Source organism: Nonomuraea sp. NPDC051941 (assembly GCF_044593615.1).
Genome location: NZ_JBIUCF010000066.1, coordinates 1 through 57,671 on the forward strand (window position 1 = coordinate 1; position 57,671 = coordinate 57,671).

Annotated in this window: 50 protein-coding genes and 1 tRNA gene; 24 read left to right on the top strand and 27 right to left on the bottom strand. The window is 66.0% G+C overall.

Annotated features, from left to right (window positions below):
• The first annotated feature begins 117 nt into the window (after positions 1 to 117).
• The 8 genes from ACIHFD_RS59835 (at position 118) to ACIHFD_RS59870 (ending at position 7,640) form a co-directional block, all read left to right on the top strand.
• On the top strand, positions 118 to 390 hold the full coding sequence (locus ACIHFD_RS59835) for a hypothetical protein (RefSeq protein WP_397374559.1): 273 nt from the start codon (positions 118 to 120) through the stop codon (positions 388 to 390).
• Between the two features lie 451 nt (positions 391 to 841).
• Complete coding sequence (locus ACIHFD_RS59840; protein ID WP_397374560.1) at positions 842 to 1,663, top strand: hypothetical protein; 822 nt, start codon at positions 842 to 844, stop codon at positions 1,661 to 1,663.
• 572 nt (positions 1,664 to 2,235) lie between these two features.
• A complete protein-coding gene (locus tag ACIHFD_RS59845) occupies positions 2,236 to 2,577 on the top strand; it encodes a hypothetical protein (RefSeq protein ID WP_397374561.1) in 342 nt (113 codons plus the stop codon).
• Positions 2,564 to 2,989 carry a hypothetical protein gene (locus ACIHFD_RS59850; protein WP_397374562.1) on the top strand — a complete coding sequence of 142 codons (426 nt, stop codon included), beginning with the start codon at positions 2,564 to 2,566 and terminating at the stop codon, positions 2,987 to 2,989. The genes ACIHFD_RS59845 and ACIHFD_RS59850 overlap by 14 nt, the downstream gene beginning before the upstream one ends.
• A gap of 452 nt (positions 2,990 to 3,441) precedes the next feature.
• Positions 3,442 to 4,494 (top strand): DUF4192 domain-containing protein, encoded by a 1,053-nt coding sequence (locus ACIHFD_RS59855; RefSeq protein WP_397374563.1) that lies wholly within the window; start codon positions 3,442 to 3,444, stop codon positions 4,492 to 4,494.
• Complete coding sequence (locus ACIHFD_RS59860; RefSeq protein WP_397374564.1) at positions 4,491 to 5,954, top strand: YifB family Mg chelatase-like AAA ATPase; 1,464 nt, start codon at positions 4,491 to 4,493, stop codon at positions 5,952 to 5,954. The genes ACIHFD_RS59855 and ACIHFD_RS59860 overlap by 4 nt, the downstream gene beginning before the upstream one ends.
• Before the next feature lie 73 nt (positions 5,955 to 6,027).
• Positions 6,028 to 7,065, top strand: a complete 1,038-nt coding sequence (locus tag ACIHFD_RS59865; protein WP_397374565.1) for a DUF932 domain-containing protein — start codon at positions 6,028 to 6,030, stop codon at positions 7,063 to 7,065.
• 92 nt (positions 7,066 to 7,157) lie between these two features.
• Positions 7,158 to 7,640: a hypothetical protein gene (locus ACIHFD_RS59870; RefSeq protein WP_397374566.1), complete on the top strand. Its 483-nt coding sequence runs from the start codon at positions 7,158 to 7,160 to the stop codon at positions 7,638 to 7,640.
• 481 nt (positions 7,641 to 8,121) lie between these two features.
• On the opposite strand, the gene ACIHFD_RS59875 is transcribed toward ACIHFD_RS59870, so the two are convergent.
• Positions 8,122 to 8,814 carry a helix-turn-helix domain-containing protein gene (locus ACIHFD_RS59875; RefSeq protein WP_397374567.1) on the bottom strand — a complete coding sequence of 231 codons (693 nt, stop codon included), beginning with the start codon at positions 8,812 to 8,814 and terminating at the stop codon, positions 8,122 to 8,124.
• 123 nt (positions 8,815 to 8,937) lie between these two features.
• Between ACIHFD_RS59875 and ACIHFD_RS59880 the strand changes: the two genes are divergently transcribed.
• The 5 genes from ACIHFD_RS59880 (at position 8,938) to ACIHFD_RS59900 (ending at position 13,415) form a co-directional block, all read left to right on the top strand.
• Positions 8,938 to 9,645, top strand: coding sequence for a B3/4 domain-containing protein (locus tag ACIHFD_RS59880; RefSeq protein WP_397374568.1), 708 nt, complete (start codon positions 8,938 to 8,940; stop codon positions 9,643 to 9,645).
• Positions 9,646 to 9,665: 20 nt separating this feature from the next.
• The gene (locus ACIHFD_RS59885; RefSeq protein WP_397374569.1) at positions 9,666 to 10,061 is read left to right on the top strand and encodes a thioredoxin family protein; all 396 of its coding nucleotides are present in this window, start codon (positions 9,666 to 9,668) and stop codon (positions 10,059 to 10,061) included.
• Positions 10,018 to 11,091, top strand: coding sequence for a fatty acid desaturase family protein (locus ACIHFD_RS59890; protein WP_397374570.1), 1,074 nt, complete (start codon positions 10,018 to 10,020; stop codon positions 11,089 to 11,091). The genes ACIHFD_RS59885 and ACIHFD_RS59890 overlap by 44 nt, the downstream gene beginning before the upstream one ends.
• A gap of 19 nt (positions 11,092 to 11,110) precedes the next feature.
• The gene (locus ACIHFD_RS59895) at positions 11,111 to 11,368 is read left to right on the top strand and encodes a hypothetical protein (RefSeq protein WP_397374571.1); all 258 of its coding nucleotides are present in this window, start codon (positions 11,111 to 11,113) and stop codon (positions 11,366 to 11,368) included.
• A gap of 67 nt (positions 11,369 to 11,435) precedes the next feature.
• Positions 11,436 to 13,415: a CHAT domain-containing protein gene (locus tag ACIHFD_RS59900; protein ID WP_397374572.1), complete on the top strand. Its 1,980-nt coding sequence runs from the start codon at positions 11,436 to 11,438 to the stop codon at positions 13,413 to 13,415.
• Here the strand turns inward: ACIHFD_RS59900 and ACIHFD_RS59905 are convergent.
• From ACIHFD_RS59905 to ACIHFD_RS59940, 8 genes are all read right to left on the bottom strand, one after another.
• Complete coding sequence (locus tag ACIHFD_RS59905) at positions 13,402 to 13,878, bottom strand: ACT domain-containing protein (protein ID WP_397374573.1); 477 nt, start codon at positions 13,876 to 13,878, stop codon at positions 13,402 to 13,404. The two genes, ACIHFD_RS59900 and ACIHFD_RS59905, sit on opposite strands and share 14 nt — an antisense overlap.
• A gap of 708 nt (positions 13,879 to 14,586) precedes the next feature.
• Positions 14,587 to 15,882 (bottom strand): C40 family peptidase, encoded by a 1,296-nt coding sequence (locus ACIHFD_RS59910; protein WP_397374574.1) that lies wholly within the window; start codon positions 15,880 to 15,882, stop codon positions 14,587 to 14,589.
• On the bottom strand, positions 15,879 to 16,745 hold the full coding sequence (locus ACIHFD_RS59915) for a replication-relaxation family protein (protein WP_397374575.1): 867 nt from the start codon (positions 16,743 to 16,745) through the stop codon (positions 15,879 to 15,881). The genes ACIHFD_RS59910 and ACIHFD_RS59915 overlap by 4 nt, the downstream gene beginning before the upstream one ends.
• A gap of 40 nt (positions 16,746 to 16,785) precedes the next feature.
• Entirely contained in the window at positions 16,786 to 19,146 is a 2,361-nt protein-coding gene (locus ACIHFD_RS59920) for a type IV secretory system conjugative DNA transfer family protein (RefSeq protein ID WP_397374576.1), read from the bottom strand.
• Entirely contained in the window at positions 19,143 to 20,819 is a 1,677-nt protein-coding gene (locus tag ACIHFD_RS59925) for a VirB4 family type IV secretion system protein (RefSeq protein ID WP_397374600.1), read from the bottom strand. Before ACIHFD_RS59925 ends, ACIHFD_RS59920 begins: the two co-directional genes overlap by 4 nt.
• Positions 20,820 to 20,881: 62 nt before the next feature.
• Positions 20,882 to 21,823, bottom strand: a complete 942-nt coding sequence (locus ACIHFD_RS59930; protein WP_397374577.1) for a PrgI family protein — start codon at positions 21,821 to 21,823, stop codon at positions 20,882 to 20,884.
• Complete coding sequence (locus ACIHFD_RS59935; RefSeq protein ID WP_397374578.1) at positions 21,820 to 23,277, bottom strand: conjugal transfer protein TrbL family protein; 1,458 nt, start codon at positions 23,275 to 23,277, stop codon at positions 21,820 to 21,822. The genes ACIHFD_RS59930 and ACIHFD_RS59935 overlap by 4 nt, the downstream gene beginning before the upstream one ends.
• Before the next feature lie 152 nt (positions 23,278 to 23,429).
• Positions 23,430 to 24,650, bottom strand: coding sequence for a hypothetical protein (locus ACIHFD_RS59940; protein WP_397374579.1), 1,221 nt, complete (start codon positions 24,648 to 24,650; stop codon positions 23,430 to 23,432).
• Positions 24,651 to 25,018: 368 nt separating this feature from the next.
• Between ACIHFD_RS59940 and ACIHFD_RS59945 the strand changes: the two genes are divergently transcribed.
• Complete coding sequence (locus ACIHFD_RS59945) at positions 25,019 to 25,681, top strand: XF1762 family protein (RefSeq protein WP_397374580.1); 663 nt, start codon at positions 25,019 to 25,021, stop codon at positions 25,679 to 25,681.
• Positions 25,682 to 25,886: 205 nt separating this feature from the next.
• Positions 25,887 to 26,102 carry a helix-turn-helix domain-containing protein gene (locus tag ACIHFD_RS59950; RefSeq protein WP_397374581.1) on the top strand — a complete coding sequence of 72 codons (216 nt, stop codon included), beginning with the start codon at positions 25,887 to 25,889 and terminating at the stop codon, positions 26,100 to 26,102.
• Between the two features lie 121 nt (positions 26,103 to 26,223).
• On the opposite strand, the gene ACIHFD_RS59955 is transcribed toward ACIHFD_RS59950, so the two are convergent.
• From ACIHFD_RS59955 to dnaA, 10 genes are all read right to left on the bottom strand, one after another.
• Complete coding sequence (locus ACIHFD_RS59955) at positions 26,224 to 27,234, bottom strand: abortive infection family protein (protein WP_397374582.1); 1,011 nt, start codon at positions 27,232 to 27,234, stop codon at positions 26,224 to 26,226.
• A gap of 208 nt (positions 27,235 to 27,442) precedes the next feature.
• Positions 27,443 to 27,516 (bottom strand) — tRNA-Ile (locus ACIHFD_RS59960).
• 127 nt (positions 27,517 to 27,643) lie between these two features.
• Complete coding sequence (locus ACIHFD_RS59965) at positions 27,644 to 28,399, bottom strand: DUF3566 domain-containing protein (RefSeq protein ID WP_350724242.1); 756 nt, start codon at positions 28,397 to 28,399, stop codon at positions 27,644 to 27,646.
• A 3-nt stretch (positions 28,400 to 28,402) separates the two neighbouring features.
• Positions 28,403 to 30,901 (bottom strand): DNA gyrase subunit A, encoded by a 2,499-nt coding sequence (gene gyrA / locus ACIHFD_RS59970; RefSeq protein ID WP_397374583.1) that lies wholly within the window; start codon positions 30,899 to 30,901, stop codon positions 28,403 to 28,405.
• 21 nt (positions 30,902 to 30,922) lie between these two features.
• Positions 30,923 to 32,866 carry a DNA topoisomerase (ATP-hydrolyzing) subunit B gene (gene gyrB / locus ACIHFD_RS59975; RefSeq protein ID WP_397374584.1) on the bottom strand — a complete coding sequence of 648 codons (1,944 nt, stop codon included), beginning with the start codon at positions 32,864 to 32,866 and terminating at the stop codon, positions 30,923 to 30,925.
• Between the two features lie 353 nt (positions 32,867 to 33,219).
• The gene (locus tag ACIHFD_RS59980) at positions 33,220 to 33,720 is read right to left on the bottom strand and encodes a DciA family protein (protein WP_350724236.1); all 501 of its coding nucleotides are present in this window, start codon (positions 33,718 to 33,720) and stop codon (positions 33,220 to 33,222) included.
• Entirely contained in the window at positions 33,710 to 34,954 is a 1,245-nt protein-coding gene (recF, locus tag ACIHFD_RS59985; protein WP_397374585.1) for a DNA replication/repair protein RecF, read from the bottom strand. The genes ACIHFD_RS59980 and recF overlap by 11 nt, the downstream gene beginning before the upstream one ends.
• Positions 34,955 to 34,989: 35 nt before the next feature.
• Positions 34,990 to 35,937: a phosphogluconate dehydrogenase (NAD(+)-dependent, decarboxylating) gene (gene gnd / locus ACIHFD_RS59990; RefSeq protein WP_363978782.1), complete on the bottom strand. Its 948-nt coding sequence runs from the start codon at positions 35,935 to 35,937 to the stop codon at positions 34,990 to 34,992.
• A gap of 46 nt (positions 35,938 to 35,983) precedes the next feature.
• The gene (dnaN, locus tag ACIHFD_RS59995; RefSeq protein WP_355192871.1) at positions 35,984 to 37,123 is read right to left on the bottom strand and encodes a DNA polymerase III subunit beta; all 1,140 of its coding nucleotides are present in this window, start codon (positions 37,121 to 37,123) and stop codon (positions 35,984 to 35,986) included.
• A 523-nt stretch (positions 37,124 to 37,646) separates the two neighbouring features.
• On the bottom strand, positions 37,647 to 39,224 hold the full coding sequence (dnaA, locus tag ACIHFD_RS60000; protein WP_397374586.1) for a chromosomal replication initiator protein DnaA: 1,578 nt from the start codon (positions 39,222 to 39,224) through the stop codon (positions 37,647 to 37,649).
• 447 nt (positions 39,225 to 39,671) lie between these two features.
• Between dnaA and rpmH the strand changes: the two genes are divergently transcribed.
• The 8 genes from rpmH (at position 39,672) to ACIHFD_RS60040 (ending at position 46,585) form a co-directional block, all read left to right on the top strand.
• A complete protein-coding gene (rpmH, locus tag ACIHFD_RS60005; RefSeq protein WP_043614899.1) occupies positions 39,672 to 39,809 on the top strand; it encodes a 50S ribosomal protein L34 in 138 nt (45 codons plus the stop codon).
• Positions 39,810 to 39,889: 80 nt separating this feature from the next.
• Positions 39,890 to 40,231, top strand: a complete 342-nt coding sequence (rnpA, locus tag ACIHFD_RS60010) for a ribonuclease P protein component (RefSeq protein ID WP_397374601.1) — start codon at positions 39,890 to 39,892, stop codon at positions 40,229 to 40,231.
• Entirely contained in the window at positions 40,228 to 40,509 is a 282-nt protein-coding gene (gene yidD, locus ACIHFD_RS60015; RefSeq protein ID WP_319718238.1) for a membrane protein insertion efficiency factor YidD, read from the top strand. The genes rnpA and yidD overlap by 4 nt, the downstream gene beginning before the upstream one ends.
• A gap of 4 nt (positions 40,510 to 40,513) precedes the next feature.
• Positions 40,514 to 41,437 carry a membrane protein insertase YidC gene (gene yidC, locus ACIHFD_RS60020; protein WP_363978790.1) on the top strand — a complete coding sequence of 308 codons (924 nt, stop codon included), beginning with the start codon at positions 40,514 to 40,516 and terminating at the stop codon, positions 41,435 to 41,437.
• A gap of 20 nt (positions 41,438 to 41,457) precedes the next feature.
• Positions 41,458 to 41,946: a R3H domain-containing nucleic acid-binding protein gene (locus ACIHFD_RS60025; protein ID WP_350724222.1), complete on the top strand. Its 489-nt coding sequence runs from the start codon at positions 41,458 to 41,460 to the stop codon at positions 41,944 to 41,946.
• 293 nt (positions 41,947 to 42,239) lie between these two features.
• Positions 42,240 to 42,911 carry a 16S rRNA (guanine(527)-N(7))-methyltransferase RsmG gene (gene rsmG / locus ACIHFD_RS60030; RefSeq protein ID WP_357746441.1) on the top strand — a complete coding sequence of 224 codons (672 nt, stop codon included), beginning with the start codon at positions 42,240 to 42,242 and terminating at the stop codon, positions 42,909 to 42,911.
• Between the two features lie 137 nt (positions 42,912 to 43,048).
• On the top strand, positions 43,049 to 43,975 hold the full coding sequence (locus ACIHFD_RS60035) for a ParA family protein (protein ID WP_397374587.1): 927 nt from the start codon (positions 43,049 to 43,051) through the stop codon (positions 43,973 to 43,975).
• A gap of 1,647 nt (positions 43,976 to 45,622) precedes the next feature.
• Entirely contained in the window at positions 45,623 to 46,585 is a 963-nt protein-coding gene (locus ACIHFD_RS60040; protein ID WP_397374588.1) for a ParB/RepB/Spo0J family partition protein, read from the top strand.
• Positions 46,586 to 47,245: 660 nt separating this feature from the next.
• On the opposite strand, the gene ACIHFD_RS60045 is transcribed toward ACIHFD_RS60040, so the two are convergent.
• The 3 genes from ACIHFD_RS60045 to ACIHFD_RS60055 form a co-directional block, all read right to left on the bottom strand.
• A complete protein-coding gene (locus ACIHFD_RS60045) occupies positions 47,246 to 48,292 on the bottom strand; it encodes a threonine aldolase family protein (protein ID WP_397374589.1) in 1,047 nt (348 codons plus the stop codon).
• Positions 48,293 to 49,207: 915 nt separating this feature from the next.
• A complete protein-coding gene (locus ACIHFD_RS60050) occupies positions 49,208 to 50,164 on the bottom strand; it encodes a D-alanine--D-alanine ligase (RefSeq protein WP_350724212.1) in 957 nt (318 codons plus the stop codon).
• 630 nt (positions 50,165 to 50,794) lie between these two features.
• Positions 50,795 to 52,120, bottom strand: a complete 1,326-nt coding sequence (locus ACIHFD_RS60055) for a PLP-dependent aminotransferase family protein (protein WP_397374590.1) — start codon at positions 52,118 to 52,120, stop codon at positions 50,795 to 50,797.
• A gap of 176 nt (positions 52,121 to 52,296) precedes the next feature.
• On the opposite strand from ACIHFD_RS60055, the gene ACIHFD_RS60060 reads away from it, so the two are divergent.
• Complete coding sequence (locus ACIHFD_RS60060) at positions 52,297 to 52,914, top strand: GNAT family N-acetyltransferase (RefSeq protein WP_350724210.1); 618 nt, start codon at positions 52,297 to 52,299, stop codon at positions 52,912 to 52,914.
• 149 nt (positions 52,915 to 53,063) lie between these two features.
• Here the strand turns inward: ACIHFD_RS60060 and trxA are convergent, their stop codons facing one another.
• The 5 genes from trxA to ACIHFD_RS60085 all read right to left on the bottom strand — a co-directional run bounded on the left by trxA (position 53,064) and on the right by ACIHFD_RS60085 (position 57,507).
• A complete protein-coding gene (gene trxA, locus ACIHFD_RS60065) occupies positions 53,064 to 53,378 on the bottom strand; it encodes a thioredoxin (protein WP_397374591.1) in 315 nt (104 codons plus the stop codon).
• A gap of 14 nt (positions 53,379 to 53,392) precedes the next feature.
• Positions 53,393 to 54,325, bottom strand: a complete 933-nt coding sequence (gene trxB / locus ACIHFD_RS60070; RefSeq protein ID WP_355192883.1) for a thioredoxin-disulfide reductase — start codon at positions 54,323 to 54,325, stop codon at positions 53,393 to 53,395.
• Positions 54,326 to 54,458: 133 nt separating this feature from the next.
• Positions 54,459 to 55,355 carry an anti-sigma factor family protein gene (locus ACIHFD_RS60075; RefSeq protein ID WP_397374592.1) on the bottom strand — a complete coding sequence of 299 codons (897 nt, stop codon included), beginning with the start codon at positions 55,353 to 55,355 and terminating at the stop codon, positions 54,459 to 54,461.
• On the bottom strand, positions 55,345 to 55,980 hold the full coding sequence (gene sigM, locus ACIHFD_RS60080) for an RNA polymerase sigma factor SigM (RefSeq protein WP_357746462.1): 636 nt from the start codon (positions 55,978 to 55,980) through the stop codon (positions 55,345 to 55,347). Before sigM ends, ACIHFD_RS60075 begins: the two co-directional genes overlap by 11 nt.
• 15 nt (positions 55,981 to 55,995) lie before the next feature.
• Positions 55,996 to 57,507, bottom strand: coding sequence for a protein kinase family protein (locus ACIHFD_RS60085; RefSeq protein ID WP_397374593.1), 1,512 nt, complete (start codon positions 57,505 to 57,507; stop codon positions 55,996 to 55,998).
• Positions 57,508 to 57,671 lie beyond the last annotated feature (164 nt).

Sequence of the window (57,671 nt, forward strand, 5' to 3'; positions counted from 1 at the left end):
GAAGTGCGGCGGTCAGGGGCAGGGTCGAACTGCCGACCTTCGCTTTTCAGATGTAGCGATCCGCCTGCTGGCGGGCGGCGACCAGGAGGTAGGGGATGCTCGTGGCGCCTTCCGCGTGTGGGACTGGAGCGGTTGTGGACGGCGGCCTGGTGCCTGCACGCCGGAGATGACCCGGCCGCCGAAAACTGGGTCGCGGCGCACGCGCTGGCCGTGCTGGCCGGCCACGCCGATCACGTCGCCGCCACGCTGGATGCCCAGGCCGCCGCGGCGTGCGAGCCAATAAAGGCTTTTGCAATTACGCCTATTTCGAACAGTTGCCAGCCGCGCGGCCTTCGCTGCGAAGTAAGCGATCACGGGTTTGCCGCATGGGACCGCTGGCCACTCCAATGACGACTCCCGCACACGTCACACCGCCTCACTATAGGCCATTCCGGTGCGCTCGCTAGGCATCCCATTAGGTGTTCGGATAACCATGCAAATACCCCTACGAACTAACTGGGGGGGTGCAATCAGAGGGAACTCGAGGCCCGATGGGGGCCTAACGCCCGTAGCACACCCCGACTCATGGAGGCGTAGCGCCACCACAGAAGCGCCAACCAATGGGCCAAATAGTTCGAAAGCCCATATAATTAACAAATATTCATATTTCAAAACAAGTCAATATCTTAGCGGCAATTTTAAATCCCACGGCCCTCCACTTTATTTCATATTCGCGATCTCATGGCTGTCAAATATAATCAGACAGACTAATTGATTTGATCTCCATTTTGGGATTAAATAGAAGTGGTCAAAAGGTGAGGTGCCCACGACAGGCCGGGCGCGAAACGATCGGAGAGCGGTCATGCAGAGCAGCGCAATCGGGAAGTGCGTTCCAAAGAACATTCCCGGCGGGAGCCTAGCGCCAGAGGACATGGCGCGCGTCATGCCGGAAGACTGGACGGAAATCCGCAAGCTGGCACGGGGCTACTGTCGTACGGTCGACGCCACGCGGTCCCGCAAGCGTATGGACGGAAGCGCCACAATCGTCAAGGGCGGCCACGCTCCCTACGGCACGGACGACGTCTCCGACGACGTCAATCAGGACGCCGTTCTGCTGTTCGCGCAACGGCTCCGCGACGTACTCGCCAAGTGCCGGAGGGCGCCCGAGAGCGGCACAACCACCGAGACTCAGTCGTGGATTTACGTACGCCGCGACGGTACGGAAATGACCATCACCCGGACCACGCTCCAACGTTGGGCTGTCCGGGACGCTGCCGCCCGCAACGGCTATCGCGTGGACGTACCTCCGACGGAGGTAGACGCGACCCCGGGCTCTCAGCTCATGCGCGGGCTACCGCACGCCGAGAATGTGACGCGTGCCGCGGTCGCGTTCTCCACGGCCCAGCACAGCGCAGCGATCTTCCGGCAGGCATTCGGGGACGGGCAAGAGTTCCCTGTACTGCGGAAGATCATCGCCCAGGCAGAGCAGGCGGAGGACCTCGGCCGAGCGGGCATCCTGGCCGCTGTCGCCCAGGAGCGGGAGGGTGGGGCTTACGGCTCTCGCCGTGCCGTTATCCGCGTCCGAGACGCCGCACGCGCGGAGCTCAGGGAGCTCTCAGAGCGGCTTGACGATGCGCGAGACGCCATGGTCTACACGGGGAGCCGGCCAGCCATGGAGGACTGACGCAGCAGCGTAGAAGGGCTCCGGAGTTTCTACTCCGGAGCCTTTTCATTTGCCAAATTAACGTCCCGAGAGCGGACGTTTGAGGCGCTCTCCGCACCGTATTTAAGTGAAGGTCGAGCTCAACCCTTACAGAAAGGAGTCTCCCGCCTACTTCGACGAGCAAAAACGTTGCTGGAGTACGGACGGTTGAGCCGATGCTGTCACCGTATTTAAGTGAGCCTCTGAGAGACATCGATCGCAACGCCTGCTCGTGGATTGATCGGTTAAAGCCGCCGGCTGGGGATCAGAAACCCACATGCTTCGCGTTGACGATTTCTAGCGCGCTGATAGTTCTCACCTGGACACAAGTTGGGATATCCGACAGACGGACAGGCATTTCGCGCGTAATCGCCGATAAGCGCATCCAGAAGACGGGCGTCCGTGCCTTCCAATCCGAGGGTCGGTTATTCGCTCACGCCTGACCGATGGCCCCCGTTTCGTTGCGCTTTTGTCTTCTCTCAGTTGATCTACGTTCCGGACGGTAAGGCAGGCCCGTCCGGACCGTTCCGTATGCGCCGTGAGGAGGTCCGTACATGGAACTTATCCCTGCTGAGGAATTGTTCGTGGTGGTGCTGTGCCCGCGGCTCGCGCCGATGGCGCACGGGTCGGGGTGTTCGTTCCGGCACCTGTTTTTGCCGCCGAGACCTGGCCAGGAGGGGGATTGGAGTGGCACCGTTACCGACCTCGATCAGATTCGCGTGCGTTTCCCCGGCGTGCTGTTTCACACGTGCCTGCGAGACGCGCTGCAGTACGGCATCCGTCAGGCCAACGCCATCGCGGCAGGCCTGGACCCGCCGCCCTCACCTTCGCCACCTGTTCCTCCAAGCGAGGGCGAGCGTCGATCGCGAGGAGGCCACCCCTATGGCCGTGCTTGACGGCATCACTCTGCCCGCACGCTGGCAGATCACTTCTCGTCTGCTGGCCGGATGGTCGATCGACGCCAGCCACCTGCTCGAACTGTGGCCGCACAGCCGCACCAGCGATGGGCGGATCCGGTGGCTGTATCGGCTGTCTCACCACAACACGACGATCTTCACCGCCACCGACACCAGCTCCCCCGTCGGCGTCGTGCTGTCCACTCGCGCACTGATCAACTCCGCCACCACCGTACTCAGCTTTCTGACGCTGTGCCCAGGAGACACTGACGCCGACTACTTCGACGCCTACACGCCTGAGCAGCTCGCCTGGCGTGACTGCTACGCAGAGGAACTGTCGCTGTACGCGATGGAGGATCTGTGCGGTTACTGCGGTGCCGATCACCCCTCCCCCAGTTGCGGGATCAGGTGAGCCCCATGTCGCCTGCCTCCAGTCGGTCCCGCTTCCCTGGCCTGCGCCTAGCCCAGCACGCCGCTTTCACCACCCGCGGCGGACTGTCCGCGGTGTGCACGCCCCCACTTGAGACCGGTCGGCTTCCGACCGAATGGGTGGAGCGCTACCGAGCCGACGAAACGCGCATCGTGTACGTGGTCCTGTCGTATGCCACCCCGATCGCCTGGGTCTGCGATCACAGCGAGGTCGTCATTCCCGCGTGCTGCTACTCCTTGATCACCACACGCCACCAGCAACTCTGCCGCACCTGGCTATAGCGCCCCGCTAGCGCCGCCCTGTCGGTTCGCATTCCATAAGCCATCGATCCACCACGCCGCCGTGTCAGCGCGCCGTAAAGCCCCATTACCCGGGCTGTACGGCGCGCTTTGCCGTGCCCACCCGCTGTCTCCGATCCCTGGAGGTGTCCTGTCGTGACCGTAACCGTGCGCCTGTCGCACCCCGTCGACTACCTCGCCATCGTCCCCTACCTCCTCGGCTACCACCCGACGCTCAGCCTGGTCATCCTCTCCTTCCACGACCAGGCCCTGGTCAACGCCGTGCGCCACGACCTCCCCTACGGCCCGCACGAGACCCACGACGTCATCGCGACCAGCCTGAACATCCTGTCCCGCCACCAAGCCGACGAGATCGCCGTGATCGGCTACGGCCCGCCCGACCAGACCGCCTCTCTGCTGAACAGCCTGCAAGAGGCGCTCTCCCCCACCGGCGTCCAGATCAGGCAACTGCTGAGCTGCACGCAGGAGCGCTACTGGTCCCATCTGGATATGGGACCCGAGGACAGCACCCCGTACGACCTCACCACCAGCACTGCCGCTGCCGGCGCCGTCATGGCAGGCCTGTCCGCGTTGCCGGATCGCGCCGCCTTCGGCGCCACCTTGGCCCCGATGGACGGACCGGACCGCGAGGCCGTCCAGCAGGCCACCCGCACCGCCCGGGAGCGCGCCGCCGCTCTGCTGCCCACCGCCACACCCCGATACTGGTACGACGAAGGCCTGCGGCAGGTGCACGAGGCGTTCGCGCGCAGCGTCGCCGATCAGCCGATCACCCCTGAGCAGGTGGCCTGGCTGGGCGTGCTGCTCACCTCCAAGGTGATCCGCGACGCCGCGATGACGTTGCTGGGCAGCTACGCCGAACCGGCCCACATCAAGCTGTGGGGCGAGATCACCCGCCGGGCCGAGCCGGGTTACGTCGCCGCTCCGGCCACGCTGCTCGCCTTCGCCGCCTACAGCAGCGGCGCGGGCACCTTGGCCCGTGTCGCCCTCGACCGCGCCCTGTCCGATGACCCCCGCTACAGCATGGCCACCCTTCTGGAGTGCGGGCTCAACCATGCTGCGCCCCCGTCACTGATCCACAAAATGAACATCGCCGACATGGGCGAGGAGATCGAGGCCCAGATCGAGCGCTACCCGCAATCGGTGCTGCCGCTCCTGCCGGAGCCAATTGAGGACGGCGAGCGACGATGACCTTCGCCGCCGTCTCCTCCGCCGTCGTGATCGGCTTGTCCGGGCATCCCGTTCGCGTCGAAGTCAGCCTGTCCCCCGGCCCCCGCGGCTTGCATCTGACCGGCCTGCCGGACACCACGACGGCGGGGGTCCGAGACCGGGTCCGCGCCGCCATCCTCAACAGTGGCTACGACTGGCCGCAGGAGGAGGTCACGGTTGCCGTGCTCCCCTCCGACATGCCCGTGTACGGCTCCACTCTGGATGTCGCGATCGCGGTGGCCATCCTGGCCGCCCACGGCGCGATCTCCCTCGAACGGCTGACGCACACCGCGTTCCTCGGGGAGCTCGGCCTGGACGGCTCCATCCGGCAGGTCCGTGGCCTGCCCTGTGCCGTCCGGTCACTGATCACCTCCGGTATCCGGAGAGTCGCCATCCCGCTCGGCAACGTCGGCCAGGACATCCGTTGTGCTGTCATCGGGGCCACGTCGTTGACCGAGTTGGTCGAGCAGCTCAACAGTGACGCACCCTCTACCGTGCCGACCGCGTTGGATCCGGCGCAGGGGGCGCCGCTCGACCTGACTGACCTGCCGGGCAACCACGCCGCGCGTCATGCTCTGGAGGTGTGCGCGGCCGGCGGACATCACCTCCTCCTGATCGGGGACGGACCCGCCACAATGCTGGCCGAACGCCTGCCCGGCATCCTGCCCGCACTCGATGACGCCAGCCTCGCCGAGGTCACCAAGATCTACGCTCTGACCGAAAGCCGATGGCGGGGCCGACGTCCGCCGTTGTGCGAGCCCCATTACACCAACACCGCCGCCGCGATCTTCGGCCGCCATACTGCCGGGCAGTTCCGTCCTGGCGCCGTGTCGCTTGCGCATGCTGGGGTGCTGTTCCTGGACCAGGCGCCGGAATACCCGCGCAGTGTGCTGGACGGTCTCCGCATACCGCTCGAGACCGGCGAGATCGTCCTGGCTAGTTGGCAGGGCACGTTTATCTTGCCTGCTCGTTTCCAACTGCTGCTGGCGACTTCGCCCTGTCCCTGTAGCGGCGGCAACGCATGTCAATGTCGTCCGGTGGAGCGACGCCGTTACCTCCAACGCCTCTCCAGCCTGCGCGATGGGATCGAGGTCGCCGCGCCTATCGATCCCATTGACCGCAACGCCGGGCCCGGCGAGCCGAGCAGCGCAGTCGCCGATCGGGTGGCCGCCGCTCGCGACCGCACCGCCCACCGGTTGGCAGGCACGCCCTGGCGGACCAACGCCCAGATTCCGGCCTCAGAGCTGCGTACCCGTTACCGCCTCGACCCCGACGCCCTCGACCCGCCCGAAAGCCGGCTACGCGCGGGCGCACTAACCCCCAGCGCCCTGACGCGGATGCTGCGCCTGGCCTGGACCCTGGCCGACCTGCGCGCCGCCCACCACCCCACCCGCGACGACACCCAGCGCGCCCTCCGCCTCTGGCAGGGCAAACCCGCCTAACCACGCCCAGCGCGCCCCGGGCCGCGTGCCCGGGGCGCCTTCGGCATGCCCGAAACACGATCGGAGGATCTTCATGTCCCGCGAGAGCCTGACCTGGCTGAACCAGAACACACTGATCGGCTTCACCACCAAACGCGGTAGCGCCTGGCACTACCGCGCCAGCCACCAGGGCGACGAGCCCAACCACTACCCCGGCCCCATCCCGGTCGCCGACGTCAAACGCCGCTTGTTTCACTGGCAGCCCGTTGAAGGCACCGTAGAGACCAGCTACCTGACCGGCGATGGCGTCACGCGGCTGACTGACCCCAACCGCAAAACGATCATCCGCCCCGACACCGGCCACATCCTCGGCATCTTCAAACAGGGCTTCCAGATCCACGAATACAACCGCTGGCTCGTCGATCACATCGAAACGATCCTGGACGCCGATCTGGCCATCGGCTCGGCCGGCCTGCTGCGCGGTGGGGCCCTGGCTTGGGTTCAGATCGAACTGCCCGACACCTGCACCACCCCCGAGGGCGTCGCCTTCCGCCCGTTCCTGTCCGCGGCCACCTCCCTGGACGGCTCGCTGTCCTCCACTTACCAGACCGGCGCTCAACTGATCGTCTGTGACAACACCCTGTCCGCGGCTCTGGCCTCGAACAACGCCAGACGCGTGAAGATCCGGCACTCCCGGAAGAGCCTGGACCGCATCGTCGACGTCCGCGACGCCCTCGGGATCATCCACCAGGCCGCCGACAACTTCGCCGCGGAAGTACAGCAGCTATGCCGGGTCGAAGTGTCCAACGCCCACTGGCGCGCCTTCCTGGACCAGCACGTCCCGCTCCCAGAAGAGCGTGGGAGAGGCCGCACCCTGGCCGAATCCAAGCGCCTCGCCCTGTCCCGTCTGTGGGCGCAGGACGAACGCGTCGCGCCCTGGCGCGGCACCGCGTTCGGCATCCTGCAGGCCGTCAACACCTACACCCACCACGGCCAAATCGTCCGCGGAGCTGTACGCGCCGAACGCAACATGCACCGCATGGTCACCGGCGACGTCGACGATCTCGACCTGGCCACCGTGCAAACCCTGGAGAAGGTGCTCAACCGCTCCATCCTGAGCGCCGTGGCCTGACCCCACCAAAGTGCATGGCGCCACAGTCGGCGCCATGCACCGCATCGCGTCATGACAGGATCTGTGGGGGACTGCGGTGTTCGGAGGACGCGATGAACGACGAGACGGCCGAGTTGCTCTTCGACGTGGTCGGCCGGCTGGAGAAGAGCATCATCGCTCGCGACTGCCCCGCCATCGTCGCGCTCCAAGGCGAACGCCAACTCGTGCTCAGCGACTACGACTACCTCCGCGACCAGCAATCGGCAACGGACTTCGAAAATCGAGCCGCCACCAAAGCCCAAGAGATCGCCGCGACGCGATGGATCTTCGCTGTCCCTCAAGTATGGGTGATCACCCCGGACACGGTCTTCAGCCGAGCCGTCTCAAACCATCCTCTGCGCGAAGGAGAGCAGGAGGCGATCACCTGGATGAGCTTCGACCAGAGCGATGGCGTGGACTATGGACGTGTCCCGTACACGCGTCGCCCGAACGGAGAGCCGGTGTTCGACGAACCGGAGATGTTCACCGTGAGCGTGCGTCCGGCCGAGCACATGCCGGGCTACACGCTCCTTCAGGGATTCTTCCCTGAGAACTAGATATGTGACCTGACAGGCATCATCGAGGCCAGATCCTAGACACATCCAGAACACGCCGCGATTGGTACCTCACCTGCGAACGCCAAGCGTCGCTGAGCCCGCTTCACGCTGTCAGGGTGCGAACGAGGATAGATCGACCACATGTCGGCCGCTGTGGCCCTGCACTTCCGGGCCTCTTGTCCACAATCGCTGAGTTGAATCTGAAACCACCTCGGCCACGGGCTTGGTCGCGCTGATCGTCCCCACCTAGGTCGTCGCCGTGGCCGTGTAGCCGCAAACGCTGGATCATCCGCCGGAAGGCCGCCCTGAGCGTCTTCGCCATCACCTTCGCGGGCCGCCTGGCCCCGACCACCCGATAACGATCAAGACCGAGATACACCACTGACTAGCCACACCCCTGGGTGGCGCCCAAAGCAGTGGCTCACCGGATCGGGAGAACCTGGACATCATCAATGCAGCTTGGGGATGAGGCTGAAACTGCTCAATCGAGGACGACAATCACTCCGAGAAAGCGAGCTCGCAGCTGTGAAACATTTTCATACGAGTATGTGCCCGCCGCCCTGAACTCTATGCTCTCGCCCTCACAGATGACGTACTTAGCGCCTGCGGCGGCAACAACAATATCTCCAAGGACCACATAAACCAGTTGAATGCACTTCTGCACAGCGTTCGTGGCGTACGAGTCGCCCGGCTCCAGCGTCCAATCCCAGAGTTCAACGCGGGTGGAATAGTTGATCAGAGTCAGCAGCCGACCAACGCTCGTGCTTTCTCCTAACCGGAGGGCGGGCAAGTCGGCAAGACGAGTAATACGGACACCGTGCGGCTCTCGCCGATGCTCTACCAGCCGAACCACGTCCACGAGTAACGCGTCCGCCAGTCGGCACAAGGTGCCGACACTAGGGTTCGTGTCACCATGCTCAATCTGAATGATCATCCCACGGCTTACTCCCGAGCGGGCGGCCAACTCATCGAGGGTCCAACCGTGCTTCTGCCGCTCATTGCGGACATTTCGGGCGATTGATCTCCGTAGTTGCGCCCCACTTCCTGGGCTGGAATCTCTCTCGGCCGCCAACTTACTGCCCTCCCGGTACAACATAGTGACGGACACTCCACAGACTGTGCACGCACTGCTACCATACTCGCGCGATTCGAATCGGGGAACACAGGCAGCCATCCAATATCATTCCGACACGCTAAAACAGATCATCTACGCATCGCTGATTATGGTCATCCCAAAGGGCAGTTTAAGGCTCCGGACCGAGTCTCTCACTGAACCGATCACCCCTGGAGGAAAAACATGCGGCTTATCATTTCAGAGGATATTCGTAAAAGCTTTCCCGACCTCCGGATCGCGCTTCTCGTGGCGCGGGACATCGATAACACCGGCCTCGATCCGGAACTGCAGGAACAAAAGCGATCCGCAGCATCGCGAATGTATGAAAACTTCACCTACGACACTCTCAACGCACGCACAGAAATTGAAGCCTGGCGAGAGGCGTATCGCGCTTTCGGAGTGAAGCCCCGGGATAGCCGGCCCACTGCGGAAGCATTCTTGCGGCGTTTGGTAAAGGGCGACGACTTTCCCACGATCTCGAAGGCGGTAGACTCCTACTTGCTCGTCGAAACCCAATACTTCCTGCCGGTCGGCGGATACGATCTATCAGAGATCACGGGCGACATAGTTCTGCGATTCTCTTCAGGAGGAGAGCCGTTCGTCCCGATTGGAGCAGCGGCGGAAGAAATGACTAAGCCAGGCGAGGTCATATATGCGGATGACGCACGAGTCCTCACGCGTAAATGGAACTTCCGCGACTGCGACACATGCAAGATAACAGACGCGTCTACGACGATCGGCCTGTTCACCGAGGCGCCTTTCGCTTCAGTCCAGACCAAGGCGCTCACGGACTCCATCCAACAGATGGCCGATTACATCCAAAAATACTGCGGCGGAACGGTGAAAACCGCGTTTCTCGACACTTCCATGATGGAGATCGATATCCCCTGAGCTAGGAGGGGAATTCTCTAATGCACTACATCATATCGACGGATGACCTTACCTCGCTAGTCACGCATAACCTGAGCGTGATTGTGTGCTGCTACTCCGACTGGTGTCCGGCTTCGAGTCAGTCCAAGCCGGTCTTCGAACGGGTGGCGGCAAAGCTTATCGACTCTGCCGCCTTCGCAAAGGTGCGGACCGATGTGAGCCCGGAAGTTTCAGAGATACTGCAAGTGACTGCCATTCCATCGTTCTATGCATTCACCTCGGGCACGCTCGTGGGTGTTCTGCGTGGCTCGGTTCGTGAGGGCGACCTTATCGAATGGATCTGCAGTTCCATCCCCACCAACTCTTTGCACGCTCTGGCCCCACTCCAATCTGGTGCCGATAGAAGAATATCTCCAGGATCGGGATTATCCGCGTAGCGAGGATGCTATGACTGCAACGAGTCGCAGCATGATGGACGGCCCTCCGGCCGAGATCAAGTCCGCCGTGAAGAAAGCGTCAACCAAAGACAATTGGAGAAACTGGTTATTCGTGGCGGAAGACTGGGGCGTGGTCGGAGCTGCGATCACCCTCCACCAGATCTGGCCGACGCCAATGGTGTACGGACTCACCTTGGTTGCGATCGGCAGTCGGATGCGAGCCCTGGCGAACCTTCTACACGAGGCAGCACACCATAAGTTGTTCAAAAATCGATACGTCAACAACCTGGCCGGCGCGCTGGTGTGTGCAGCGCCGATCTTCGTGAACTACCCGAAGTACGTGGCTACGCACCGACTACACCACAAATACTTATGGCGAGACGAGCGCGATCCGGACCTCAGCCTTTACCGATCAACACATACTGAGTTCTCATCGGCCTCCCGAGAGCTCTTTTTGCGTTTCTACGTCAAGCATGCACTACTGACCGCAATACCGGTTATGCCTTTCCTGCGGTTATATCGGGAGCGCCTCTCCACGGCTCACCAGCGTCTTGTCGGCGGCCTCGTCCTAGGTGGCGCCGGAGGTGTAGCAATCGCGCTGCCTCCTGCCTTGGTGGAGTCGTTATTACTGTATTGGATCGTTCCATGGATGACGACTTATCAGATCCTCAGCTACTGGGCCGAGCTGGGTGAACATGGCGGACTGAGGGCTCTCGGGTGGCGTTGGGGCAGCCGCAACTGGACGGGTAGCCCGATCTCGCGCTGGCTGATCGGCCCGCACTCGGACGATCTCTACCATCTACTCCACCACTGGTTCCCCTCCGTGCCGCATTATCGCTTACGCGGTTTGGACCGGGAATGTCGGTTGCTGTGGCCAGAGTACGGCGCTCAGTCCTATTGTAGAGGATTCTTCTGGTCCAGGCGCGCCGGACGTTTATCCGTACTGTACGACATCTGGCGCGGTGAACCCCCCGAAAATCTTCGGTCCCACAACGGCGCATCGGCATCCAAGTATGCCGCCCTCGGGTAGGAAAGGAAAGGATCAGTCAATGCTGGCAATCATCGGCATCAGTGGGATGGTCATAGGCCTGCTGCTCGTGATTACGGGTAGCTATATGGCGTGGCGAGCGGAAAAGAAGGCTGACGACCAACTGCGAGGTTCAGCCGAGTTCGTCGACTCACTGGCGCGCCTCATGGATTCGCTGGCGAAACACCCACTCGGAATACGCTTGCTGGTGCTCGGAATCGTCCTATTCTTCGTAGGCGGCATAGTTTCTGCCGGCGACGCTCTTTCCGCCATGCTGTAGTCGGAAGCCTCTAACTTCCTGTCCGAGAGGCAAGGTCGGTACACCCGTGGTCTTTCATCCTCTCTGGATGCCTCCACCCTGGTGGGCGGCATTCCCACACGACAGCAGTCGAGATGCATTCATCGGTGCGATCAATAAGTGCCTGCAGCCTGATGGTGGTTTCGGGAACTGGCCCCGCTCGGAGAGCTATCTGGAGTGCTGTTTCCAGGCTTTCGTGGCGCTCAACTCCCTTGATGCCACGTCACACGTGGACAACAGTAGGGTTCTCAGTTTTCTGCTAGAACGCGAAGTCGCAGCCGGCGGCTTCAGCGACGAGGCAGATGGTAATCCCACCCTGTTCAACACCTTCTATGCCATCGTCTGTCTCAACATGCTGGGCCGACTGCGTGATGTCAATCGCGAAGCTCATGTAAATTTCGTTCGAAGCCATATGGTCTCCGGTCGTAGATCACTCGCGTTTTCGTGCATGCCTGGATGGGATCCGGAACTCATAGCGACCCTTTGGGGAGTCATCATCCTGTCGATACTGGGCGCGCTGGCACAAGAGGACCGTGAAAGCCTTGGGCATTTCATAGGCCAGTGCTGGGTCGAGTCGGAGGGCGCTTATGGAGCTTCGCCCGGCCATCCGCCCTACATCGAGTACACCTATTGCGCGGTCGCGCTGCAGATATTGCTAGAAAGGCCGATATCGGAGGAACGCTCGACGCGCATCGTCAGCTTTGTCGAGCGTCTCTTCGACGGCGGATCGCACCTGTTCGGCGAGATTCCTAGCGCGCCGGGGACCCTGGGGGACTCCATGTGGGCCGCCTCCTGTCTTTCCATGCTGTCGGCGGTCGACGCATTAGACCTGCGGACCTTTCGGCGTACCGTACGCTCCGTGGTGCCGGACCAACTATGGAGTCTCCACTGTCAGCTTTCCATCCTCAATTACCTTGATCAGGCGGAGCCAAGCATCCGGTTGAAGGTTATCAATGTGGATCACGTGCCCGATTCCGACGGTTACGCCCTCGTAGCCACCGCGCTTCACAACAGATCTGTGATCGCTGGCCCGCTACGGCGCCTAAATACATTTAAAAGCACCCATGATCATGTCGAGGGAATGCTCAACGAATTAGAGCATATCCTCGTGACGGAGAGACATCGTTCCGTAGCAGACATTAAATTTGATGCGAAGCTTGACGCTGTTTCCGCGGAAGTGTCCGCTGCCTTTCTTCCGGGACCTGTATTGCAGGTGGAGGAGGGAGATTATGCTTTCGTCGAACTAACGTCAGAACCCGAGCTACTCAGCATTCCAATAGAATTGAGTCGGCTTGATAATGATATCCTCGGCATAAGGCTCTCCTGCGGCCGAATGATCCGATCGGACATCGCATCGATCGGTGTCAACCTCATGCCCCCTGACGCACTGCACGTACTTTTGCTCGCAGGTTCGCACAGAGGCCGCAAGGAGGTACTGCCCGGCTCGGCTCGAGAAATTGCCGGAATCGCGAAGAAACTTCGCATATTCGATTCGGTCGAGGTGTGTGTTCTTGCCGGACGGGAGCTGAATCGTGATACGCTGCGCACTCAGCTGACTGGCACGCAGTGGGATATCGTTCATTTCTCTGGACATACATTTGCGTCCTCGTCGGATGGCTGGATCTCTGGAATTCTGTTGGCCGACGGTGAGCTGGAGGCTCGCATCATGGCAGAGTGGACACGAGCGCATAGGCCAAGGCTCGTCTTCATCAACGGATGCGCGGCTGGCCGCATGAAGGGTCGAGATGTCGGTATGTTTCGCTGGGCCAACCGGGGGATAGGGACCGCCTGGATGGAGTTGGGGGTCGCGTACATCGGCTCGTACTGGTCAATCCGTGATGGTGATAGCAGTAGATTCGGCGAGCGCTTCTACGGTTACGTGATGGAGGGCATCCCAGTTGGAGAAGCCCTGCGCTTGACTCGCGTTCATATGCGGAACGGCGGCATCCCGCAGGCGGCTTGGGCCGGATATTCTCTCTTGGGCAGCCCACGTCTCAGGCTGAGCAGATACCGATTCAGTCCTCGCTGATGGAGATTGGCACCGCCGGAAAGCCGTTGACACCATTGGTGTTCACGGATAGATAGTCTTCGATAAACTGTCGCGGATCGAGTGAAATTTTTCGCAGAATCTTGATGGCCATTGATCCGCTGTCGCTCGGGACGAATAGGTGATCGTGATAGTAGCCGGCTACGATATTGCAGCTTATCCCGTTGGCCGCGAGATGGTGGCTGATCGTCGCCGTAAGGCCAATGGTCTCCAGGCTAGAGTGCACCCGAAGTGTGATCCAGGCGGCCGGGTACACGTAGGGAATCTCGTGTTCTTCGGCCTGTGCCTTGTGCAAGATTATGCTAGTGCCTTCGTCTTCTCTGACCATCGATATCGGCTTTAGATGTCCTGGGATATCGCCTTTTATTATTGCGAAGACATATGTCCCTTCGTGAAGCGACGGATCCATGGACTTGATAAGGGCGTAGAGATCCTGGGATGACATCTAGGCATCATAGACGCTCCGTGAGTCTGCTCGGTGGTGTTCAGAGGAGTTGGTGTGTCTGGAGGGTTTCCGGACCCTACTTGAGACGGATGTCAACTGGTAGCAGCGGGTTTGCTCCATGTTTCAGGCGATTTGCTGGCGCTACTGACGCTTAATTCGTGATGTCGGATGCTCAGTGCCGATCTGGTGTAGCCCGGTGGCAGCCTAGCGGCCGTTGTGAACCCATCCGGTTTTGATGGACAGTTTGGTGTGCTCCGCCTTCGGTGTAGCACTGGTCCTTCAAACCGTCCTGGCTTGGATCAGGAGTTGTTGCTTGACGTATGCTCCACCAGTTCCCGGCCCTCGGCACCATATGATCGTCCCTTCTGGGGCTCGGTGAGAGAGTGGGTTAGATCTCAATCACGGCCTATACGTGGCCAAGTTGAGATACCTCTCGGCGTATGTCCATGTCAGACCGTGATCGCGGCGGACTGTAAAATTACTCCCGCTGACCTGTCACTGTCATAAGTACGTGAGTTGCGCGAGCTGGTGGCATAGCAGCCTGGCGCAGAGGATGACGCGGACACGCAGGACGAGACATAGCCGCCTTGCCGAAGGCGGATCAACTCCTATGACGGAAGGGCCCGCACTTGGCGCGGGCCCTTCCGCTGACCTACTCATACCGATTGGTCAAAAGGTGAGAGCGGTCGTTTCTAGGGTACGCCGAGATCACCTCGGGCGTACGGCTCCGGCGAACTCAGCTTCTCGGCTCGCCGTCCATTGCCCCACCTGAACCTTGCTGCCGGTGGTTGGAGCGTGCACGTAGCGCTTGCCGTCGATGTTCATGACCACGTGATGGATTGTGGACGGGTCCCTCGGGTTGGTGGCGAAGAAGACCAGGTCTCCCGGCTTGAGTTCAGAGCGCGGTACCCGGACGCCCGAGCGCCATTGCACGGAGGTGTGTCCGCCGATCCTCACGCCGGCCTTGGCCCAGGCGTACTCGGCCAGCCCCGAGCAGTCGAAGCCTTTGGTTTCGGCACCGTGGTCGATGCCGAAGCTGGGCCCCGTCGGGCCGCCGCCGCCCCACGAGTACGGGACGCCGATCATCTTGAGTGCCGCGGCGAGGGCTACCGCGCCGCGATCAGATGTGCGTATCGCGGCGAGCGTCGTGGGGTCCAGGACTTGATTGATCTTTCGGGACAGTTCCTTGCAGCGTCGGTCGGCAACGGTGCGAACGATCTTCTCAGCCAGTTGGGCAGTACTGGCGCCCGGCTTGACGTACTTGCGTGCACTACGGAGAGCGCCGGCTTGGAGGGCCATCTCTACGTCCGCCACGACGGTGGCTCGGGTGACCCCGAGTGACGTCGCCAGCTCGATGCTGTCGCGTACAGCCTTCGTGTCCGCGGGAGACAACTCCAGCGTGTCTCGAGCCTTCCGGCTGGCGGGGGACTCTGTCAGCCCGGTGACAAGGCGTTCTGCTCGGGCTTCGTGCTTGGCGTAGGCATTCGGGAAAGCTGATCGTTGGATCGCCTGGGCCACGGCGGTGAGGGGCTTGGCCGGCCAGTTCTTGACTCTGGTCAGGCGGTCGAAGAAGGTCCGTGTGGCATGACGAGGGGTGGAGACCTGAGCTCGGGTGCCCCAGCCGTGCTCCGGGTGCTGCTGGAAGATCCCGAAGGCACGGCCGTGATCGCCCACGGTGCTGTTGTCGAGGGAGGACTCCTGGAGGGCGGTGGCGATGCCTATGACGGCGGCGCGGCGCGGTAGCCCGAGGTCGTTGGCGGTCTTGACGATGATGCGGGCGTTGGCTGCCTGGTGCGGTGTCAGGTCGAGCCGCTTGGAGGTGGCGCTGGTCTTGAGGGTTGGGGATTTGCCGGTGTAGGCGCAGACAGCTGAGGCGAGTTGTGCGGGGTCGGCTTGGGTGGCTGCGTACTGGCCTCCGCCGGCCATTCCGGCAATGATGGCGGCGCCGGAGACCAGCCCGCCTCCTGCGGCGATGGCTTTGGCAAGCCCGGCTTCGAGGATCATTCGGCTGCCTCCTCGGACGGCTCGAGAGACGCCTGGGCTCCGAGCCCGGGCCAGCGTTCGGCGAGCTCCGCCAGCCTGCAGCGCGGACCGTCCACGTCGGTGGGCAACCAGCGAGCGCCCGCGGGCCCGTCGTCCACCGAGCCGTCGACCGTGGCGGCATGGCCCGTGGCAACGGGGACGAACATGTTGCCGGGGTGGTGCTTGAGCTTCTTGCGGAGATTGGCTTCCCGGCGCTCGCCTTGGACCCAGAAGAGGACGGGAGTGACGATCCGGCTGGACTCGGTGAGCTTGGCGTAGCCGTCCAGCTTGTGGGCAACGCGGTCCAGTGGTTCGGTGCCGGTGTCGTATTCGAGGAAGAACTCGATGTTGTGGAGTCCTTCGATCCAGCGGCCGTAGGCGTCCGGCCGTGCGATCGATCCCCATTCGGCAGCACAGCGGCGTTCGGCCCACCAGGTGGTCAGCTTGGCGTTGGGGTGGCGGCGCGCGAAGCCGTGCAGGCCGGCGGCGATGCCGTTGGTGCCGACGGTGTGGGCGAGCCTCTGGCTGTAGACGATGCTGAGGACCCGGTCGCGGCGGTAGCCGAAGTCGGACAGTTCGACCCCGTCCTCGGAGGCTAGTACCGCGGCCGCTGTTTCGCCGATGACGTAGTGGTACGGCGCCGTGCCCATGGACGGCGGAAGGTTGGGGCGAAAGCGCTCCAAGATTCCCATGCGGGTCAGTGCCAGCAGTCGGCGGCGGGCGGCGTCGTCGGTGTCGAAGAACATCTCGCTGACCTGGGGCGAGGTCAGGACCCGGAAGTCGTGGAGCAGGCGGATCAGGGTGCGGTCGCGCTGGGTGAGGCGGACTGCCAGCTCGCCGAGCATGCGTGGGGTATAGCGGATCGTGGACAGGGTGGTTCTCCTTTCAGAAGGTGCGCCGGGCGTCCGGCTTGGGAGTGGCGGTGGCTGCTGTACGGCCGTGTGCCTGTGCCGCTGCGGCGCGGATGCGCTTGGCGACGTCGTGGGAGGGTTCGGGGAGGGGTCTGGTGCGCAGGGTGAACGGCGGTACTTCGGCCGATTGGGCGACCAGGCGGGCGGCGGCTTGGAAGGCGTCGAGGTTGGCCAGGTCGTGGGCCTTCAGGTAAGGCGTGAAGTGGTGCTCCACCTCGCCGGCGTCCTGGGGCGAGAGCGAAAAGTAGATCTTGTTACGGGCGTCGGATGAGATGGCCTGGCGGAGCTGGCGGGGGAGCTGGGCCAGGTGCTGATGAGCGAGGGTGAGGGATATCCGGTACGCGCGTGCTTCGGCGAGCATGTCGGCCAGCGCGTGCGGCAGCGTGAGGAAGTTGTGGCACTCGTCGACGTAGAGCGCGGCGGGGTTGCGTGGGTGGTCGATCTTGGCGCGGTGAGAAGCGGCCTGCCAGACCTGAGCGAGGAGCATCGAGCCGAGCAGGCGGGCGGAGTCGTCACCGAGGACGCCTTTGGGGAGCCGGACGAGCAGGATCCCGCCATCGAGCACTTCGCCCAGGTCGAACGTCGAGCTGGCGGAGCCGAGCACGTCGCGGACGAATGGCCGTAGGAGGAAGGCCCGTAGCTTGTTCATGATGGGAGCGGTGACATTGGCCTGAGCCGGCTCTGACAGGGCGGAGTACCAGCTCCAGAAGCCGCGCAACAGAGGGTCGCCGATGGTGGCGGTCTGCTGGCGGCGGAAGGCCGCGTCCGACAGCAGGGTGGGGATGTCGGCGAGGGTGCCGTTGTTGCGAGCGAGGGTGAGGGCGCAACCGCGCAGGATGTCGTCAGTACGGGGCCCCCAGTAGTCGGCGTAGATCTGGTGGAAGATGCCGACCAGGTTGTCGACGCCCATGGCCAGGTCCGGGCCACCCAGGACGTTCAGGGAGGGTCGTGGGTGCCGATCATCCGGGTCTATCAGGACGACCTTGTCGGCCTTTTTCTCCGGGATCAGTCCGAGCAGGTCCCGTACGAGGTCTCCCTTGGCCTCGATGACCGCTACGCCGCGGCCTACCTCGATGTCGGAGAGGATCATCTGAGCGAGGAGGGTGGACTTGCCGGTGCCGTTGGGGCCCATCACGTGGACGTGGTGGAAGGAGTCGGTGACCCGCAGCGCGACGGGGCGATCGTGGCCGGCGTCGGAGAAGCCGAGCATCTTGGCGTACGCTCCGCCTCGGGCGATCTTCGGGGAGGGCGGGACGGTGTTCGCGCCTGCTCGTTGGAGTCCTGGCACCGATATGTCGAGGGGGAGGTGGGCGACCGCGGCCAGCTCAGGCACTGACAGGAGGTAGCCGCGGCTCATCCGGCGCGAGGCGAGACGGCTCGCGGGTAGGAACAGTCGTCGGCGTTCCAGCCTGTTGTGTCCGCTGAAGAGGGCGAATGCTGAGGCGAGTGCGTGGGCGCGCCCGTGAATGGCGTACTTACGGGTGACTTTTGCCGAGGCCGGGTCGGTAGATTTCGGCTCGTCTGCCTGGACGGCGTAGCGGATGGCGACTTCGTAGCGGGAGTGGTGAGCCTTTTCCCTGATTGCCCGGGCTTCGGCTGCCTCCTCCAGGCGGCTGGCCCGGTCGCCGACGGGCTGAGGCAGGTGGCGCGGTCCTGGGTTGACGAGGTCGAGGAAGGCCCTCAGCAGTCGAGCTGAGACGCCGCCCCAGGCACTGATGAGCCGACGGCCGGTGGCTGGGCGGGCGAGGACCTGCACGCAGGCGTGCTGCCAGCCCGGCATCCCAACCGCTGCGCCGATGAGCGCGCGCAGTGGATCAGTGCTTTGGTCGTACCGGATCGGTAGTCGCTCGGCTCGGGCCAGGGCGAGCTGGCCGCCGGTCGCGTACCCATCGGTGGGTACGGGTGGGGCCGTCTTGTGGATGACCGTACGTGAGGAGGGCCAGGCCGCTTCGATCGCGTGCTCGACGAGGTGCTGCGGGATCGAGCCGGGCACCCACAGGCCGATCTTCACGCCCGCCGTGCTGAAGGTGTACTCGAAGGCGAAATGCGGCTGGCCGAACAGCAGCCGCTTCCACGAGGGCCGGAGCAAGCCGATGAGGTTGCCCCAGAGCGCTTCGGCGCCTGGCATGTTCGCCACTGGCGGTGCGAGGATCTCGATGCACCGCGCACCTCGTACGAGGCGGTGATGGCGCAGGTACACCCCACAGGCGCGCAGCAGGACGGCGAACAGGGCGACGGCGAACAGGGCGGCTACGATGTACCAGCCATGGGTGGCCAGCCAGCCGAGCGCCTGGTCCAGGGCGGCGTCAGGGTCTTTGAGGAGGTCGAAGATCACAGGTCCACCTCCTCGTCGTCGAGTTCGGCGAGCTCCTGTGGCGACGAGGTGACGAGCTCGTGCTCTCGTGGACTGGAGATCACTTGGAGCGGGCAGCGCTGACCACCCGTTCCGGCTGTGAGTAGGCCGGTCCCTCTTTCCGCGGAAAGGAGGAGCTGCCGTTCGCCATCCGACAGCCGGAACGCCTCGGCGACCTTGTCGATCGCCTGTGGTGCCTGGCGGAGCAGGATCTGGGTGGTGGAGTTGGCGACGATGGCCTGGCCGAGCTCGGAGCCGAGCAGATCGGCGGCGTCTTGGGTCACTACGGACAGGCCGGCCCAGTGCTTGCGGGCGGACTTGGCCATGCGGAGCAGGAACTGCGCGCCCTCGGGGATCTTCATCAGCAGCCAGGCCTCGTCGACCACGACCAGGCGGGGGCGCCGGTTGTAGGGATCGGAGATGCGGCGCCAGATCGCGTCCAGCGTCAGCAGGGTGCCGACCGCTTTGAGCTCCTCTGGTAGATCGCGCAGGGAGAAGACGATCAGGTGGGAGTCGGGGCGGGTCGTCGTGGGGCCGTCGAAGAGCTGGCGGTGGCTGCCGGAGACGTACGGCGCGAGCCCGGCGGCCAGTTCCTTGGCCTTGGGATCTGGGTCTTCGGTGAGGTTCGCGGCAAGGTCGCGTAGGAGCGGTGGCTGGCGACTCCAGGTCTGGGAGGAAGTGGTCATGCCCGCTTGCCGGTAGGTGGCAAGAATTGCCCGGTCGAGTGCCGCTTTGCCGGCGTTGCCGAGCGGCTCACCGAGCATGATCGCGATCAGCGTGTGCAGGAACAGTGCCCGCCGGGTGAGGGGGTCTTCGCCGCGTTGGTTCTTTGGCGGCAGGTCGAACGGGTTGAGGCAAACCTTGGGCGCGCCGAGGTGGACGTACGCGCCGCCCACCGCGTGGGCGAGGCGGGCGTACTCGTCCTCGGGATCGATGACGGCCACCTCGATGCCCGCGTACAGGGAACGGAGCGCCTCGAGCTTGGTCAGGTAGCTCTTGCCGCTGCCGGAACGGGCCAGGGTGACTGAATTGTGGTTGTCCTGGGCGAACCGATCCCAGGCGACCAGGGAGGCGCTTGCCGTGTTGGCGCCGTACAGCACGGCTGTTGAGCCGAGCTCTGTTGTGAGGTCGGGGCTGGTGAAGGGGAACGCTGCTGCCAGGGCTGGGGTGTCGAACGTACGGCGCATGGCGAGGTTGTCGTAGGCGAGCGGGAGCGAGGCGACCCAGCCCTGCAGTTGGCGGAACGTCACTTGGCGCGCGTCCAAAAGCAGGGAGGCGGCCAGTGCGCGCACCTGGGCGCAGGCGTCGTCCAGCTCGTCGGCGGAGGTGGCGTGCACAGTGAGGTAGATCGAGGCGCGGAAGAGCTTGGCCTGGCCGCGAGCGATGCGGGAAGCCAGCTCCTGAGCGTCTTCGGCGGCGGCCTCGATGCTCGGGTCCAGGAGGCGGCCATGCTCGTGGTCGGAACGAAGGCCGGACTCCAGCCGGGCCAGCTGCTTGCGGAGGCGATCGGCGGCGACGAGGGATGGGACGGGTTCGACGTGCAGGGAGACGTCGAGCCGGCCTGGGTAGGTGAGCAGCGGCTCCAGCCAGCCGGGGGAGACCTCGCGTGGATAGCCGGTGATCGCCAGCGTCGCGCACAGGCCTTCGCCGATCATCACGTGTCGCGCTTCGATTTCCACAGCCTGTGGACCGAAGCCGTTCGATGGGCGGCGGATCTTCACCAGATGCCTCCTGTCGTGATGACCTCGCCAGGCAGGGCCATGTCGTCGTCGGGCAGAGGAGGGGCTGAGGGGTCGAAGCAGGAGGCCAGAAGTGCTGCGACGGCGCGGGAGTTCAGGAGCCTGGCGGTGAGCCCGCAGGAGCTGAGCACTCTGGATGCCTCGTCCAGCCGACGCAGCGCTCGCGCGGCGGCCACGTCGCGTCCGTTGGTGCCGGTGGTGGGTTCGCGAATGATCAGTAGGACCTGGCGACGTAGTAGGTCATGGCGGGCGGCCAGCTCGTGGAGGAAGGCGGCGTGTTCGAGCGCTGCGGAGGCGAGTGCAGGATGGGGCAGTTGCCGGGCGTTGTCCTGGAGCGTCGCGATGGTCTCGGTCAGGTCGACGCGTTCGGCTCGGACCAGGATCTGTGCAGGTCCTGACAGGGAGTTGAGCCAGCGGCCGAAGACCGCGACGAGGGCGTCCTGCTCGTCGGGGGTGCGTAGGGCGAAGCTGACGGTGGAGACCTCGGCCACTGCGGCGACGCCGTCCGGCCCAAGATCGATCAGGCCATCGCCGGCTACGCCGCGGGCGGGGAGCTTGAGGGGAGCGGGCAGGCGTTGCGGCCTGGCCGCTATCCAGCTGGGTGGCATGGGGATGTCCTCGGGGGATGCGACCAGGTGCTTGGGTGAGCGCTGGTGCCGGATGGCAGCCAGCACGTAGCGGTCGAGGGAGATGCCGTCGCGGTGCCCGATGGCAAGGAGGAGGGCGGCAATTGCCACGGGCAGTGCCACTGCGGCACAGACCACGAGTGGCACGCGGTCCCCGATTGCCGTGTAGGCGCCGTAGAGCGCGGAACCGGCGCCGAGCAGGATTGCCAGTTGCCGGGCGGTGAACGATCCGAGGATCTTGTCCGGCTGTTCAACGTCGGCGGGGATCCGGGCGATCGACTCGTCCCAGCTCATTGGCTGCCACCTCCCCGCGGCTTGCGCGGGCGTCGGCGCGGCGGCGTGGGAGTGGTGTGACCGCGGTTTTCCGGCCATTCCACCTGGCCGGGGATCGGCGCGTTGGGCGGGACGATCGGCCGGACTGGGCGCTGCGCCTTCGGCGGCTCGATCGCTTGGTTGGGGCTCGATACGTTCCGGTTCCTCAGCGCCATCATCTGGCCGAGCCCTGCCGGGCCGTTGGCGTAGTAGGTCGTGCGCGGATATCCGTAGACAGGGGTGTTCGGGGGCACTGGTGGCTTGGGGCGCGGCGTGGGCTGGTACCTGCCCTGGATGGCCGGCCCGGCCGGGGCGTGTTTGATCGGTGCGGGTTGCCAGTTCGAGGCCCGTACGGGACGCCGGGCCCACGTCGGGGCGTGCTTGGCCGGCCCTGGCCCACCGCGGGCGGCGGAAACGGCAGTGAGCGCGGTTGCCGCGGCAGCGCCGGCGGGCCCGCCGACCGTGCCAGCGATGACCTTCCCCGCCAGCGCCCGCGTTGCCGCCTTACCGATCCGGCGCTTACCGCCGCCGCTGCCGCCCTTGCCGAGATGCATGGCTTTCCGGACCGGCATGGTGAGCTTGGACAGGACGGCGTACTTGATGATGCGAGTGATCGTTGAGCTGGAGTTCTGGATGAAGATCCGTCGTGAGATCCAGGACGGGATCCGGACCAGGATGATCAGCAGGCAGAGGGCCAGGACTAGGTTGACCAATTGCCCGGTGGGGGCGAGGCCGAGCAGGAACCGTCCGTCCTGGTTGAAGAAGATCCGGACGGCGAGGACCAGCGTGAGCGACTGAGCGACCTGGATGACCAGGAGGCCGATAAAGGCTCGCCACCAGAACCGGGCCAGCCCGTCGGTATGGGGCAGCGCGTGGCAGGCAAGGGCCAACGGCGCGGCCACCACCAGGAGCAGCACCAGAGCGGATCGCATCACGAAGCTGATCAGCAGCAGGATCACCAAGATGATCGCGACGAGTGCGAGGAGGGTGTAGAAGATCTGGAGGTTGCTCGGCGGCAAGATGAGCATCCGGATCTGCGCTGCCGCCCGCTTGTCGTCGAAGTCCCGCCCCAGGAGTGCCGTGGACAGGGCATTGCCGACTTCGATGATCTTTCCGCAGATCAGGAAGCTCATGTTGGACGCCAGGATGGCCATTGCCAGGCGCGGCAGTACCTCCTTGACCGCGTACCGCGTCTGGACGCTCTGATGCCCCATCGCGGTAATCGCGCCGATCGTGGCGAGCAGGACGAACGCCGAGTCCGCCATGGCTGCGGTGACCTTCCACAGGTCGAGGACCCTGCCGGAGGCGGAAACGTCGGGCGTGATCAGCAGCGTTTCGGCCAGCGCGTCGAGCAGCGGCTTAATGGCCGATGCGACGAGATTGGCGAACCAGCCGTTGATCTGCTTGATGATCCAGTCGCCGAAGCCGATGCTCACCTGCGGAGGCGATGGCAGAACCTCCGGGCTGGGCGAGGGCGTCGGAGTGGCCCAGGCGGTGCTGACGGTACTGGCTAGCGCCGCTGCGGCAATAGCGGCAACGAGCAGGACGCGAGCCGTTGTCCTGGTTGCTCGGGGTGAGGTCATGGCGCTCACCCGCCACCCACGATGCGCTTGAGTACGCTGACGAACAGCGGCGCCAGGACGGCCAGCCCGTAGCCGAATGCAGACGCCTTGAGCGCTGCCTTGGCCTTCTGGACCTCACCGGGGTCTCCGCCTGCCACCAGGTAGCGAAGCCCGCCGATGGTGAGCATGAGTGTTGCCAGCGCGGCAAGCAGGCCGATGAGCCAGTTCCGCAGGTTGTCGAAGACGGTGTTGAGATCCTGCGGTACCGCGGCCGCCCGTCGGGCTATCGGCGAGTCGGCCAGCGCAACCGATGCCGCAGCGGCAAGGACGACGGCAACCGCTGCCACGACCAGCACGCTCTGAATGAGACGGCGCCGACTGCGGCGTTGCCGGGTGGAAAAGGGGTTCCGCGCGGAGCCGATGAGGCTGCCCCGGCCTCCCTTCTGCTCATTGGTGATGGATTCCGGATCTGAGGTGATCCGGCTCCGCGCGGAAGTCTTGGGGGTGTCCTCCACCCCTCTGGGAGCGGTGGGAGTGATCGATAGGGACGGCGCCAGCTCCACGTTTCCGGACAGAACGGCATCGGCGAGGACCTGCTCACGCCACTGCCGCCGCTCCTCGACCGCCTCGGGCGTCAGCCCGAGCAGCTCGGCGTCCAGCTCATGGACCACGCACTTGCCGACCGCATCGGCAAGGACAAGATCCGGATGCTGCCACGGTGCGGCCGGCACCTTGGGTGCGTGCTCTGAGATGTGTTGGGCGGCCTCAGTTTCAACGTTTCGCCGGGCTCGCTCACCGGCTCGCTGAGCAGCCGCGCACATACGAGGCAGGATGTTGGGCTGATCGAGGTCGACGTCCCTCACGGCGGCGATGAAAGCCGCTAGGACCTCGGTGTCGATATTCGCGGGACCGCCGGCGATGGGGTAGAGGCACAGCCGCCCGCAGATACGCCGCAGTGCGGGCACAGCCGTTCCCACGGCACCCGCCAGCCACTTCGGGCCGTCCCTGCGAGCCCGGATGACGAGCTCTCGCCAGACGACGTCGCGGGTGGCGTTGCACAGCATGCGCGAGGCCAGAAGGTCACGAAGCTCCGTCAGCGGGATCTGGCGTCGAGGAAGCTCGTGCGAGAGCTTCGCACCTTCGAGCGTCAGGCCGCCGGGAACGCTTGCGAAAAGTTGAAAGACGTGCTCGACGACATCGAGCGGTGAGCGGTCCTTGAGGGGCGTCTCACGAAGATCGGTACTCATCGGGTTGCTCCACTGCGAGAGGAATTTCGGTCTCGCAACCCGGTGTATGGGGCACCTCTGGCCAGGCTCGGGCGGCCAGAGGTGGGGGATTTACGCCACAACTACGGAACGTTGGCCGCCGAGGCACGGGTTAGCTTCCGGGTATGAGTCGCCAGAGAGCCGCCAAAGGCTGTACGAGGGCACAGAGCACGCCACGCCGTAGAAGTGATCTTGGCGGCCCCGCCTCTGAGCATGACGCCCAAGGTCACATTGCCGAGCGAAGGCCTGCCAGAGCTCCGCAGGCATGTCGCCAGAGGCAGTTGTTGGAGTGAGGGGAGCGTTACCCCTTCAGGGCAACGCTGCGGATCTGAGGCCCGCCCCAACTGGCGATGACCAAGTTCATCACCGACACACCCACCGCTGTCGCAGCGACTTCTCCGAACTCGGCAAGACCCACCACCGACGACGGCGACAGTCCGAAAACGCGACCGAATTCACTCGCGGTTCCCGAGCAAATCCCGCCGCACAAGGATCTCGGCACCGGCGGACCTGGGCTGCCGCACTCTGATGCAAGCGGCAGCGACGGCCCAGGCCGCCTGACCATCGTGCCGGTAGCCTTGCGCACTGCCCGTGCGTTCATCGCCTGGTCACATCGCCATCTCTTGCCCCCGAGAAGCGCCAACTTCGCCCTCGGCGTCAGCACCGAAGACGGCACGCTTGTGGGCGTCGTCATCGCCGGGCGGCCAACAGCACATGTCTTCGATGATGGTTTCACGATCGAGATCACTCGTCTGGCGACGGACGGTACCCCCAACGCCTGCTCAGCCCTCCTGGGCGCGGCCTGGAGAGCCGCCAAGGCGATGGGCTACCGCCGTCTGATCGCATACACCCGCGCTGACGAACCCGGCACCAGCCTGCACGCTGCCGGCCTCCACCGCGCCGTCCACCAGGGATGGAGCGCCACCAGCCGGCCCCGAGTTTCAAACGGCGCCGACGATGCCACTCGCACCCTTTGGGAGATCACCGCGGGAACCCTCGGAGGGGCCAGATGAGCCCCGTTCTCGGGCCCTGGGTCGGCTCCACTTGCCCGAGAGACGGCGGTCTCCCTCCGGCGGCTGTTTACAGCACCTGGTGGACCCAATACACCGACAGCGACCCAAACGTCCCAGCGCTTCCCAAATGCATGCCCTCAGCACTGGCGTCGTCCACAAGCCCGCGCCGAACTCCACGTCCACTCGCTTCAGGAGGTCAAACTGCATGGTGCCGCTGACCATCGCTGAAGTCCAGGCCCTACCAGCAGTCGTCCCTCTCCTCACGGCTGCTCGCGCTCTCGGTCTCAGCCGCAACACGGCCTACCGGCTGGCTAAACGGGGCGAGTTCCCCTGCCGGGTCATCCAAGCAGGCGACGTATACAGAGTCCCGACTGTCGAGATCCTCACCATCCTTGGATTGCGTGACATAGCCCTCCGGTAGAGCGTGGAAACCGATTAGGGGCATCTCCGACGTCCCATGCTGACTGCGTGCTTACTCCCGAGCCCTCGGGCGGTAAGCACGCAGTTCCTATGCGCGGGTTCTGAGGCCCACAGGTGTCCCATTAAGCGAGGGTGAGCCCAAGCCGGCTACTGGGGTTGGTCGTGAACCGCTCAGCCATTACGAGCCACAGGCTCTGCGCCTCCTCGGAAGCGAGAATGCCGACAACCGCCCTCATCGCGTTGACCACCTTCTCGCGTTCTTCATGATCCGCCGTAAAGCCAAAGGACCAGGCCGCCTGATCGAACTTCGCGCTCAGCTCATGTAGAACATCGACCACCTGTGGATGAACCGCAAGAATCAAGCCAGCCTGGTGGCATCCCCACTCGCTTGTTCGCACATATCCTTCGCGATCGAGGAACAAGCCCTCCACCGCTCCTGTGCGATAGTCAGGGGGCCAGAGCGTGATGTCACTACTTGATGCGCATGCCTCGACGCCGTCCTCCATCACCATGAAGGTGCCAGTCATGGCCCGCTGGGCCACCGCCACACCAAGTAGGTGTTGCTCGGTCGGCTCTAGATCAGGCAGATTTGCCGCCCTGAGGCGAGTCGCCAATGCGTTGCGCGTGAAGATGCCTCCGTCCCGAAGATCACGAACAAGCGTGGAGGGCTGACCGGCAATGAGATGAGACAGTCGCCGAAGAGCCCATCGAACCCACAGCAGACATGCATCGATCCCGACATGCACGAACTCCTCGGCAACCTCGGGTTGAAGCGCTCGCCCGTGTCCTGTTCCGAACTGATTTCTGATCTCAGCCAGCTGAATCACGATGGTGCTGGCGCCCTGGGCGACGTTACGAATCGGCGGACCTGCGGCCAGGCCCACTCCCGGCTGGCGCTCCAAAACCCGTTGGGCTCGCTGAACGACTGACGCGAACTTCTCGTTGCTGGGTATGGTCTGCCCACGCGCGTCCAGAACTACCTTGGCAGTCGCCTCTGCCAGGTCCTTGACGGTTCCCAGTATCAGCGCCTGATCTTTCTCCCGGATCGCGTTCTCCAGCCGGACTCGATAACTCTCGATCGATGCCCACGCGGCATCCTCAAGGCCATCAGGGCGGGGGAGCGCTAGATCCATAAGGCCATTCTGTCGTGTTGCTACGGGCTCATCGGGGCGAACGGCGGGCTTTGTTTGCGGAGAGCCAGAGAACCAGTGGGGTCCGCAAGAAACTTGAACACGGCACCGTACGGTCGCGAGGTTCGGCGCGACGGTCAAATGACGGTCAAACGATCAAGAGGCCAGATCCGCGATCTTGGGATCTAGCCTCTGAACTGGTGAAACTCTGTGGGGCTACCAGGACTTGAACCTGGGACCTCTTCCTTATCAGGGAAGCGCTCTAACCGTCTGAGCTATAGCCCCGCGCACACCGAACGTTATCGCATCCGCAGGACGGAGGCGAACCGGTTGTTCGGATGAGGAAAAGCTTACCGCCTCCGGCGTGCTGCTCGCGCCGTCCCCGCCCACGGGGCCGGCGCGAGCGCCACGACTACTCGGCCTCGCTGAAGGTCACCTCGACGCCTCCGACCAGGTCAGAGGCGATGTTGTAGATGACCGCCCCCAACGTGGAGAGCGCGGTGATCAGTACGACGTTCACGGCGCCGATCAGTGCCGTGTAGCCGAGGATGCGCACCGGCTCGAACCAGGAGGCGATGTTGATGGGGATGGAGCTCTGCCCCTGCTCCCCCTGGCCGAGCTGGTTGACCAGGTCGACCAGCGAGTCGAACACGCCCAGGGCCGACAGCACGCCGTACAGGACGGCCACCGCCACGAACAGCACTACGAAGCAGACCAGGGACACCACGAAGCTGAACTTCATGGCGGACCACGGCTCGACACGGCGCAGGACCAGGTGGGCCTTGCGGGGGAGCCGGGACCCCGAGGAGTTCGACGACTTCTTCTTGTTGGGCAGCTCGAGAGCGGGCGGGGCCTCGGTGGCGAGCGACGGACGGACGCGGACCGTGTCGTTGCCCTCCGGAGGCTGCGGGCCGGAACCAGGACCGGAACCCGGACCGGGGCCAGGACCAGGACCGCCGGGGCCGGGGGCGGACGGCGTGGGCATGGGTGACGGCGCGGGGGCCGTCGACCGCGACTCCTCCTTGGGCGGACCTGGCTTGCCCTGCGCGGGCGACGTGTCCTTGCCGTCGTCGACCGCGCCGAAGATCTCGGTTTCGTTGGGCTTCTTCGGCTGTTGTCCGTTACCCGAAGCCGCCTTTGTCCTGGCGGAGCCACCCTGGGCGCTCATGAACTACTCTCCTCCCCCGTCTTCCTCAGTTTCCACCGAAGTCTCCATCGACTCCGCGTTCCGGGCGAGGGCCACCACGCTGTCTCCTTCGGCGAGATTCATCAATCGCACTCCCATGGTCTGGCGGCCGGACTGCTTGATCTCACCGGCACTCGTCCGGATCACCCCGCCGGCGAACGTGATCGCGAAGACCTCGTCCTCTGGGTTGACCATGACGGCACCGACCAGCTTGCCACGGGAAGACACGATTTTCGCAGTAAGCACGCCCCTACCGCCACGTCCTTGAACTGGATACTGCTCCACTGGCGTCCGTTTTGCGTACCCACCCTCCGTGGCGATAAGCACATCTTGACCGTCGGCGAGTCGATTCATGGCGAGAAGTTCGTCGCCGTCGAGGAACCTCATGCCGATCACACCGCTGGTCGCGCGGCCCATGGGCCGCAGCGCCTCGTCGGAAGCCGTGAACCTGATCGACTGGGCTCCCTTGGAGACCAGCAGCAGGTCGTCCTGCTCGGAGACCAGGCGAGCTCCGATGACCTCGTCGTCATCCCGCAGGTTGATCGCGATCAGGCCACCGGACCTGGGGGAGTCGTACTCGGACAGGCGGGTCTTCTTGACCAGCCCGCTGCGGGTGGCGAGCACGAGGTAGGGGGCGACGTCGTAGTCGCGTAGGTCGAGAACCTCCATAACTGTTTCGTCGGGCTGCATCGCCAAAAGGTTCGCGAGATGCATGCCACGCGCGTCACGTCCGGCGTCGGGCAGCTCGTACGCCTTGACCCGGTACACCCGGCCCTTGTTCGTGAAGAACAGCAACCAGTGATGCGTCGTGGTGACGAAGAAGTGGTCGACGATGTCGTCCTGGCGCAGCTGGGCGCCGCGCACGCCCTTGCCACCGCGCTTCTGCGCCCGGTAGAGGTCGGTACGCGTGCGCTTGGCGTAGCCGCCCCGGGTGATCGTGACGACGATCTCGTCCTCGGCGATGAGGTCCTCGATCGACATGTCGCCGTCGTAGGCGATGATCTCGGTCTGCCGGTCGTCGCCGTAGCGGCCGACGATCTCGGCGAGCTCCTCGTTGATGATCTCCCGCTGGCGGGCCTCGCTGGCCAGGATCGCGTTGTACTCGGCGATCTGCGTCATCAGGGAGTCGTACTCGTCCTGGATGGCCTGCCGCTCCAGGGCGGCCAGCTTGCGCAGCTGCATGTCGAGGATGGCCTGCGCCTGCACCTCGTCGATCTCCAGCAGCGCCATGAGGCCCTGCTGGGCGTGCGAGGCGGACTCCGAGGCCCGGATGAGGGCGATGACGTCGTCGAGCCGCTCAAGGGCCTTCAGGAGGCCGCGCAGGATGTGGGCGCGCTCCTCGGCCTTGCGCAGGAGGTAGCGCGTCCGGCGGACGATGACCTCGATCTGGTGCGCGACGTAGTGCCGGATGAACTGGTCGAGCCGCAGCGTGCGCGGCACCCCGTCGACCAGGGCCAGCATGTTGGCGCCGAAGGTGTCCTGGAGCTGGGTGTGCTTGTACAGGTTGTTGAGCACGACCTTGGCGACCGCGTCGCGCTTGAGCACGATCACCAGGCGCTGCCCGACCCGGGAAGAGCTCTCGTCGCGTACGTCGGCGATGCCGGTCAGCTTGCCCTCGCGCACCAGCTCGGCGATCTTGAGAGCGAGGTTGTCGGGGTTGACCTGGTACGGCAGCTCCGTGACGACGAGCGCCTGCCGCCCCTTGTCCTCCTCGACCTCGACCACGGCCCGCATGGTGATCGAGCCGCGCCCGGTGCGGTAGGCGTCCTCGATGCCCCGCCGCCCGACGATCAGCGCCTTGGTGGGGAAGTCGGGCCCCTTGACCAGCCTGATCGACGCTTCGAGCAGCTCCTCGTCGCCGGCCTCGGGGTTCTCCAGGGCCCACTTGACCGCCGAGGCGACCTCGCGCAGGTTGTGCGGCGGGATGTTGGTGGCCATGCCGACGGCGATGCCGCCCGAGCCGTTGACCAGGAGCTGCGGGAAGCGCGCCGGCAGGACGTCGGGCTCCTGCGACTTGCCGTCGTAGTTGGGGCGGAAGTCGACGGTGTCCTTGTCGATGTCGCGCAGCATCTCCATGGCGATGGGCGCGAGCTTGCACTCGGTGTAGCGCATCGCCGCCGCCGGGTCGTTGCCCGGCGAGCCGAAGTTGCCCTGCCCGTCGACCAGCGGGTATCGCAGCGACCACGGCTGCGCCAGTCGCACCAGCGCGTCGTAGATCGAGGTGTCGCCGTGGGGATGGTAGGTGCCCATCACGTCACCGACGACGCGGGCACACTTGAAGTAGCCGCGGTCGGGACGGTAGCCACCGTCGTACATCGCGTAGAGCACTCGCCGGTGCACTGGCTTGAGACCGTCGCGGACGTCCGGCAGCGCCCTGGACACGATGACCGACATCGCGTAGTCCATGTAACTGCGCTGCATCTCGGACTGGATGTCCACAGGCTCGATGCGCTCAGCCGGGGGAGTGGTGTTCACGTCCGTCACAGGTGATGATCCCTTTTCTAACTAAACGTCGAGGAAGCGGACGTCGCGCGCGTTACGGATGATGAAGTCGCGCCGGGCTTCCACGTCCTCGCCCATGAGCACGCTGAACAGGTCGTCGGCCTGCGCCGCGTCGTCGAGCGTGACCAGGCGCAGCAGCCGGGTCTCCGGGTTCATCGTGGTCTCCCAGAGCTGGCCCGCGTTCATCTCGCCGAGACCCTTGAAGCGCTGTACGTTGTCCCGCGGCCGCGGGTCGGCCTTGCCGTTGGCGATCCCTTCGGCGATGACCGCGTCGCGCTCGGCGTCGGAGTACGCGTACGAGGCGTCCTCGCCCTTGCGGTCCCACTTGATCTTGTAGAGCGGCGGGCACGACAGGTAGACGTGGCCGGCCTCGATCAGCGGCCTCATGAACCGGAACAGCAGCGTCAGCAGCAGCGTGTTGATGTGCTGGCCGTCGACGTCGGCGTCGGCCATGAGGATGACCTTGTGGTAGCGCAGCTTGGCGATGTCGAACTCGTCGTGCACACCGGTGCCCAGGGCGGTGATCAGCGCCTGGACCTCGTTGTTCTTCAGGACCTTGTCGATCCGCGCCTTCTCGACGTTGAGGATCTTGCCGCGGATGGGCAGGATCGCCTGGAAGCGCGAGTCGCGGCCACCCTTGGCCGAGCCGCCGGCCGAGTCACCCTCGACGATGAACAGCTCGCACTTCTCCGGGTCGTTCCACTGGCAGTCGGCCAGCTTGCCCGGCAGGCCGCTGCCCGACTCGAGCAGCGACTTGCGCCTGGTCAGGTCGCGGGCCTGGCGGGCGGCCATGCGGGCGCGCGAGGCCTGCAGCGACTTGTTGATGATGTCCTTGGCCTCGCCGGGGTTGCGCTCGAACCAGTCGCGCAGGTGGTCGTTGCAGGCCTTCTGCACGAACGACTTGGCCTCGGTGTTGCCCAGCTTGGCCTTGGTCTGGCCCTCGAACTGCGGCTCGGCCAGCTTGACCGAGATGATCGCGGTCAGGCCCTCGCGGACGTCCTCGCCGGAGAGGTTGTCGTCCTTGCCCTCCTTGAGGAACTTCTGCTCGCGCGCGTAGCGGTTGACGATCGTCGTCAGCGCCGCGCGGAAGCCCTCCTCGTGGGTGCCGCCCTCCGCGGTGTTGATCATGTTGGCGAAGGTGTAGACCGACTCGGAGTAGGAGTTGTTCCACTGCATGGCGATCTCGACCGCGATGCCGTCGCCCTCCTCCTCGAAGGAGATGATCGACGCGTGCGCCGGCTCCTTCTTGGTGTTGAGGTGCTGGACGAAGTCGGTCAGACCGCCCTCGTAGCAGTAGGTGACGGTGTGGACCTCGCCGTTGATGTGGTCGGGGCGCTCGTCGGTGAGCGTGATCGTCAGGCCCTTGTTGAGGAAGGCCGTCTCCTGGAAGCGGCGCGAGAACGTCTCGTAGTTCCAGGCGGTGGTCTCGAAGATGTCGGGGTCGGGCCAGAACGTGATCGTGGTGCCGGTCTCGTCGGTCCCCTCGCCCTTGGCCAGCGGCGCGAGAGGCTTGGACATCTCGTAGCGCTGGCGCCAGTAGTGGCCGTTCTGCTTGACCTCGACGTCCATGGCGGTGGACAGCGCGTTGACGACGGCCGAGCCGACGCCGTGGAGGCCGCCGGAGACCGCGTAGGACTGGCTGTCGAACTTGCCGCCCGCGTGGAGCGTGGTCAGCACGACCTCGACCGCCGAGCGGTTCTCCTTCTCCATGAAGCCTGTGGGGATGCCACGGCCGTTGTCGACCACGCGTACGCCGTTGTCGGGCAAGAGCGTGACGTCGATCCGGGAGCAGTAACCGGCGAGGGCCTCGTCCACCGAGTTGTCCACAATCTCGTAGACGAGGTGGTGCAGGCCACGCTCACCGGTGGAGCCGATATACATACCCGGGCGCTTGCGAACCGCCTCAAGCCCCTCGAGTACGGTGATAGAGCTAGCGTCGTAGGACAACTGCGAAATCCTCCTGCCGCGGACACGCGGCGGGGGAGGCCATCGACCTGCGAAAGCTGCCCCTACCGTGCCCGTCACCGTCGTGAGTGCCCCGATGCGCGGTCACCCAAGGGAAGTCGGCTTACCGCCGGGGTGACACGCAAGCGGACGTGTCCGGAATCCGTCTTCAGTCTACCGGGTCCGGCGGCCGAAGGTGGCAAGGAACGCGCCTGTGATGGCTCCTAGCTCGTTTTGCCCCCTGGTAAGCATCCCCCCTTCGGAAAGGGGGCTTATCGCGTCTGTGGCTTTCTGATCGCCCCTGGGGCCCAACCGGAGCAGCAAAAGTGCCTGCTGCGGAAAACCGCTGATCGAGGCTATCCGTAGGTGTCGCCAGGGCCCCGGCTTCCGGTCACCCGCAACCCTCCGGACGGCCGGGGACCGTTCTGCGGGCCTCTGACCTTGACCTTTGTGACGGTGCCGTCGCCGAGCTCCTCGTTGAGCCGGCGGACGAGGGTGCGCGCGAGCAGCCGCACCTGCGTCGCCCAGGCCGTGGAGTCGGCCGCGATCAGCACCTCGCCGTCCTCGAACGACTCGGGCTTGGTGTGGGCGGCCAGGTCAGGACCCACGATGTCGATCCAGCGCCCGAACACCCCGCCGACCGCCGCCGAGCGCTCCCAGCCGCGGTCGGCCAGGAGGTCGGCAATGGCACGTCCGAAAAGCTGTGGATCGCCGCCCTCCCTGCGCGGCCCCGCCGCCTTGCGCCTGGGCTCGCGCCGGGGAAGCTGGCCGCGCTTGGCCGCGTCGGCCTTGGCCTGGGCGAGCTTCTCCCTGGCCATCGCGGCTCCCCTGGCCGCGGGGTTGTCGTCAGCGGACACGGGTCACGCTCCCTTCTGCGACGTCGAACCGGCCTCCCACCAGCTCCGCGGGCACGTCGTCCGGCACGGCGGCGGTGATGAGCACCTGCTCGGCCGGCGCGACGATCTCGGCCAGCCGCCGCCTGCGCTGGCTGTCGAGCTCGGCGAACACGTCGTCGAGGATCAGCACGGGATCGCCGCCGTCGGCCCGCAGCAGGTCGTACGCCGCCAGCCGCAGCGCCAGCGCGAACGACCAGGACTCGCCATGGCTGGCGTAGCCCCGGGCGGGCAGGTCGCCCAGGCCGAGGATCAGGTCGTCGCGGTGGGGTCCGACGAGCGTGACGCCGCGCTCGAGCTCCGCTGAGCGGACCTCCAATAGCCGCTCCCGCAGCCGTTCTTCAAGGGTTTTCCCCAAGTCTGTGGATAACGTCTGTGTATCGAAAGATCCCCGCTCACCGGCGGCTTCGTCCTCCGAGACACCCTCATCCGTATCCCCACCTGTGGACAACGTGCTGCGGTAGGCCAGCGTCGCGGGGTCGCTCCCGGGAGCGAGCGCGGAGTAGGCGCCGGCCACCAGCGGGCGCAGCGCCTCGACGAGCTCCAGCCGGGCCCCAAGGAGCTCTGCGCCGTGCCTGGCGAGGTGGGCGTCCCACACCTCCAGAGTGCTCAGCACGTCGCCCGCGCCGGCCGCGGTGAACCCGCTGTCGCTCTCGGCCCGTCGGGCGCTCCTGCTGCCCCTGCGGGCCTGCGCGGCCGTACGCAGGAGCGCGCCGCGCTGCTTGAGCACCCGGTCGTAGTCGGCCCGGACGCCGGCGAACCTGGGCGTCCTGGCCACCAGGAGGTCGTCGAGGAATCGGCGCCGCTCGGCCGGGTCGCCCTTGGACAGCGAGAGGTCCTCGGGGGCGAACAGCACCGTACGCAGCAGGCCGACGACGTCGCGGGCCCTGGACACGGGGGAGCGGTTGAGCCTGGCGCGGTTGGCCCGCCCCGGGTTGAGCTCCAGCTCGACCAGCGCCCGGCGGTCATCCCTGTGGACGGCGCAGCGCACGATCGCCCGCGTGGCGCCCTTGCGCACCAGCGGCGCGTCGCTCGACACCCGGTGACTGGAGTGCGTCGCGACGTAGCCGAGGGCCTCGACCAGGTTGGTCTTGCCCTGGCCGTTGGGCCCCACGAACGCCGTGACGCCCGGCTCCAGGCCGAGCTCCACGGACGCGTACGACCTGAAGTCGGTCAGCGAGAGGTGGGCGACATGCACCCCACGAGGTTAGTGCGCCTCGGGGATGCCTGTGGTCACCGACGCTCGGTCTCGCGCGGCGGGATCACGTCGGCGCCGGGGGAGTCGGCCCCCTTTTCGGTGCTGCCCTCCGCGGAGGTGGTCGCGTGGCCGCCGAACTGGTTGCGCAGCGCCGCGACCACCTTCATCGCGGGCGAGTCGTCCTGCCGCGAGGCGAACCTGGCGTACAGCGAGGCGGTGATGACCGGCAGCGGAACCGCGTGGTCCACAGCCGCCTGCACCGTCCACCGGCCCTCCCCGGAGTCCTGTGCATAACCTCGGAGCTGCTCGAGGTGCTCGTCGTCGTCCAGCGCCCGGACCATCAGGTCGAGCAGCCAGGAGCGGATCACGGTGCCGGTGCGCCAGCTCTTGAACGAGCCCTTGACGTCCTTGACGACGTCGGAGGCCTCGAGCAGCTCCCAGCCCTCCGCGAACGCCTGCATCATGCCGTACTCGATGCCGTTGTGGACCATCTTCGCGAAGTGCCCGGCGCCGACCTCGCCCGCGTGCACGAAGCCGTCCTCGCCCTCGGGCTTGAGCGTCTCGAAGATCGGCATGAGCCGGTCGACGTTGGCCTGGTCGCCGCCGCACATGAGCGCGTAGCCGTTCTTGAGGCCCCAGACGCCGCCGCTCACGCCGCAGTCGACGAAGCCGATGCCCTTCTCGGCCAGCTCGGCGGCGTGCTTCTGGTCGTCCACATAGTGCGAGTTTCCGCCGTCGACGACGATGTCACCGGGGTCGAGCAGCTCGCCGAGATCGTCGATCGTCGCCTGGGTGGGCTTGCCGGCGGGGACCATGACCCAGATCGCCCGCGGCTTCTGCAGGCGTTCGACCAGCTCCTTGAGGCTGCCCACGTCGCTGATCGCGGGATCGCGGTCGTAGCCGACGACGTCGTGACCTCCGCGGCGCAGGCGTTCGGCCATGTTGCCGCCCATTTTGCCCAGTCCGACCATGCCGATCTGCATGTTGTCCTACCCCCTTGTCAGACTTCCATCATCCCCGATGACAGGATCAGCCTGACAGGCGGATGGGCATGATCAGGTAACGGTAGTCCGTAGCGGCTCCGTCATCCACAGGCTTGCCACCGGTGAGGATAGCGGGCTTCGTCGACGTGGTCATCTGAAGTCGCGCAACATCCGAGTCGATGGCCCCCAGTCCCTCGAGCAGGAACTGGTGGTTGAAGGCGATGTTCATCTCCTCGCCCTCGTAATCCACAGGCAGGGCCTCGACGGCCTGCGCCTCGTCGCCGCTGCCCGCCTCGAGCACGACCTCGCCGCTCTTGAACGCCAGCCGCACCGGGGTGTTGCGCTCGGCGACCAGGGCGACGCGCTTGACCGCCTCCACGAACGGCCCTGTGGACAAGTCCGCGCGGGCGGAGAACTCCGTGGGCAGCAGCGACCGGTACTTGGGGAACTCGGGGTCGAGCAGCCGCGTGGTGGTCCGCCGTCCGGCGCTGGAGAAGCCGATCATGCCTTCGCCGGTGCCGCCGGCGGAGCTGAGCGCGATCTCCACCTCCGCGCCGGTCGTGCCGAGCGCCTTGGCCGTGTCGGCGAGGGTCTTGCCCGGGATCATGGCGATGGCGGCGAAGTCGGGCTGGCCCGGCTGCCACTTCAGCTCGCGTACGGCGAGCCGGTAGCGGTCGGTCGCGGCGAGGGTCACGGTGTCGCCCTCGATCTCCATCCGCACGCCGGTGAGCATCGGCAGGGTGTCGTCCCTACCGGCGGCGACGGCGACCTGGCCGACGGCGGAGGCGAACACGTCGCTGCCCACCCGGCCGGCGGCCGGCGGCATGGCCGGGAGGGACGGGTAGTCCTCCACAGGCATGGTCAGCAGTGTGAATCGAGCGCTGCCGCAGGTGACGACCGCCTTGGCGCCGTCCACCACGAAGTCCACAGGCTGTGCAGGAAGTGCGCGGGTGATCTCGGCGAGCAGCTTGCCCGAGACCAGCACGACGCCGGCCTCACCGGTCTGGAGTTCGAGCGTCACCTCGGCGGAGACCTCGTAGTCGAAGCCGGACAGCTTCAGCTGCTGTCCCTCGGTGACCTCCAGACGCATGCCTGCGAGCACGGGCACCGACGGGCGCGCCGGGAGGCTGCGTGCCGTCCATGCCACCGCCTCAGCGAGAACGTCTCGCTCGATTCGGAACATCACGGTGATCGGCCTCCTGGGTTCGTCGTTGATTCAAGTGTTCACTCTCCCGCACCTGAGCTCCGGGAGAACCCCTCTATGGGTCTTGAGTTTCTTTGTTAGAGAGATAAGAGGTCATCACACTAGGGGCTGTGGAAACTGTGGACAACCGGCGTTCTAGCTGCTCAGCAGCCCTGTTTTCATCCACTGGGGGTGTGGGTGACGCCTGGGGAGAACTTGCGCGCCTGGGGATGACGAGTCTGTGCACACAGGCTGTCCCCAGATCTTGGTGCCTTCATCCACGGGTTATCCACGAGGTTTCCACAAGTTGTCCACGGGGTAAAAGGGACGCGGCTGGAGTCCCAGATCGCCTGTTCACAGGACGTCCACACGTTATCCACGAGTAGTCCCCAGGTTCTCCCCAGGGTGTCCCCAACCTTGTCCCCAGGCCCTGTGGGGGATTTTTTCGGGCATTGTGTGGCGAAGAGCCGGCGGGTTTCGGCGTTTCCGCAGATCCACAGTGTTTTCCACAGGCTGTGCATGAAGTTCAGGCTCCGCGGGATGTCCGCTTGATACGCAAAGTCAGCTCGTTGACCTGGTTGTACATCGACCGGCGCTCGGCGATGAGCGAGCGGATCTTCCGCTCGGCGTGCATGACCGTGGTGTGGTCGCGGCCGAACTGCTGGCCGATTTTGGGCAGCGACAGCTCGGTCAGCTCGCGGGCCAGATACATGGCGATCTGCCGGGCGTTGACGAGCGCCCGGCTGCGTGAGGTGCCGCACAGGTCGTCGATGCTGATGCCGAAGTAGTTGGCGGTCTCGGTCATGATCGCCGCGATGGTGATCTCGGTGTCGGACTCCGAGGTGATCAGATCCTTGAGCACCACCTCGGCGAGCTGCAGGTCCACACCCTGCCGGTTGAGGCTGGCGAACGCGGTGACCCTGATCAGGGCGCCCTCGAGCTCGCGGATGTTGGTGGAGATGCGGCTGGCGATGTACTCCAGCACCTCGGGCGGCGCGGCCAGGCCCTCCTGGATGGCCTTCTTCCTGAGGATCGCGATCCGGGTCTCCAGCTCCGGCGGCTGGACGTCGGTGATCAGGCCCCACTCGAACCGGTTGCGCAGCCGGTCCTCCAGCGTGGTCAGCTGCTTCGGCGCGCGGTCGCTGGAGATGACGATCTGCTTGTTGGCGTTGTGGAGGGTGTTGAAGGTGTGGAAGAACTCCTCCTGGGTCTGCTCCTTGCCCTCCAGGAACTGGATGTCGTCCACAAGCAGGATGTCGATCGCCCGGTAGCGTCCGCGAAAGCCGTCGGCCTTGTGGTCGCGGATGCTGTTGATGAAGTCGTTGGTGAACTCCTCGGAGCTCACGTACCTGACCCGCGCGCCGTCGTACAGGCTCTGTGCATAGTGCCCGATCGCGTGCAGCAGGTGCGTCTTCCCCAGCCCCGAGTCTCCGTAGATGAAGAGCGGGTTGTACGCCTTCGCGGGGGATTCGGCGACCGCCACGGCCGCCGCGTGGGCGAACCGGTTGCTGGCCCCGATGACGAATGTCTCGAATGTGTACTTCTGATTGAGCCTGGCCGGTTCGCTGGGCTTGTTGCTCTTCGCTTCCCACCGGTTCGGCGCCGGCTCCGGCTCCTTTTCCACAGGCGGTGTGTACGGCTTCGCCTGTTCAAAAGAGAAGCCCGGCTGTGGATATTCGGTGGATATCTGGGGCGGCTCAGGCTGTGGAGAATAGAACTGCGGAGGCTCCGAAGCCTGCTGGTGCTGCGATGGCGCGGGCTGTGGATAGAGCGGCTGACTCTCCACATTCTGGGGATAACCCTGAGTCACAGGCTGTTGATGAGAGTCGACCGTCGGCGGCTCCGGCGCCGTGGTGTCGATCATCACGGCCAGCCGCATGGTCCGGCCGAGCTCCTGTGACAGCGCGTGCGCCACGAGCGGGCGCAGTTTGCCCTCGATGAGGTCCTTGAGGAAGTCGTTGGGGACGCCGAGCACGATCGTGTCGTTCGCCAGCGCGATCGGGCGCACCATCCCAAGCCACGTACGCTGCTGGATCGGCACGTTCTCGTTGAGGAAGTTGCTCAGGGCCCTCGCCCATACCGTGCCGAGGTCGACACCGTTCATGGTGCGGCTCCCCCTCCTTCCTCTCGCGGCCCCCCGCGATCGTTTATCCACATGCGCGGCCGCCCGCGGTGATCGGCGGCCCGTTCGTCCACAACGTGGCGGCCGGGCTTCGTGCCCAGGCCCTCCACAGGAGATCCACAGGTTGTGCACAGCCCTTTAGCAGGTTCGAAAGGGCCGACAGTATCTATGTGCACAGCTGTGTTCAAGGCATTGTCCACAGCCTAGTGGCACCTGGGTGCACATACTGTGGACGCCGGGGCGGCGGTGGAAAAGTCGCCTGTGGAAAGGTGGATAACCCGTCCAGTTTGACCTGAGGGGTGCTTCCCCCGTAACGTACGACGGTCGGCTTGTCACGCGACGGCTATTTCGCGTGCCCTCGCTTCCCTGGCAGGCCATCCATGTGTGTACAGCGCCCTTGTGGCGCACCTTCAAGCCTGGAGCCCACCCGTGAGCAAGCGTACTTTCCAGCCGAACAACCGTCGCCGCGCGAAGACCCACGGCTTCCGGCTGCGGATGCGCACCCGGGCCGGTCGCGCCATCCTCGCCGCTCGCCGCCGCAAGGGCCGCGAGAAGCTGTCGGCCTGATCGTTCCGCGCGTATATGGCCCGTCGGTGCGTCATGCCGGCGGGCGTTAGGCGTATACGGTGCTGTCCCGTCACTCCCGCATGCAGCGCGGGGAAGAGTTCGAGGCGGCGGTCAGGCGCGGTAGGCGCGCTGGTCGTCCGACTCTGGTGGTGCATTTCGCCACTTCGGGGGAAGAGTCCCCTCGAGTGGGTTTCGTGGTGAGCAAGGCCGTAGGCGGCGCCGTGACCCGGAACAAGGTCAAGCGACGGCTCCGACACCTGATGCGGGACCGTCTCGACCGGCTGCCGCGAGGTAGCCTGCTGGTGGTACGCGCCAATCCACCGGCCGCGTCCGCGCGATTCGAGCTTCTGGCCGCCGAGCTCGACTCCGCACTGGAACGTTTGCTCAGGCGGCGCGAGTCCTCGACGGGTGGACAAAAATGACGGAGCAGCCGCAAGGGGTGACGCCGAGCCTCGCCGCTCGGGCGCTGATCATCCCGATCCGGTTCTACCGGGCGTTCATCAGCCCGATGCTGGGTCCACGCTGCCGTTTCTACCCGTCCTGCAGCGCGTATGGACTCGAGGCGATCGCCACGCACGGAGCGTTGCGCGGCATTTGGCTGACTGTCCGGCGCATCGGGCGGTGCCACCCATTCCATCCCGGAGGTATAGACCCGGTGCCCCCACGCCCGGTCCGGTCCCACGAAACGCAAGGGAGATAGCTCGGTGGAGCTGTCCTGGCTCAACTGGCTGTACACAGCCGTCGCCCAAGTCATTACCTGGATCCACCAGGCATACAGCACGGTGCTCGACCCGAACAGCGGCTTGACCTGGGCGCTCACCATCATCACGCTGACCATCTGCATGCGGATCCTGATCTTCCCGCTCTTCCTCAAGCAGATGCGCTCGTCGCGAAAGATGCAGGAGCTGGCGCCGAAGGTCCAGGACCTCCGCAAGCGCTACAAGAACGACAAGCAGCGCATGAACCAGGAGGTCATGGCGCTGTATCAAGGTGCGGGCGCCAACCCCCTCGGCGGCTGTCTCCCTGTCGTGGCCCAATTCCCGATCTTCATCTCGATGTTCACCGTGCTGCGGGCGATCGCGGCGGACCAGCCGAAGTTCGGGATGACGCAGGAGCTGGTCGACAGCGCCAAGCATGCCCTCATCCTGGGCGCCCCGCTTCCCGCCACGTTCTTCGAGGCCGCCCAGGTCAGCGAGAAGATCATCATCGGTTGCTTCGTCGCGATCAGCTCGCTCACCACCTTCCTCACCGTCCGGCAGAGCGTCACCCGCTCGATGGCCCAGATGCCGGACAACCCCATGGCGCAGCAGCAGAAGATCCTGATGTACATCTCGCCGCTGTTCGCCTTCTTCAGCCTGAACTTCCCCCTGGGCCTGATCCTCTACTGGGTCACCACCAACCTCTGGACCCTGGGCCAGCAGCACTGGTTCTACAGCCGGCACCCGATGCCGCAGTTCGACGCCAAGGGCAACGCGGTCCCCATCGAGGTCAAGCCCGGCCTGTTCGCCAAGCTTCGCAAGACCACGCCCGAAGAGCAGGCGCCTCCGCCCCCGCCGGAGCCTAAGATCGTCAGGCAGCAGCCAAGCCGCCAGTCCCGCAGCAAGCGCACCGGCAGCAAGAAGTCTTGAACATGAAGGAGAGGCCGGCCATGACTGAGGCCGAGCAGGAGAAGGCTCCTGATCTCAACGCGCTGGAGCAGGAAGGCGAGATCGCTGCCGACTACGTCGAGGGCCTTCTCGACATCGCCGACATCGACGGCGACATCGACATGGACGTCGAAGGCGACCGCGCCATGGTCTCCGTCGTGGGGCTCAAGGGCAACGAGCTCGTCGGTCCCGGGGGAGAGGTCCTGGAGGCGCTCCAGGAGCTGACCCGCCTCGCCGTGCACCGGCAGACCGGTGAGCGCTCGCGCCTGATGCTCGACGTCGGGGGCTACCGCGAGCGGCGCAGGGCCGAGCTGACCAAGCTGGGCACCGAGGTCGCCAACGAGGTCAAGGACGGCGGCGAGCCCAAGTCGCTGCACGCGATGACCCCCTTCGAGCGCAAGATCGTGCACGACGCGGTGGCGGCCGCCGGGCTCCGCAGCGAGTCCGAGGGCGAGGAGCCACACCGCTACGTGGTGGTCCTGCCCGCCTGAGGGGTGTTACGCCATCCGATCCGGCCGTCTGCCCGCACGTACGCGTGGTGGACGGCCGTTTCGCATTTATGCTCTTTTATCCCTGTACGCATGTCGTAGCGCGCATTTATGCGCGCATGCCCCTTGTTAACGCTCCCCATCCGGACCGGGTCACCCGGACGGCGGCGTGCTGAAAGGTCGCCTTCAGACCGGCCCGCTAGTCTTCCACTGTGATCTCACCTTTAGCCTTGGGTAGAGACCACCCGGCTTCCCACCGAACAAGGGCCACCAGCCCCAGAAAGGGCCACCGACCAGTGAGCGATGAGCTTCCGGCGCCGCCGGACATAGCGCGGGACGTCTTCGCCGGGGAGGCTTGGGAACGCGCGAACGCGTTCGCCCAGCTGCTGGCGGGGCCCGGCGTGGTCCGCGGGCTGCTGGGTCCGCGTGAGGTGCCCAGGATCTGGGATCGCCATCTGCTCAACTGCGCGGTCGTGGCCGAGGCCGTGCCTCCGGACGTGCACCTGGTGGACATCGGCTCCGGCGCCGGGCTGCCCGGGCTCGTGCTGGCGATCGTGCGGCAGGACATCACGGTCACGCTCCTGGAGCCGCTGCTTCGCCGTACTGTCTTCTTGGAGGAGTGCGTCGAGGCGCTCAAGCTCGACAACGTCGAGGTGCTGCGCAGCCGGGCGGAGGAGCTGGCGGGCAAGCGCGAGTTCGACGTCGCCAGCGCTCGTGCCGTGGCGCCGCTCGATCGCCTGCTGAAATGGGCCATGCCGCTGCTCCACGAGGGTGGCGAGCTGATCGCCATGAAGGGGGAGCGCGCCGCCGAGGAGCTCGCCGAGGCGGAGTCCCAATTGCGGGCCATCGGGGCACGAACGGCCGAGCTTGTGACCGTCGGGCACGGTAAGGTCGAGCCGCCTGCAACACTGGTTCGGGTGGTAGCGGGTCGCACGCCGGAGCGAGCCAGGCGTCGACGAAGGAGGTGACGGTCGTGCCAGTCGCGTCAAGCGGTCTTGGTTGGCCGGACAGCCGTCCGTCCGAGAGTCCAAGCGGGGTTGGCTGGCCCGAAATGGGCGTGTCGCGACAGTCAACTCCTGGCACCGGCACACCACTGGTTGAAAGGATGGACATCGTGACCCAGACCCCCCTGAATCCCGGTGATTCGCCGTTGGTACGAGAGGCGCTCAGCTCAGTGGTTTCACGTGAAACATCCGCAACCCCGACGGCCGCTCAGACTCCCGACGGCGGGGACGGCACGTGGCCGCGTCCATCCAAGACCAGGGTGATCGCGGTGGCCAACCAGAAGGGCGGAGTGGGCAAGACCACCACATCGGTGAACATCGCCGCCGCCCTCTCCATGCATGGGCAGCGCGTCCTCGTGGTGGACCTCGACCCTCAGGGCAACGCCTCCACAGCCTTGGCCACCGAGCACCGCGGCGACGTGCCGGACGTCTATCAGGTCCTCGTCGACGACCTCCCGATGGCGGACATCGTCAAGCAGGTCCCCGACATGCCGAACCTCTACTGCGCCCCGGCCACCATCGACCTGGCCGGCGCGGAGATCGAATTGGTCTCGCTGGTGGCCCGTGAGGCCCGCCTGAGGCGCGCGCTGGCGGCGTACGAGGCGATCGACCTCGACTACATCGTGATCGACTGCCCGCCCTCCCTGGGCCTGCTGACGGTGAACGCATTGGTGGCGGCCGAAGAGGTCATGATCCCGATCCAGTGCGAGTACTACGCCCTGGAGGGCCTCGGACAGCTCCTCAGGAACGTCGACCTGATCCGGGCACACCTCAACCCGACGCTGAAGCTGTCGACCATCGTCCTGACGATGTACGACGGGCGGACCCGACTGGCCTCTCAGGTGGCGGACGAGGTCCGGTCGCATTTCGGCGACACGGTGCTCAACACGGTCATCCCCCGCAGCGTCCGCCTGTCGGAGGCGCCCAGCTATGGGCAGTCGGTGATGACGTACGACCCGGGCTCCAGCGGCGCGATGGCCTACATGGACGCCGCCCGCGAGATCGCCCACCGCGCCTCCGTCGCCTAACCCCCACCCCAGCACCACAACTCCCGCGTCCCGCCCACCAGGTCGGCCGCCACGCCCTCACCCGCCCACGCCCACACCCGGGCCCCTCCACACCCACCTTCCCGCCACAGCACCCACAACCCCGCCGTACGCAGCCACCCCGCCCACCGCGGCCTCGACTCACCTGCCCGCAACCCAACCCACCGGCCCCCGCCCTACCTCTTCCTGCTTCGACACGAGCAGCATCGAGCCAGGGCCCACGAGCATGCCTCCCCACCGATCACACGACTGCCGTAGAGGCACGAGCCCCAGGCACACCGAGACGACAGCACGCGCAAACGACAAGCCGCCGCCATAGGGCCAGCGCGAGCCAGCATCACGACGTCCCGGCGGCACAACCGGACAGGGGACACCGACCCCCGAGTGCGAGCGGCACAGCGAGAAGGCGATGCGACGGGCGGTAAAGGCGAGCCTGCCGGGACAAAAGGTGGCGAATGCTGGGTGACTGCAGGGAGGGTTGCCGAGAGCCTGCAGAGGCACAGCGAGTGCGGTTGCGGGCTGGCTAGGCGGAGTGACATTCGAACGTCTTACAACGGCATCCCCGCCTTGCCACATGGGCGTCTCGCGGCTCCGCCTTCCCAGCGGGCTCGGGCTGGCTGCCAGCCACCAGCGCAGGGTCGCCTCGGTAACCACCGCTGGCGTGATCACGCGGTGGCGTCTCGCTCGCCAGCACGGCCTCGGCGTCGAAGCGCGCCGTGCGGTGGCTAAAGGTGCCCTTGAGCAACGCGGCTGTCAAGCCGCGGCGTCTACGCGCAGCGTCGGCTGGACGAAGGCTCCCTAGGCACCGCTGGCGTCGAGCGTGACGTCTAAGCGCACTGTCCGATGGGCGTAAGCACCCGCGATCCCGCCGTTCTGCGGCCGCCTCGGCATCCCGGATTATGGCGATGGGGGGATGCTGAAGAACCCTCACGCCGAGCGGAGCTGCCCCCTGGGCCGAGGCCGTGCTGTGCAAGGCGGTGAAGCGTGGGACGGTGAGGCGGCGGGAGGGGGGAGTGGCGAGGCGGTGGGACAGGAAGGCGGGACGGCGGCGAAGCGGTGGGGCAGCGGGATGTCGGGGTGGCGAAGCGGCGCGGCAGCGAAGCTGTGGGACGGCGAGGCGGCGGGACGGTGAGGCGGCGGGACGGTGAGGCGGTGAAGCGGTGGGACAGCGGGACGGCAGGACGGCCGGGTGGCGCGGCAGCGAGGTAGTGGAACAGGGAACCGGGACGATGCGGCGGCGAAGCGGTGGGGTGGCGAAGCGCAGGGTGGCGAGGGGGCGCGGCAGCGAGGTGGTGGGACGGGGGAGTGATGAGGCGGGCCGGCGACATGATGAGATCGCACGGATGCGGAGCAGTGAGATGGAGGAGAAAGGTGGTGAGGGCGTTGGGACAGGCCTGCGGGGGAAGCGCGTTCAGGCGCGGCGTGGGGCTCTTGACCGCGGCGGCGGGTCGTGTGGTGGTGGCGATTGTCTCGAGCGTGAGATGGGCTCAAGTCAGTCGTTCGGTTGGTTTGTGATCGTGTCGGTGTAAATAGAACCGGGTGGTGTGTGGCGAGGGGGCGCCCCGTTGCGCGCACGACGGTAACCTCTCCTGGAGTGACCGGAATCGGCCGGGTGGATGAGGAGACGCAGTGAGTCAGCAGCGGCGGGGATTGGGCAAGGGGCTCGGGGCGCTCATCCCGACCGGTCCCATCGTTGACGGAACGGGAACGGTACCGGCCCCGTCGAACGGTTCAACGGCGGAGACCGGCCCGAGGCCGATCGCTGGCGCGTACTTCAAGGAGGTCGCGCTGGACGCGATCGTCCCCAACCCGCGGCAGCCGCGTGAGATCTTTGACGGGGAACGCCTCGAGGAGTTGGCGGCGTCCATCCGCGAGGTCGGTCTGCTGCAGCCGATCGTGGTCAGATCAGTTGGTGGTGGCCAGTACGAGCTGATCATGGGGGAGCGGCGCTGGCGGGCGTGTCAGCAGGTCGGCTTGGACCCGGTGCCGGCGATCGTCCGCAACACTCAGGACGATGATCTCCTTCGGGACGCCCTTATCGAGAACCTTCAGCGTGAGCAGCTGAACGCCCTTGAAGAGGCTGCGGCCTATCAGCAACTCCTCGATGACTTCCAGGCGACGCACGATCAGTTGGCGCAGAAGGTCGGCCGCTCCCGCTCCCACATCACCAACACCCTCCGCCTCCTGAACCTCCCGCCCGAGGTTCAGCAGAAGGTGGCCGCAGGGGTTATCAGCGCCGGTCACGCTCGAGCCCTCCTCGGCCTCGGCAGCGCTGACGAGCAGATCGAACTGGCCAAGCGGATCGTGGCAGAGCTCCTCTCGGTCCGGGCGGTTGAGGAGATCGTCGCGATGGGGAGCGCCAAGGCCGCCACGAAGCCCGCGCGTGAGCGCCAGGCGCCCAAGCCCACCGCTCCCGGTCTTACTCACCTCGCCGATCGCCTCTCGGACCACTTCGAGACCAAGGTGAAGGTGGATCTGGGCCGCCGCAAGGGACGCATCGTCGTTGAGTTCGCCACGATCGACGACCTTGAGCGGATCATCGGCACGATGGCACCGGAAGCTGTCCGCGCGATGCGGGAGTCCGAAGACTGACGCTGTTTCACGTGAAACCGTCATTGCTAGCCGATCGGCTCCTGCCCGCTGGCATCCTCGCGTACGGGCGCTGCGGCGGTGACGGCCAGCGAACCGTTGAGTCACCCGGTTCGGATTGCTGTTTCACGTGAGACCGCCGCGGACGGTTCGCCGGGCCGCTGTTTCACGTGAAACCGTCGCTGCCTACCGACCGACCTCCCGGCCCCTAGCGGCCTCGCGATGGACGTCGCGGCGGTGCCGGCGGACGAGCGATTGACGTGCCGGGTCCGGATTCGCTGTTTCACGTGAAACCGTCATTGCCGGCCGATCGCTCCTGGCCGCTGGCATCCTCGTGTACAGGCACTGCGGCGGTGACGGCCGACGAACGGTTGAGGGCGCTCGGTTCGGATTGCTATCTCACGTGAGACCGCCGCGGATGGGTCGCCGGGGCCGCTGTTTCACGTGAAACCAACGCCAAGTCTCGCTTCGGGTGGCCGATGTTTCACGTGAAACGAGGTGCTGGGTTGGTCGAGGGCTCGGGTTGGCAGATCGTCTTACGGGCGGCAGTTCTTCGGGGTGAGCGGTTCTTGGGGGGCGTTTCACGTGAAACATGGAGCCGTGGCGCGCTGCTGAGAAGGGCGATGTGTTTCACGTGAAACGGCGGGCGGCGTGGGCGCGAGGCTACGCGGCGGCGGCCTTGTGGAGGTCGTCGAGGAAGTCGTCCACGTTCTCCGGCGTCGTGTCGAAGGCGGTCATCCAGCGAACGATGCCAGCGCGCTCGTCCCAGTAGTGGAACAGGTAGCGTCCTCTGAGGGTCTCCGCGACGGCAGGTGGGAGGACGGCGAAGACGGCGTTGGACTGGACCGGGTGCGCCAAGGAAACGCCGGGCACATCGGCCAGACCGTCCGCCAGGCGGGCCGCCATCTTGTTGGCGTGAGAAGCGTTCTCGCGCCATAGATCGTCCGTCAGAAGCGCCGAAAGCTGAGCTGAGATGAAGCGCATCTTCGAGGCGAGTTGCAGCGACTGGCGGCGGAGGAAGGGGACAGCGGGCCCGAGCGAGGAGTCGAGGACGACGACCGCCTCGGCCGCCAGAGCGCCGTTCTTGGTGCCGCCGAAGCTGAAGACGTCCACCCCGGCGTCTGTCGTGATGGCCTTCAGATCACAGTCGAGGAAGGCGGCGGCGTTCGCGAGTCTGGCGCCGTCCATGTGGAGCCGTAGACCCGACTCGTGTGCCGCCTCCGCCACGGCGGCGATCTCGGCGGGGGAGTAGCAGGTGCCGAGCTCTGTGACTTGGGAGATGGAGACCACCGTGGGTTGGGACTCGTGGGGGTTGCCGATCCCGCCCAGGCGGGACTTGATGTCCTCCGGGCGGAGCTTGCCGTCCTCGGTGGGGATCGTCATCAGCTTGACACCGAGCAGGCGTTCTGAGGCTCCTGCTTCATGCGTGGCGATATGGGCGCTGTCGGCGCAGAGGATCGCGTCGTAGCGGCCGAGCATGAGGGCCAGCCCGACCATGTTGGCGCCCGCGCCGTTGAGCACCGCGAAGCCCTCGGCGCCCGCGCCGAACACTTCCTTGGCCCTTTCCTCGAACGCTGAGGTCCAGTTGTCATCGCCGTAGGCGGGCGCGTCTCCGTGGTTGGCTGAGGCGATGGCTTCGAGGATGGTCGGGTGAACGCCGGCGTGGTTGTCGCTGGCGAAGCTCTTGGGGTACATGGAATCGATCAGCACACGGTAAGGCTACTTATCTGCCCTCAGCCCGGCGCCCGGGCATCCGTCGATCGATCCCGTTCCACGAGGCTGTGGATCCGGTGGGGGCTACCTCGTCCGCGCGTTCTGTGGATGGGCTGGTGATGAACGGGAGGCGTGCGACCTAGATGCGGCCGGCGCTGGCACGCCCGCGTGCGCTCTTCCTCTGCATGGTGGCCGGCGCCCGTGGTGGCTCAGCGCTGGAAGGCGAGGATGGCGGCGGAGAAGCGCTAGGTCTCCCGCCGATAGGGGCCAGGGCCTCGCCCGTGTAGAGGCGGCCAGAGGGGCGGGGTCGCCCTGGCCAAGCGTGCGTGGCGCTCCACTCCAGCAAGCGTTGCGCCGCTGCGGTCCGTGCCGGGAGGAAACTCGCTCTGAGTCGTGTGCTGTCTCAAGGACTCAGCCACTCCGCCGGAAGCGGTCCCGAACCGACCGGGCTCTCGGATGCCCACCTTTGGGTCGGCGATGGTGCCGGTCGTTCGTCTTCCGGGGTGGTGGTGTTGGTGGTCGCTCGCCTCCGGGTTGGCCGTGCTGTCGGACGTCTGTCTTTGCGTCCGCTGTGATGCTGACCGTTCGCCTCGGTGGTGGTTGCCTTGCTGCCGGACGTCTACCTGTGTGTCGGCTGTGGTGCCGGTCGTTCGCTTTTGGGTGGTCGTGCTGGCGGTTGCTCGGCCTCGGGTTGGCTGGCCGTTGGGCGCTTGCTTCCGGGTCGGTCTTCGACGTCGGCTTTCGGGAGGGGTGTGCTGGCGGGCGCGCGGACTCGAGCTGATTTTTGAGTTGGCCGCGCTCGGGTGAATGGGAACGGGTTGCCTGTGAGGTGCAGTCACGGGTGGCGCCTGGAAGCCCGGGACAGGCGCGCGCTGACTAGGCGGCTGTAGAGGAGGCGGCAGGGAGCGGTGGTCAGGTGTGGGCGCGGGTGGCGGCGTTTTGGAGGAGGGTGCGGCAGAGGTCACCCAAGTCCTGGCCGGCGGCTTCGGCGGCCATCGGGAGGAGCGAGGTCTCCGTCATCCCCGGGGCCACGTTGACTTCCAGGAAGTGCGGGATGCCGTCGGCGTCGACGATCAGGTCCGTACGGGAGATGTCGCGGAGACCAAGAGCCGTGTGGGCGGTCACCGCCGTTTCGGCGCACGCCGCGGCCGCCTGGGCGGAGAGACGGGCAGGGGCGAAGAACTCGGTATGTCCGGCCGTGTAGCGCGCCGCGTAGTCGTAGACGCCCTCGTCCGGGACGATCTCCACGGCCGGCAGAGCCTCCGGGCCGTTGCCGAGGTCCACGACGGAGACCGCCACTTCCACGCCATCCACGTACTGCTCGATCAGCGCCGTGTCGCCATACGCGAAGCAGCCGACCATGGCGGCGGGGAGTTCTTCTGCCGTGCGGACGATCGAGGCGCCCAGCGCCGAGCCGCCTCGGGCGGGCTTGACGAAGAGGGGCAGGCCGAGGCGCTCGATGATGCGCCCCAGCACCACCGTGGCGCCGAGGTCGTGGAACGTCTCCTTCGGCAGGGTGACGGACTGCGGCGTCCGCAGGCCGACTGAGCGTACGACGGCCTTGGCCGTGGGCTTGTCGAAGGCCACTCGGCACGCGTCCGGGTCGGCGCCTACATACGGGACGTTGAGAAGCTCGAGGACGGAACGGATCGCGCCGTCCTCGCCCGCGCCGCCATGGAGGGTCACGAAGACCGCGTCCGGCGGGTCCGCGAGGATGGAGGGCACGAGGGACGCGTCGGTGTCGCGGGCCTCCACGTCTACGCCCGCCGCACGCAGCACCTCGCTGACTCGGCGACCGGAGCGCAGGGACACCTCTCGCTCATAGGAGAGACCTCCGGCCAGCACGAGCACGTGGCCCAGATCGCTCATCACATCTCCTCCGCTGATCGCACGCGCCGCTGTCCAACCGTACCGCCAAGCCGCAGTGAACTGGGCGGTGGCGGGGCTTGGGGAAGGACAGCGCTCAGGGGGCCCTGCCTATGGGGCGGCAGGGCGATGGTGGTGCCTGGAAGGGGCAGGCGGCGATGGTGCGAGTGTCCGGAAGGGGCGGGGCCGAGGGTGCGCCAGGGTGGTGGCGGGTGGACTCCGGGATGGCGCGCGTGGGGGAGGGTGAGAGACGGTGGTCAGGAAGGGAACGGTGCTCAGGCTGCGGCTGTGTCCGTGAGGGTGCGAGGCCACGGTGGTGGCTGTTCACGAGCGGGCGTGAGGCGCGCTGGTGGTGGTGCGTGAGCGGGATGAGGCGCGTAGGTGGTGGTGCGCGAGCGGGCGTGAGGCCAGGGGGGTGGCGGTTCTCAGGCGGGTGTGAGATCGGGCAAGGGGTGGCTGGCCCGGGGGAGTATGTGGAGCAGGGGTGGCCAGGTTTGAAGAGGGGTGGGTGGAGCGGGGCCTGGCTGGTCCTGAAGAGGGTGATCAGTGCAGGGGGTGGCCGAAGTCCGGAGGACCGGGCTTGGTGGGGCCGGCGGAGCGGTGAGGCGGCGCCGGCCCCCTTGGAGACGGTGGTCAGGCCAGGTCGGGGCCGGGGGTGTCGACGCCCTGGTGGTCGCGGGCCGAGCTGGTGCCGAAGGTGTCCCTCAGCTGCATCTCCTGGTCGATCACGCCGGCCAGCCGCCGCACTCCCTCCCGGATCCGGTCCGGCTCGGGGAAGCAGTACGAGAGCCGCATGTGCCGCGCCCCGCTCCCGTCCGAGAAGAACCCGGTCCCCGGTACGAACGCCACCCGCTCGGCCACCGCCCGCGGCAGGATGGCCTTCGAGTCGAGCCCTTCGGGAAGGGTCGCCCACACGAAGAAGCCGCCCGCGGGCCGCGTCCAGGTGACCTCGGGCGGCATCAGGGATTCGAGCGCGTCCAGGAGCGCGTCGCGGCGCTCTCGGTAGAGCTCCCTGAACGTTTTGATCTGCTCCCGCCAGGGCTGCGTGGCGAGGTACTGGCCCACGGCGAGCTGGGTGAACGAGGAGTGCGACAGCACGGCCGACTCCATGGCCAGCACGAGTTTGTCGCGGATGGCGTGCGGGGCCAGCGCCCAGCCGACGCGGAAGCCGGGGGCAAGCGTCTTGGAGAACGACCCCAGGTAGACCACGCCGTCCGGGTTGTCGGCGCGCAGGGCGCGCATGGGCTCCCCGTCGAAGCCGAGCAGTCCGTACGGATTGTCCTCGATGATCAGCACTCCGGCCCGCTGGCAGATGTCGAGCACCTGCTGCCGTCGGGCGATGTTCAGGGTGACGCCGCCCGGGTTGTGGAAGGTCGGGATCGTGTAGAGGAACTTGATGGGAGCCCCGGCCGTCTCCAGCGCGTAGATGGTCTGGGCGAGGGATTCGGGCACGATGCCCTGATCGTCCATGGCGATATGAACGACCTTGGCCTGATAGGCGGCGAATGTACCCAGCGCCCCCACGTACGACGGCCCTTCGGCGAGCACCACGTCGCCCGGGTCGATGAAGATCCGGGTGATCAGGTCGAGGGCCTGTTGCGAACCGACGGTGACGACCACGTCGTCCGCCCCGGCGTTGATCCCCTCCAGCCGCATGACCTCGCAGATCTGCTCGCGCAGGTGCGGGTCACCCTGGCCGGAACCGTACTGGAGCGCGACGGGGCCGCGCTTGGTGACGAGGTCGGATACCAGCTCGCCGACCATGTCGAGGGGAAGAGCCGTGACGTACGGCATGCCGCCCGCGAGCGAGACCACCTCGGGCCTCGACGCGACGGCGAAAAGAGCTCGGATCTCGGAGGCGACCATCCCGGTAGCTCGCGCGGCGTACCGATCGACGTAAGCGTCGATGCGCGACCCTTGGGTCGCGGGTGCCTGACCGTGATCCAGCTCTCCTGTCACGGCCCACCTCCTAGGTGTCATATCGGACTGAAATACCAGATTACGCTAACCGGACATGTCGCCCGTGACGGGCTCGACCGTCGTGGTGTCCGCTGGCGGTATCTTCACTGGGCTACGATGCCACCTGTGGACGCGGTTTTCGCGCGCTTTTCCGGGTCAACGACAGGGGGCCGTAGTTGTCGCGTCGGCTGGTCAACATAACCCTGGACAATCTTGAAGATCTGCCCCATCGCTGCAGGCGGTGCGTGTTCTGGGAGCTTGACCCCATGAGCGGGGAGCGGGCGGTTCGGTCGGGGGATCCTGGGCTGGAGAAGGAGGCGTGGCTCTCCGGCACGCTGCTCGAGTGGGGCAGTTGCGGGAAAATCGCCTATGTCGACGGGGTGCCTGCCGGGTTCGTGCTCTACAGCCCGCCGCTCTACAGTCCCCGGTCCGTGGCCTTCCCCACCTCGCCGGTCAGCGCCGACGCCGTGCTGCTGATGACCGCGCACATCATTCCGGAGTTCTCGGGTGGCGGGCTGGGTCGGATGCTGATCCAGGGCGTGGCCAAAGACCTGACCAGGCGTGGCGTGAAAGCCATTGAAGCTTTTGGCGACCTCAAGTGGGAAGAGCCTAGTTGCGTAGTTCCGGCGGAATACTTCCTTTCTGTTGGTTTTAAGACGGTTCGTCCGCATTTGCGTTTTCCGCGGCTCCGGCTGGAGCTCAAGACCGCCGTCTCGTGGCGTGAGGACGTCGAGGTGGCTTTGGAGCGACTCCTGGGCTCCATGAGTCCGGAACGGGCGCTACGTCCCGTCTGACGACCGCACAGGGCCGTACAAGCGGCTGCACAGGGCCGTACAAGCGGGGCCGTACAAGCGGGGCGGTACAAGCCGCCGTACAAGACCGGGAGAACGCGAAAGCCCCCCGCCAGAGGCGGGGGGCCGGGCGCGCGCCGCGGGAGGGCGGGCTAGATGATGCCGTCGAGCTCGCGCAGCAGCATGGCCTTCGGCTTGGCGCCGATGATCTGCTTCACGACCTCGCCGTTCTGGTAGACGTTCATCGTGGGGATCTGGAGCACACCGTACTGGCGCGGAACGCCGGGGTTCTCGTCAATGTTGAGCTTGACGATCTCCAGCTTGTCGCCGTACTCCTTGGCGATCTCCTCCAGGATGGGGGCGACCTGACGGCACGGCCCGCACCACTCGGCCCAGAAATCGACCAGCACGGCCTTGTCGCTCTTGAGGACGTCGGCTTCGAAAGAGGCGTCGGTGACAGCCTTCACGGTGCGCTCCTTACTCACTTCTCGTTGTTCGCCAGCCAGCGCTCGGAGTCGAGCGAGGCCGAGCAGCCGGTGCCGGCAGCGGTGATGGCCTGACGGTAGGTGTGGTCGACAACGTCTCCCGCGGCGAACACACCGTCGATGTTGGTCTCCGTGGACGGCGAGGCCACCTTGATGTAGCCGTCCTCGTCGAGGTCGATCTGCCCCTTGACCAGATCGGTGCGCGGGTCGTGCCCGATCGCGATGAACAACGCGTCGGTGGCCAGCTCGCATTCCTCGCCGGTCTTGACGTTACGCAGCCGCACGGCCTCGACGCGGCTGTCGCCGAGCACGTCGACGACCTCGGAGTCCCAGACGAAACTGATCTTGTCGTTCGCGAGCGCCCGCTCCTGCATGATCTTGCTGGCGCGCAGCTCGCCGCGGCGGTGCACCACCGTCACCATGCGGCCGAACCTGGTGAGGAACGTGGCCTCCTCCATCGCCGTGTCGCCGCCGCCGACGACCACGATGTCCTTGTTGCGGAAGAAGAAGCCGTCACATGTCGCACACCAGGACACGCCATGCCCGGACAGGCGCTTCTCGTTCTCCAGACCGAGCTCGCGGTAGCCGGAGCCCATCGTCAGGATGACCGACTTGGCGTAGTAGGTGTCGGTGTGGGTCTTGACGACCTTGGGGTTCGCCTCCAGGTCCACCTCGACCACGTCGTCGGTGACCAGCTCGGCGCCGAACCGCTCGGCCTGCTTGCGCAGGTTGTCCATGAGGTCGGGGCCCATGATGCCGTCGGGGAAACCCGGGAAGTTCTCCACATCGGTGGTGTTCATGAGGGCGCCGCCGGCTGTCACGGAGCCCTCGAAGACCAGCGGCTTGAGCTCGGCGCGCGCGGAGTAGACGGCCGCGGTGTAGCCAGCTGGGCCGGATCCAATAATGATCACGTTACGAACGTCGCTCAACGCTCCCACGCCTTCCTCGTCTGCTGTTGCACCGGCGTCAACAGATCCTAGGCCGCCCTGATTCCCTGCCCTACACACAACGCTCGCACAAAGCGAAAGAGCCCGCCGAGGCGGGCTCTGACGTGTATGTCCTTTACCAGCGGCCCAGTGTGGGCTTACGCAGGTTCTTGCAGTTGAACGGGTCGACGATGTCGATGCGCAGCCTCTGGCTGGCCTTGTCCTTCCACGAGGCCACGACGAGGGCCTCCTGGCCGTTGTACTGGCCCTGGTCGACCGCGTACGCCGGCAGCTTGGAGCGGCTCGAGACCCGCTTCACGCACTTGTCGACCTTGCCGTCGTCGTCGGAGCCGCCCTGCACCATGCGCTGGAAGCCGAACATGCCTTCGAGCGGCTGGCGCAGATCCTGGTCGCTGTAGTTGTGGCCGCTGTCGGTCAGCCCGTAGGACCTGGCCATCGTGGGGACCTTGGCCGGGGTCGAGGGGACCACGGAGGTCTCGGTCACGCCGCCGGCCATCACGTCGACGCTGCCGCCCCCGCCGCCGCTCGCGAGCAGGCCGGTGGAGGCCACCGCCGTGCCCACCACGGCGACCGCCGCCGCGGCCGCGATCGCGGGCATCGCCCATCGGCGTCTGCGAGAGGGCTTGGCTGGGACGATCGTGCCGTCGTCGGAGACGACGCCCAGCCGCACCGGCTCGGGGGCCGCCTCAGCGGCCACCTCGACCGGTCGTTCCCACGGGGCGTCCCGCATGAGCTCGTCCCAGTCGGGCGCCTCAACGAGGCCGACACCTCCCCGCCGGAACTCCGCCTCGGCGGCCAAAGCCTTGTCGATGCGCAGTGCGACGCCCATCGGCATGGCCGGTGTGGGGGTCGCCGCGAGCACCTCGCGAACCGCCGCCAGGTCTGCCAGTAGCTCCCCGCATGGGTCGCAGACCGCGAGATGCTCGCGGACCCGGCGCGCCGTGTCGACGTCTAGGAGACCCTCGGCCAGCTCGGCCAGGATGTCCAGATCGTAGTGCGTATCACCCGTCACGAAGTTCTGCTCCCTTCGCGGATGAGACGCGATTGAGGTCCGATCGGTTCCGCAGATGGGAAAGAATTGGGGCAAGTTTCGCGCGCCCTCGAGCGCACCGGCTCTTGACCGTTCCGCTCGGCACTTGGAGCACCTGAGCTGCGTCTTCGACCGAATAACCCATCATGTCGACGAGGACGAGAGCCGCCCGCTGGTCGCTGGGCAGGAGTTTCAATGCGGCCGAAACCTCCATGGAGACTTCGCGTTCGACGGTCTGGTCAGGTAGGGGGGACTCGCGCTCAGCGGCCTCGATCAGCTCGTCGTCGGCGACGGGCCTGACCGATTTACGGCGCATCCTGTCGAGGCAGGCGTTGACCACGATCCGGTGGAGCCAGGTCGTGACGGCCGCCTCGCCGCGAAACGTGGCGGCCTTGCGATATGCGGAGACGAAGGCGTCCTGCACGGCGTCGGCGGCCTCGTCGGGGTCACCGAGCGTACGCAGGGCGACCGCCCACATGCGGTCGCGGTGCCGTTTGACGATTTCGCTGAAGGCGTGAGGGTCCCCGTTGATGTGCGCGGTCAGCAGCTCGGCGTCTGTGATCGCCGGCCGCTCCGCTGCTGAGGGTGTCTCGGGTGGGGAGTTCACAAGAGAGATTCCTGGTTATGCCGATCCGGGAGAGTGCACCACTACTTCATAGATGGTGCCATGAAACTCGCCGCCATCCATCGGAACCCGGGTAAACCAGATCAAAACGTACTGTCCAGTTGCCGGTTGATCAGGGGTAAGAGTGGTTTTACCTGCGGCGTTCTTCGCGGTCGCCACCGTCTTCAGTGCGGACAGATCGGGCGAGTCGCCCACCCTGAGCTCGACGGACGCGCCCGAAGCATCGGACAGCGTAGCGACCACGTCGCTGATCTGCATGGACTTGCCCATGTCGAGCAGCAGGCCGACGCCCTTCTTGAGATTGCCCAGGTCGGCGCTGGTGTAGCGCTCCGTCTTCCACAGCGTGCCGGGCTTGCCGTCGATGGCCAGGTCGGCCATCTCGGGCTTCTCGTTGTTGTCGCCGAGCGGGTCGAAGCCCTGGGCCTTCTTCGGCTTGACGGTCTGGGCCTCGGCCGAGGCGGACGTGGAGGTGCTGGGGCTGGAGCCCGACGCCTCGGGCTTGGTCGGGCTGCCCAGACTGCGGCCGATCGTCCAGGCGCCGACGCCGACGGCCGCGATGACGAGCAGCACGACCAGGGTCATCAGCACGCGGTTGAGCGTGCTGCCGCCGCCCGCGGGACGGCGCGGCGGCGGGGGTGGGCTCTGCGGGACGGTGAGCTGCTGCCGGTGGACAAGGTCCAGGCCCTCGGTGTGGGAGGCGGAGGCCACCGCGGGGGTCGAAGGGTAGGCGATCGGGATCGGCATGGGCCTGGCCACGCCGGACAGCGCCTCGGCCACGTCGGACGGGCTGGCCAGCGCGCCCGTGCCCCTGCGGGACTCGGGCAGGCACGCGCGCACGGTCACCGTGTCGAGGTAGCTCGGCACGCCGGCGGTGACCTGCCGGGGCGTGCAGAAGTGGCCGTCGGTCATGGGGGCCGCGGGCAGGCCGCCCTCTTCCTCGTCGCCCGGCCAGTGACCGGTCAGCCCGGCGTACAGCAGCCGGCCCAGCCCTTCGGCGTCGTCGAGCGCCGGCTGGTCGGTGGTGAGCCCGTACAGGGTCGCGTCGACGGCCACGCCGAGCACCTTGACCGTGTTGCCCGTCGTCCACACCAGGTGGGAGGGGCGCAGGCACAGGTGGTAGAGCTGGGCCTCGTGGGCGTGCGCGAGCGCCTCGGCGGCCTCGGCCACCAGCCCCGCCGCGCGCTCGGGCTCCAGCGGGCCGGAGGCGAGCAGGTCGGTCAGCGACTCGCCGGTGACCCACTCGCTGACGACGTAGGCGGCCTTGTCGTCCTCCGCGGCGTCGAAAACCTGCGTCAGGCGCGGGTCGGTCAGCCTGCTCGCGGCGCGGGCGGCCGTGACCACCTCGTGGACGCGGGGGAAGTCGGGCGCGAAGGTGTGGACGGCCACGGGACGCGCGAGGATCTCATCGATTGCTTTCCAGAGCGTGGCTCCGTCGGACTCGCTGACGCGGTCCTCGAGCCGGAAGCGCTCGGCCAGACGGGTGCCGGGTTCGACGGCCGACGTGCTCACAGGTTCACTCCGCTTGGCCGATCGGGCGTGTTCATGACTCGACTCACCTGCGTGGTGGTGTCCCACGAAGGCACGCTATGCCGGGTGGATCCGCCCACGCCCCTCCTGCTTCCATTCGCGCGTGTCGGGCTCCATGTTAGTGCCGAGTGGATTCGGCCCGCGTT

What these genes read in the sequence shown, in the direction of transcription:
- yidD (WP_319718238.1), top strand. Translation starts at nt 40,228, where the DNA reads ATGACGGAGCAGCCGCAAGGGGTGACGCCGAGCCTCGCCGCTCGGGCG.
- ACIHFD_RS59885 (WP_397374569.1), top strand. Translation starts at nt 9,666, where the DNA reads ATGCACTACATCATATCGACGGATGACCTTACCTCGCTAGTCACGCAT.
- ACIHFD_RS59955 (WP_397374582.1), bottom strand. Translation starts at nt 27,234, where the DNA reads ATGGATCTAGCGCTCCCCCGCCCTGATGGCCTTGAGGATGCCGCGTGG.
- ACIHFD_RS59925 (WP_397374600.1), bottom strand. Translation starts at nt 20,819, where the DNA reads ATGATCGGCGAAGGCCTGTGCGCGACGCTGGCGATCACCGGCTATCCA.
- ACIHFD_RS59880 (WP_397374568.1), top strand. Translation starts at nt 8,938, where the DNA reads ATGCGGCTTATCATTTCAGAGGATATTCGTAAAAGCTTTCCCGACCTC.
- ACIHFD_RS59875 (WP_397374567.1), bottom strand. Translation starts at nt 8,814, where the DNA reads ATGGCTGCCTGTGTTCCCCGATTCGAATCGCGCGAGTATGGTAGCAGT.
- rnpA (WP_397374601.1), top strand. Translation starts at nt 39,890, where the DNA reads ATGCAGCGCGGGGAAGAGTTCGAGGCGGCGGTCAGGCGCGGTAGGCGC.
- ACIHFD_RS59945 (WP_397374580.1), top strand. Translation starts at nt 25,019, where the DNA reads ATGACCAAGTTCATCACCGACACACCCACCGCTGTCGCAGCGACTTCT.
- ACIHFD_RS59850 (WP_397374562.1), top strand. Translation starts at nt 2,564, where the DNA reads ATGGCCGTGCTTGACGGCATCACTCTGCCCGCACGCTGGCAGATCACT.
- ACIHFD_RS60050 (WP_350724212.1), bottom strand. Translation starts at nt 50,164, where the DNA reads ATGAGCGATCTGGGCCACGTGCTCGTGCTGGCCGGAGGTCTCTCCTAT.
- ACIHFD_RS59845 (WP_397374561.1), top strand. Translation starts at nt 2,236, where the DNA reads ATGGAACTTATCCCTGCTGAGGAATTGTTCGTGGTGGTGCTGTGCCCG.
- ACIHFD_RS59940 (WP_397374579.1), bottom strand. Translation starts at nt 24,650, where the DNA reads ATGAGTACCGATCTTCGTGAGACGCCCCTCAAGGACCGCTCACCGCTC.
- ACIHFD_RS59910 (WP_397374574.1), bottom strand. Translation starts at nt 15,882, where the DNA reads ATGATCCTCGAAGCCGGGCTTGCCAAAGCCATCGCCGCAGGAGGCGGG.
- ACIHFD_RS59930 (WP_397374577.1), bottom strand. Translation starts at nt 21,823, where the DNA reads ATGAGCTGGGACGAGTCGATCGCCCGGATCCCCGCCGACGTTGAACAG.
- ACIHFD_RS59870 (WP_397374566.1), top strand. Translation starts at nt 7,158, where the DNA reads ATGAACGACGAGACGGCCGAGTTGCTCTTCGACGTGGTCGGCCGGCTG.
- ACIHFD_RS60025 (WP_350724222.1), top strand. Translation starts at nt 41,458, where the DNA reads ATGACTGAGGCCGAGCAGGAGAAGGCTCCTGATCTCAACGCGCTGGAG.
- dnaA (WP_397374586.1), bottom strand. Translation starts at nt 39,224, where the DNA reads ATGAACGGTGTCGACCTCGGCACGGTATGGGCGAGGGCCCTGAGCAAC.
- ACIHFD_RS59840 (WP_397374560.1), top strand. Translation starts at nt 842, where the DNA reads ATGCAGAGCAGCGCAATCGGGAAGTGCGTTCCAAAGAACATTCCCGGC.
- ACIHFD_RS59895 (WP_397374571.1), top strand. Translation starts at nt 11,111, where the DNA reads ATGCTGGCAATCATCGGCATCAGTGGGATGGTCATAGGCCTGCTGCTC.
- ACIHFD_RS60035 (WP_397374587.1), top strand. Translation starts at nt 43,049, where the DNA reads ATGGACATCGTGACCCAGACCCCCCTGAATCCCGGTGATTCGCCGTTG.
- ACIHFD_RS59915 (WP_397374575.1), bottom strand. Translation starts at nt 16,745, where the DNA reads ATGCTCGGCGAGCTGGCAGTCCGCCTCACCCAGCGCGACCGCACCCTG.
- ACIHFD_RS59900 (WP_397374572.1), top strand. Translation starts at nt 11,436, where the DNA reads ATGCCTCCACCCTGGTGGGCGGCATTCCCACACGACAGCAGTCGAGAT.
- ACIHFD_RS59865 (WP_397374565.1), top strand. Translation starts at nt 6,028, where the DNA reads ATGTCCCGCGAGAGCCTGACCTGGCTGAACCAGAACACACTGATCGGC.
- ACIHFD_RS59860 (WP_397374564.1), top strand. Translation starts at nt 4,491, where the DNA reads ATGACCTTCGCCGCCGTCTCCTCCGCCGTCGTGATCGGCTTGTCCGGG.
- ACIHFD_RS59965 (WP_350724242.1), bottom strand. Translation starts at nt 28,399, where the DNA reads ATGAGCGCCCAGGGTGGCTCCGCCAGGACAAAGGCGGCTTCGGGTAAC.
- gnd (WP_363978782.1), bottom strand. Translation starts at nt 35,937, where the DNA reads ATGCAGATCGGCATGGTCGGACTGGGCAAAATGGGCGGCAACATGGCC.
- ACIHFD_RS59950 (WP_397374581.1), top strand. Translation starts at nt 25,887, where the DNA reads ATGGTGCCGCTGACCATCGCTGAAGTCCAGGCCCTACCAGCAGTCGTC.
- ACIHFD_RS59905 (WP_397374573.1), bottom strand. Translation starts at nt 13,878, where the DNA reads ATGTCATCCCAGGATCTCTACGCCCTTATCAAGTCCATGGATCCGTCG.